The organism is Pseudarthrobacter arbutini, from assembly GCF_054510915.1.
Genome location: NZ_JBTNDQ010000002.1, coordinates 113,492 through 170,802, shown reverse-complemented (window position 1 = coordinate 170,802; position 57,311 = coordinate 113,492). Strand labels below are relative to the sequence as shown.

The following is a 57,311-nucleotide window of genomic DNA, read 5'->3' as shown; positions in this document are numbered from 1 at the left end:
ATGTACGAGGGCGACATGTCCCGCAAGCGGAACCTCGTGGACTTCGGCTTCCGCCTGCCGTCGGCCATGGACAACCGACCGCTGAAATGGGACGAATTCCTCCAACGCGTGGGCCAGACGGTCTACCTGTCGGCCACTCCCGGCAAGTACGAACTCGGCAAGGCTGACGGCTTTGTGCAGCAGATCATCCGGCCCACCGGACTGATCGACCCCGAGGTGGTGGTCAAGCCCACCAAGGGCCAGATCGATGACCTCCTCGGCGAGATCAAGACCCGCACGGCAAAGAACGAACGCGTCCTGGTCACCACCCTGACCAAGCGGATGGCGGAGGACCTCACCGACTACCTGCTGGGCCACGGCATCAAGGTCGAATACCTGCACTCGGACGTGGACACCCTCCGACGCGTTGAACTGCTGCGGGAACTCCGGATGGGTGTCTTCGACGTCCTGGTGGGCATCAACCTGCTCCGCGAAGGCCTGGACCTGCCCGAGGTCTCCCTCGTGAGCATCCTGGACGCGGACAAGGAAGGCTTCCTGCGCTCGGCGACTTCGCTGATCCAGACCATCGGCCGTGCTGCCCGCAACGTGTCCGGCGAGGTCCACATGTACGCGGACCGCATCACCGACTCCATGGCCAAGGCTATCGACGAGACCAACCGGCGCCGCGCCATCCAGGTTGCCTACAACACGGAACGGGGCATCGATCCGCAGCCGCTGCGGAAGAAGATCGCCGACATTACCGACCAGCTGGCCAAGGAAGACGCGGACACCCAGGAGCTGCTCAACAACAACCGGCTGGCCAAGGGCGCCAAACGTGGCAAGTCTGCGGCAAAGGGCGCAGCACAGCTCCGCAAGGACGGCCTCGCCGCGGCACCGGCCGAAGACCTCGTGGGCCTCATCGAACAACTGACCGAACAGATGCACGGTGCTGCCGCCGAACTCCAGTTCGAGGTGGCCGCGCGGATCCGGGACGAGGTCAGTGACCTTAAGAAGGAGCTCCGCCAGATGCAGGCGGCCGGCCACGCCTAGTCCACCCCCGGGGGCCGAAGGGACGTGGCAAGTCGGGGCATGTTTCCGCATGTCGGGACGCCTACTGTACAGTTAACGTCACGTAGGGGAGTATCCCGAGCGCTACGATCGTCAACACGCCAGGCACAGTTGCCTGGCCGGGCGTAGCGGGCCGCCATTTCAGCACCAAGTGCACAGGCTGGCCGGAGAGACTTACACCATTTCTCTGTACCCTGCGAAAGGCTAACCTGTGCCCGAATTACCCGTGTGGTTCGAGGTCGGCTCACTTGTCGTCCTTGGCCTGATCCTCCTCATTGACCTTCTGCTGGTCGTCCGACGCCCCCACGAGCCTTCCATGAAGGAAGCCGGCCTGTGGGTTGCGTTCTACGTCTCCCTGGCCCTGTTGTTCGCCGGGGCCATGTTCTTCTTTACCGGCGCCGAATTCGGCGGCCAGTTTGTGGCCGGCTGGGTCACTGAATACAGCCTCAGCATCGACAACCTGTTTGTCTTCATCATCATCATGGCCCGCTTCTCCGTGCCCCGTAAGTATCAGCAGGAAGTCCTGATGGTGGGCATCATCATCGCCCTGATCCTGCGCGGCATCTTCATCCTCCTCGGCGCCATCGTGATCGAGCAGTTCAGCTGGGTGTTCTACATCTTTGGCGCGTTCCTGCTCTGGACCGCCTGGAAGCAGGCCCAGGACGAAGGCGAGGACGAAGAGGACAAGGAAAACCCGCTCATCGCCCGGATCCGCAAGGTCATCCCCATGTCGGAGAAGTTCGACGGCGGCAAGCTGCGCACCACAGTGGACGGCAAGAAGGTCTTCACCCCCATGCTGATCGTGTTCATCACCATCGGCCTGACCGACCTCCTTTTCGCCGTCGACTCGATTCCGGCGATCTTCGGCCTGACCCAGAGCCCATTCATCGTCTTCACCGCCAACCTGTTCGCCCTGATGGGCCTGCGCCAGCTGTACTTCCTGCTGGGTGGCCTGATGAACCGCCTGATCTACCTGAAGCACGCGCTGTCCTTCATCCTGGCGTTCATCGGTGTGAAGCTGGTGCTCCACGCCATGCACGTGAACGAACTGCCGTTCATCAACGGCGGCAACCACATCGAGTGGGCCCCGGAGATTCCGACATTCGTTTCCCTGGCCGTCATCGTGGGCACCATCATCGTTGCCGTGATTGCCAGCCTCCTGAGCTCCAAGGCAAAGACGGCCCACCTGGACCCCCGCCTCGAGGAAGACGCCAAGAAGAGCCTCAGCGAAGCCGAGTAGGCTGTCTCCGCGTTTCGTTGACGCACACTTCATTTCCACTGATCCCGTCCGCACTGCGGCCGGGATCAGTGGCTTAATCTGGCCCCTGTAGGACCTGGCCGCCCAGGACTATGCTCGGATCATGGCCCGCACCCTGATCACGGAAAGAGGAGTGCGCCAGGTGCAACGGCGCACCGTGGTGCTGCTGAGCGCGGCCCAGGTTTTCGGTGGCATCGGCACCGGAGCCACGGTTTCGATTGGTTCCATCCTGGCCGTGGAACTTTCCGGTTCCAGCGTGTGGGCGGGCGCCGTGGCCACGGTTATGACATTGGGGGCCGCGCTGACAGCACTGCCCCTTGCTACGCTGGCGGACCGGCGGGGCCGTCGGGCCGGGCAGGTCACGGGGCTTTCCGCCGCCCTGGCCGGCACAGTTCTGATAGTGCTGTCGGTGGTGTCCGGCTTGTTCGTCCTGCTGGTGCTGGGGGCGGTGGGCATCGGGGTGGGTACCGCGGCCAGCCTGCAGGCACGCTTCGCCGCCGTCGACCTTGCGGACGCTGAACACCGCGGCAGGGCGCTTTCCGCAGTGGTGTGGGCTGTGACGGTCGGCGCCGTGGCCGGACCCAACCTGATCCAGCCCGGCACGGTGGTGGGCCTGGCCCTCGGCCTGCCGCCCGTCGCCGGACCGTTCGTGATCTCCGCAGCCGGACTCCTGGTGGCCATTGTGCTGCTTTTCGCTGGTCTCAGGCCGGACCCGCTCCTGCTCGCGCGGGAAATCGCCGCCCGGGATCTTGCCGCTCAGGAACCCGCCATGCTGGATCTCGACGCCCAGCCAGCTGGCGGGAAGATGCAGGGCACGCCACCACGTATGGCAGATCAGCAAGGCGCCACCGCGCGCAACGCAGTCGGGGGATCGCTCGTCCGCGGGCTGCGGGCAATCCGCCAGTCCAGGGCTTCCTGGCTGGCGCTTGCCGCCGTCGTCGGAGCGCATGCCGTGATGGTGGGCGTGATGTCCATGACCCCGCTGCATTTGCAGGAACTCGTGGCCGGGCCTGGTGCTTCCCATGCCGGCCACGCCGCCTCCGGCGATGTCCTGGTGATCATCGGCTTCACCATCTCCCTGCATATCGCAGGCATGTTCGCGTTGTCGCCGGTCATGGGCTGGCTGACGGACAAGGCAGGCAGGACCGAGACCATCATGATCGGCTTCGCCACGCTGATCGCTGCCGTCGCCGTCGCAGGATTTGGCCAGACGTCCACCGTCGCGGTGGCCGTGGGACTTGTGCTGCTGGGCATGGGCTGGTCTGCGGCCACCATTTCCGGGTCCACGCTGCTGGCGGAGAGCGTCCCCCAGGAGTCCCGCGTGCTGGTCCAGGGGGTGTCGGACATGCTGATGGGCGCCGCAGGTGCGGTGGGCGGGGCCACTTCCGGACTGATCCTCAGCTGGGCCGGCTACCTGGGGCTCAACATGGCAGGCGGACTGGTGGGGGCTGCTGTCCTGACCGCCGCCGTCGTTGCCCTGGTGGCGCGCCGCCGCAGCCCGGCGGCCGGCTCAGCTGCCGGCTGAGCCGGCAACCGAGCGCACCATACCCAGCAGCCGCCCGAAAATAGCCTCGCCGTCGTCCGCTATGCCGTCATGGTGGAAGTCGGCCGTCTCCCATACCCGGAGTCCGCGCACAGCAGCCGCCGTCTCCATTGACAGGCTGCGGTCCACGTAAATGTCGTCCTGGTAAACCGCGGCGGCAACCGGCACGCTGTTCGCGGCCAACTGTCTGGGGTCATACAGCGGCTTCCAGTCCGTTTTGGCGGCCAGCAGATGGGCCACCTGCCGCAGCGGCACCAAGGCGGGATCCTGTTCGAAATACCACGGGTACACCATCTCGCCGGTCAGCAGCAGCGCCTCCGCATACGGGTGGAATGCCGGATTTTCCTGCAGCACACGCCAGGCAGCCCAGTCGGTCGCCTGTCCCTGCCCGTAGATGGACTCATGCAGCAGGGCATAGAGCGGGTTCGCCAGGCGGGACACGATGCCCTGGACCTGCTCCAGGAAGGCATCGGAGAGCCTGTTCCCCTGTGGTGTCTCGGTGAAGGCGTCTTCCAGCAGGTAGTGCAGGCCGTCCACCCGCGTATTTCCGCCCAGGAAGGAGCCCACCATCTGGAACCGTTCTACCGTGAGCCGGCCGCCGTCGGGAAGGAACTCCTCGGTCTGCCGAAGGTGCGATGCGATCGCGTTCACTGTCCGGCGGTCCTCCGGATACCAGCTGAAGTACTCAGTGTTGCGGGCTGCAACGCGCGCGAACGTGGCGCGGTAGACGTCGTCGGCATGGCCGGCGAGCGGCGCAAGTCCGCCCGTGATGAGGGCGTCCTTCAGCCCGTCCGGGGCAAAGGACAGGTACGTCAGCGCGCAGAATCCGCCGTAGCTTTGGCCGTAGATGCTCCAGGGGCCGGAGCCGAGCGCCGCGCGGATGAGCTCCGCGTCGGCCACGATGGAATCCGCACGGAAATGCTCGAGGTACGCAGCCTGTGCTTCGGCCGTTCCGCGCGCGGCCAGCGTGTTCCGGTCAACGGGGGTCGACAGCCCGGTGCCGCGCTGGTCCAGCATCAGGATCCGGAAGTCCCGGGCAGCCGCCTTGCTCCAGCCGCCCAGCGAAGCCAGCCGGTTGCCGCGGCCGCCAGGCCCGCCCTGGAGGAACACCAGCCAGGGAAGCTCTTCGGCTTCAGCCTGGGTGTGGGCCGACGAGACGTACTCACGGGCGAAGACGGTGATGGTCTCGGCGTCGTCGCGGCTCCCTGGAGCGAAGTGGTCCAAGGGAACGGTGAAGTAGTGCTCGGCGGTGCGCATGCCACGGAATTCGTGCCGGGCCTTCACAAAATGCGGGACAGGGGTCCGCGTTTGCGTCGTTTGAGAGGAAGCGTCCTGCTCAGCCACGGATGGACGCTGCCGTTCTGGTGCCAAAGCTCTCCAGCGCGTCGCCGGTCAGCCGGAACGTGGACCAGCCATCCAGGGGGCGGGCGCCGAGGCTGCGGTAGAAGTTGATGGACGGTTCGTTCCAGTCCAGGACGCTCCACTCAACCCGGGCGTAGCCCCTCTCGACGGCGGTGGCGGCCAGGTGCTGCAGGAGCGCCTTGCCGTGGCCCTCGCCGCGGGCGTGCGGGCTGACGTAGAGGTCTTCCAGGTAGATGCCGTGGACGCCTTCCCAGGTGGAGTAGTTCAGGAACCAGAGCGCAAAACCCCGGGCCTCGCCTGCGCTGTTTTCAGCCATCGTGGCAAACACGCGTGGGTTCTCGCCGAACAGGACCTCAGCCAGCATTTCCGGTGTGTTGCGGACCGCGTCCGGTTCCTTCTCGTAAATGGCCAGTTCGTGGATCATCTGCAGTATGGCGGGGACGTCTTGCCGGGTGGCGGGGCGGATAACACTCATGGTCCGAGTTTACTAGCGGGGCCGTGATCCCTACTGCCAGGCTCCCTATTGCCAGCGAAGCTGCGATGTTCCGTAGCGGACGGGTCCCTTGCTGTACTCCAGCGGCACGCCGTCCGCCATGATGGGCGGCCCAACATATCGCAGGCGGCCGTAGGGGCTGTCCATCACGCGGAGGTCGGGGTCAGGCAGGGAACCGCCGTGACCGGCCACTGCGGGCAGCCGGAACAGTTCTTCAGCGGTGCTGGCCAGGGAAAGCCGGGCAGCGCCGCCACGTCCGCTTCGGAGCCGTTCGGCCAGCAAGGCAAGTGCTGCCGCCGCCAGGCCATAACCGGTGGCATGATCCAATGCCTGCACTGGAAGCGCCCCCGGCTGCCACCCGTCATCAGTCGTGCGGCCATACCGTTCGGCAATGCCGCAAGCGGCCTGTACCAGGCTGTCAAAACCGCGCCGTCGGTTCCAAGGGCCGCCGCTGCCCCAGGCACTCAGAGTGACTATGACGAGGTCGGGCCGGGCAAGCAACAGCGCTTCGGGCGCCAGCCCGAAAGGGTCCAGCCCGCCGTCGCGGTAACCCGTGACCACCACGTCGGCAGACTCAATGAGAAGCCTGACCGCTTCCATGGCGGCAGGATCCCGGAGGTCCGCCTCGGCGCTGCGCTTGTCAAAGCCCGTGTCAATGAACACATCGCTCAACTCCGGAAGCTGGGGCGGGTCGATGCGCAGAACGTCCGCGCCCAGGGCGCCCAGGAGGCGTGTGGCAATAGGCCCCGCAATGACGCGCGTCAGGTCCAGCACCTTGAGCCCGGCCAAGGGGTGGCGCGGAATTGCCGCTGGAACCCAGAGCTGCGGACTTTCACTGGCTGACGGTGGCGGACGGGAGATTCTGATCCATGGACCGGAGCTGGCCGTCCCATACATGGGGGTCGCGATCCACTCGTCCCGTGTGCGCACGGCAGCAGCGACGCCGTTGTTTGCCGTGATGGCTTCCTCGGCGGCCACGGACGTCATTCCTAACAGGGCGTGTTCCACGTCCTGTGGTGTGCTCACGGAGAGGGCCGACGTCAGCCGGGCTGCGTGGTGGGGGTAGTTGGCGTGGAGGCGGATCCAGCCGTCCGACGTGCGCCGAAAGCCGGACATCGGAGCGAACCCTTCGGGTTTCTCGCCCGCAATCCGCAGGTGTCCCAGCGAATCGAACGCCGCCGCGGTGGCTCCGGATGCCAGGGAGTACCTGCCCGGAACGCCAACAAGCGCGTTCAGCGACGTCGCTGCTGCCTGGACCGCCCCCAAAGCCAGTCCCTCGACGTCCAGCGGGCCCTTCCACCACTGCCGTGGACCGTTGGAAAGTGCCACGGGCTGGGCCTTCAGGGCATCCACAACCCGAAGGCTGCCGGTCAGGTCGGGGACAGAGTCGTCCATTCGGTCAGAGCCTAGAGCCGGTTGACGTCGGTGACACGGACCACTGCCGTACCGGTTTCATCGGAGGCCGCCAGGTCCACTTCCGCGGAGATGCCCCAGTCATGGTTGCTCGCCGGATCGTCGAAAATCTGCCGGACCTTCCAAAGGCCTGGCTCTTCGGTGATCATGAGCAGTCCGGGACCGCGCGCATCCGGGCCGGTGCCAATGTCGTTGTGTTCGTCGAAGTAGTCGTCCAGGACGTCTTCCCAGCGGTTGGCATCCCAGCCCGCGCCGCCGTCGAGCTCGCCCAGGGCTGCGGCGTTTTCGTCCGCGAACAGTTCCACGCGGCGGAACATCTCGTTGCGGACCATCACGCGGAAGGCACGGACGTTGGACGTCAGCGACGGCGGCGGGGGAGGGGGAGCGTCGTGCGGGGTGGGCATCGCGCCGGACGTCAGCTCCTCCCATTCGTCCAGGAGGCTGGAGTCCACCTGCCGCACCAGCTCGCCAAGCCAGGCGATGAGGTCTTCAAGGTCTTCCCGAAGCATGTCCTGCGGTACGGTCTGGCGCAGCGCCTTGAAGCAGTCCGCGAGGTAGCGCAGCACAATGCCCTCTGAGCGGGCCAGCCCGTAGAACTGGACAAATTCGCCGAAGTTCATGGCCCGCTCGTACATGTCGCGGACCACGGACTTGGGCGCCAGTTCAAAGTCGCCCACCCATGGCGCGGCCTTGCGGTAGACCTCGAAGGCTTCGCCCAGGAGTTCGGCGAGCGGCTGCGGATAGGTGACTTCCTCCAGCATGGCCATGCGCTGGTCGTACTCGATGCCGTCAGCCTTCATCGCGGCAATCGCTTCCCCACGGGCCTTCTTCTGCTGCGCGGAGAGGATCTGGCGGGGCTTTTCGAGGGTCGCCTCTATCACGGACACCACGTCCAGGGCGTACGACGGCGAATCCGGGTCAAGGAGCTCCAGCGCCGCCAGCGCAAACGGCGAGAGTGGCTGGTTCAGGGCAAAGTTGGCCTGCAGATGGACGGTGAGCCGTACGGTCCTGCCGTCATGGCCCTGCTCTTCTGCCGGGATGCGCTCCACCACCTCAGCGGCGAGGAGCTCACGATAGATTCCCAGGGCTTTTTTCATCAGCCGCAGCTGTGATGACCGTGTCTCATGGTTTTCGGTCAGCAGCCGGCGGGCCGCTGTGAACGGGTCGCCGGGCCGTTCCATCAGGTTCATCAGCATCGAATGCGTCACGCTGAAGCTGGACGTCAAAGGATCGGGCACGGATTCCACGAGGCGCTTGAAGGTGGGTTCCCCCCAAGAGACGAAGCCCTCCGGCGGCTTCTTTTTGACCACCTGGCGGAGCTTCTTCTGGTCGTCACCAAATTTGGCGGTGGCCTTGGCCATCGCCTTCACGTTTTCGATGACGTGCTCGGGTGCCTGGACCACCACTGTCCCCGCGGTGTCATACCCGGCGCGGCCGGCCCTTCCGGCAATCTGGTGGAACTCCCGGGAGTTAAGCGGGCGGGTGCGGACGCCGTCGTACTTGCTCAGTGCGGTGAGCAACACGGTGCGGATGGGCACGTTGATCCCCACGCCCAGTGTGTCCGTACCGCAGATCACCTTGAGCAGGCCCGCCTGGGCGAGCTGCTCCACGAGCCTGCGGTACTTCGGCAGCATGCCGGCGTGATGGACCCCGATACCGTGCCGGACCAGCCGGTTGAGCGTCTTGCCGAAGCCTGCGGCGAAACGGAAACTCGCTATCAGCTCCGCGATTTTGTCCTTCTCCTCGCGGGTGCACACGTTGATGCTCATCAGTGTCTGGGCCCGGTCAATGGCCTCGATCTGGCTGAAGTGCACCACATAGGCGGGCACCTGGCGCGTGGAGAGGAGTTCCTCGAGTGTTTCGTGGACCGGCGTCTGGTGGTAGTAGTAATGCAGCGGAATGGGGCGCTCGGCTGAACTGACGGTGGTGGTGGGGTGGCCCGTAAGTTCGGTGATGCCGGCCTCGAACCGGCTGACATCACCCAGGGTTGCGGACATCAGAAGGAACTGGGCCTGGGGGAGCTCCAGCAGCGGGACCTGCCAGGCCCAACCACGCTGGGGGTCGGAGTAGAAATGGAATTCGTCCATGATGACCGCACCGAGTTCGGCGTCGGCCCCTTCGCGGAGGGCGATGTTCGCGAGAATTTCTGCCGTGCAGCAGATGATCGGTGCGTTCTGGTTGACGCCGGAGTCACCCGTGATCATGCCGACGTTTTCTGCACCGAAGATGTCGCACAGGGCAAAAAACTTCTCCGAGACCAGCGCTTTAATGGGGGCGGTGTAGTAACTGCGCTGGCCCCGCGCCATGGCCTGGAAGTGCGCCGCGATGGCCACCAGCGATTTGCCGGAGCCCGTCGGGGTGGCGAGGATGACGTTGGCTCCGGTGGCGAACTCCATGATGGCCTCGTCCTGGGCAGCGTACAGTTCCAGGCCCCGGCTTTCGGTCCACTCAAGGAATTGGGTGTACAGGGCGTCCGGGTCGATGCCTGCGCCGGAGGGGTCTGAGGCGGACAGGACAGGCAGCTGGTCAACGAGTTTCATTGATTTCCAGCTTAGTGCCCAGCCGGTGCCGGATATCCGGGCGGGCCCGGGTTAGGCTCGCGGTACTGCCAGACAGCACCCGGCGATGGAGGTAACTGTGAAGTGGGACCCCGTAAAGTACGTCCAGTTCGGCGATTACCGTGACCGGCCGTTTTTCGACCTGACGGGGCGGATCCAGGCCGACCGGCCCCAGCACGTTGTGGACCTGGGATGTGGTCCGGGAAACCTCACGGCCACCCTTGCCCGGAGATGGCCGGAAGCGCAAGTGGTGGGGCTCGATTCGTCCAGGGAGATGCTGGACAAGGCCGCCGCGCAGGCGGGCAAGCATGCGGGCCTCAGCTTCGGGCTGGCGGATATCGCAGCCTGGACGCCCCCGGCTGAAACGGACGTGGTGGTCACCAATGCCGCGCTTCAGTGGGTGCCGGGGCATCAGGAGATGCTGGCGGGCTGGCTGGCGGCGCTCAAGCCCGGCGCCTGGTTCGCCATGCAAGTGCCGGGGAACTTCAATGCCCCGTCCCATGCCCTGATGCGGGAACTCGCAGGTTCGGCACGCTGGTCGCCCCGGCTCGACGGCGTACTTCGTGGTGGAGAGTCCGTGGGGGAGCCCGCGGACTACCTCGGCATCATGCTGGACGCGGCCTGCACGGCAGACGCCTGGGAAACCACCTACGAGCAGGTCCTCACTGGGACGGATCCGGTGCTGGACTGGGTGCGGGGCACGGCGTTGCGCCCGGTCGCGGCGGCCCTTTCGGCCGAGGACGGGCAAGCCTTTGAAGCGGAGTATGCTGCAGCCCTGCGGGCCGCATACCCGGCAACGGCACATGGCACGGTGTTTCCGTTCCGGCGGATCTTTGCCGTGGCGCAAAAGCAGCCAGGCGCATAAACTCCATTCGTTTGAGGTTCTCTGGTCGGTAATGCCTTATGACTGAGAAGAGAATGTGATGCTGGTTACAATGACGACAGCGGCTTCTGGGGATGGCAAATGGCCGGACCCTCATCGGCCTCCCAAATCCGTCCTGGAGGTGCGATGCTTTTCGGTTTGATGACCCGGCTGCTGGCTGGCCACAAAGGCGCCGTGACCGCGATCGTTGCTCTCCAGCTTGTCCAGACCGCAGGCAACCTGCTGCTGCCCACCATCAACGCTGCCATCATCGACGACGGCATCGTTGCGGGGAATACGCCGGAAATCTTCCGCTTGGGCACTGTCATGGTCCTGATAGCTGCGGTCCAGGCGTCGGCAGCCATCGCCGCGGGCTACTTCGGGGCAGTGGTTGCCATGAAGCTCGGGCACCAGCTGCGCGGCGAGGTCTTCGCCAGGATCCAGTCGCTTTCTTCCCAGGAAATGGCAGCCTTCGGCACGCAAAGCCTCGTTACCAGGGCCACGAACGACACCCAGCAGATCCAGTCGTTCGCCGTCCTGGTCTTCACCATGCTGGTGGCGGCCCCCGTGATGGCGGCCGGGGGCGTCTTACTGGCGTGGCAGCAGGACATGGTGCTTTCAAGCGTTGTGATGGTCATCATGCCAATACTTCTGCTCATCATGTATCTCATCGTCCGGCGCCTCGTTCCCCTGTACCGGCAGGGGCAGGAGCTCCTGGACCGAACAGGGGAGCTCTTTCGTGAGCAGATCATCGGCGCGAATGTGATCCGCGCCTTCGTCCGGCAGGGACACGAAACACGCCGGTTTGCGAAGACCAACAGCAGCCTCACGGGAAACAACCTTCAGTCGTCGCTGCTCGTGGCCGGCATGCTGCCGCTGATCATGATTGTGGTCAACCTGTCGTCGGTGGCCGTGGTGTGGTTCGGTGGTCACCGGGTTTACGACGGCGGGATGAAGATTGGTGCCCTCACGGCCTTTATCGCCTACATCCTGCAGATTCTCCTGGCAATCATGATGGCCATGTACGTGTTCATGACGGCTCCGCGGGCCGCTGCCTGCGCAGAACGGCTGGGTGCCGTACTCGACGCAAAACCGTCAGTCCAGGACCACAAGGCGCCCCAAGAGACCCGCCATGGGAGCTCCCTGGAGGGCGGCAGCGTCACGTTCAGGAACGTCAGCTTCTCCTACCCCGGCGCCGAAAATCCGGTACTGGAAGACATCAGCTTCACAGTCCGACCAGGAACCACTGTTGCCATCGTCGGCTCAACAGGGAGCGGCAAGTCGACACTCCTGAGCCTGGTGCCCCGGTTCCTGGACGCCACGGCCGGAACCATCAGCATCAGCGGCCAGAACATCTGCTCGATGCCCCTGGACCTCCTTCGCCGGACCATGGCGGTGGTGCCGCAACTGTCGCACCTCTTCTCCGGAACCATCGCCGACAACCTGCGCGTCGCAGCTCCGGAGGCAACCGAGGGCCAGCTTTGGGAAGCCATGGAGACAGCCCAGGCCGCCGGCTTCGTCCGTGCGCTGCCGCGGGGGATGGACACGGAGGTCGGGCAAGGCGGAACGAACCTCTCCGGCGGCCAGCGGCAGCGTCTCTGCATAGCGCGGGCCCTCCTGCGGAGGGTCCCCGTCTATCTCTTTGACGACAGCTTTTCTGCGCTGGACTTCGCCACCGAGGCCCGGGTCCGGGATGCCCTGGAGATTGCCCTTGAGGGTGCAGTGGTCATTGTCGTGGCGGAACGGATCTCCACTGCTGCCGGAGCGGGCCAGATCCTGGTGCTCGACGACGGCCGGCTGGTTGCCCAGGGAACACACCTGCAACTGCTCGAGACGTCCGCCACTTACCGGGAAATCGCCGAGTCCCAACTGGCGCTGGACGACGCGCCATGACCGCTTCGCCCGGCGCCGGGGCGTCCGAAGGATTCTGGCCCACAGCCCGCCGGGTCCTCGCGTTGCTGCGCCCGTCCAGGGGGCGGATGCTGGGTGCAGTTGCGGCCACCTGCGCTTTTGTTGCCCTCAACGTCGCGGCACCGCACTACCTCGGTGATGCCACCGATGTGGTGGTGGATGGGGTCTACAGCGGAGCGCTCGACGGGCAGCGCCTGGGACTCCTGCTGGCCGCCGTTGCCGCGATGTACATCGGCGCTTCGCTGTTCAACTGGATCCAGGGAGCGCTGACGGCCAGCGCGGTTCACGGCCTGATGTATCGCCTCCGGGCATCGGTTGAAGACAAGCTGCACCGGCTTCCTTCCACGTACTTCCAAGAGCAGTCCAGGGGTGATGTCCTGAGCCGCGTCACCAATGACATCGACAATATTTCGCAAGCGCTCAGCCAGGTCCTCACGCAGCTGATCATGTCTGTCCTGATGCTGTGCGGTGCCTTGGCCATGATGTTGTGGATCTCGCCCCTCCTGGCCCTGATCGCGCTTGTTTCGGTGCCCTTGTCCACCCTTATCACCGTTATGGTGGCCCGGAAGTCCCAAGCGCATTTTGCCCGCCAGTGGACCGAAACGGGTGAGTTGAACGCGCACGTGGAGGAGTTTGTCACCGGGCACGAGGTTATTAAGGCCTTCGGGTACCAGGACCAGGCAGCGGCAGTCTTCAAGGCAAGCAACGACCGCCTGGCCCGGGCGTCCGCACGGGCCCAGTATTCATCCGGCATTGTCCAGCCGTTGATGGTCCTTATTGCCAATATCAACTACATCGCGGTGGCGGTGGTGGGGGCGCTCCAGGTCACCACGGGGGCCATGACCATCGGCGGGATCCAGGCGTTCATCCAGTTCAGCCGGCTTTTCACCCAGCCTGTGGGCCAGATCGGCGGCATGCTCAACGTCATCCAGTCCTGCGTGGCTTCGGCGCGCCGTGTGTTCGACCTGCTCGACGCCGCGGAGATACCTGCCGAGCCCGAAAGTGACGGTCACAAACCCGGTCAGGAAGGGCGGATTGTGTTCAGTGATGTCACCTTCGGCTATGCCCGGGCTGACCCTGTGGTCCGTGGACTGTCGTTCACGGTGGAACCGGGCCGGACGGTCGCGATTGTCGGGCACACGGGCGCCGGCAAGACCACCGTTGTCAACCTGCTCATGCGGTTCTATGAGGTCGACGCCGGCAGGATCACCATCGGGGGTACCGACATTGCTGACATTCCGCGGGACGTCCTGCGCCAGGGATTCGGCGTGGTGCTGCAGGATGCCTGGCTGTTTTCCGGCACCATCAGGGAGAACATCGAATACGGCCGGCCAGGAGCCACGGCTGCGGAGATCACTGCGGCAGCCGAGGCGAGCCACATGGACCACCTCATCAGGTCGCTGCCGGCCGGCTACGACACGATGCTGGGCAACGGGGGAGAGCCGCTGAGCCAGGGGCAGCGCCAGCTGATCGCCATTGCCCGGGCGCAGTTGGCGGACCGCACTGTGCTGGTCCTGGATGAGGCCACCAGTTCAGTGGATTCCCGGACCGAGGTCCTGATCCGCCAGGCCATGCAGAGGTTGCGCCGTGGAAAAACAAGCTTTGTGATCGCCCACCGTTTGTCCACGGTCCGGGACGCTGATCTAATTCTGGTCATGGACCACGGACGCATTGCAGAGCAGGGAACCCATCGAACCCTCCTGGCGGCCAACGGCCGCTATGCACGGCTCTACAACGCCCAGTTCGCCGGACGCCCGGGCCGCGCCGGCACGTTGGAGGCCGGACGATGACAACAGCTGGTCCGTTCCCCGGAACCTGGAAGCCCAACCAGTCCAGCACGGTGGCACTGTTTGAGCAGCTGCGCCTGCATGTGATCCGCCTTGCGGACAGCGGGGCCCTTCCGCCGGGAACCAAGCTGCCGGCGGTGCGGACCCTGGCGGGGCTGCTCGACGTCGCGCCCCACACGGTGGCCAGGGCGTACAAGGAGCTGGAGGCAGCCGGTGTCGTGGCCACGAAGGGCAGGAACGGCACTGTGGTGTGCGCGCGTGATGAGCGGGCGGATGCGCTCTCCCTGGCCGCCAACTCCTATGCGTCAGTGGCCAAGGCCCAAGGTGCCACCTTTGCGGAAGCAGTCCAGCTGCTGGCGGCAGCCTACGACGCCGACTAGCCGGACCCCGCATGGATATTCGAAGAAGTTTTCGATTAGCATTAGTGGGTGCCTAAAGCCGTAGCTGAAGAAACAGCAGTCGAATCCGTCCCCGTCGCCGTTCCCCAGGCCCCAGCCACGCCTGCCCGGCCAGACCTCTCCCGCCTTGTGGTCAAAGGGGCGCGCGAGCATAACCTGCGCAACGTGGACTTGGATCTGCCCCGTGATGCCATGATCGTTTTCACCGGGCTGTCCGGTTCCGGGAAGTCGTCCCTGGCGTTCGACACAATCTTCGCCGAGGGCCAGCGGCGCTACGTTGAGTCCCTGTCGGCCTATGCCCGCCAGTTCCTCGGCCAGGTGGACAAGCCGGACGTCGATTTCATCGAGGGGCTCTCGCCGGCGGTATCGATTGACCAGAAGTCCACCAGCAAGAACCCCCGGTCCACGGTTGGCACCATCACCGAAATTTATGACTACATGCGATTGCTGTGGGCACGCGTGGGACGGCCGCATTGCCCGGTCTGTGGCGAGGTTGTGGCCCGGCAGACTCCGCAGCAGATCGTGGACCAGCTGCTTGAGCTTGACGAAGGCACGCGATTCCAGGTCCTGGCGCCGGTGGTGCGGGGGCGCAAGGGCGAGTTCGTGGACCTCTTCAAGGAGCTGACCGCCAAGGGCTATTCGCGTGCCCGGGTGGACGGTGAGCTGATCCAGCTGAGCGAGCCGCCCAAACTCGGCAAGCAGTTCAAGCACACCATTGAGGTGGTGGTGGACCGCCTGGTGGTTAAGGAAGGCATCAGCCAGCGCCTCACGGACTCCGTTGAAACGGCGCTTGGCCTGGCCGAAGGCCGGGTGCTGGCCGAGTTCGTCGATCTGGACGCAGCCGCGCCGGGACGGCTGCGGGCATTTTCCGAGAACCTCGCCTGCCCTAACGAACATCCCCTGGCCATCGATGAAATCGAGCCGCGGTCCTTCTCCTTCAACAACCCATTCGGCGCCTGTTCCGCGTGCAGCGGCATCGGTACACGGCTCGAGGTTGACGAAGAACTGATCATTCCGAATCCTGAGCTGTCGTTGTCCGAGGGCGCCATCGCGCCATGGTCACTTGGCACCGCAACAACCGAGTATTGGAACCGCCTGCTCGAAGGGCTGTCCAAGGAGCTTGGCTTCTCCATGGACACACCCTGGGAGAAGCTGGGCAACGACGTCCGCCAGACCGTCCTGCACGGCAAGGACCACAAGGTGGTTGTCCAGTACAAGAACCGCTTCGGACGCGAACGTAAATACAGCACCGGCTTCGAAGGTGCCATCCAGTACGTCCACCGCAAGCACGGTGAGACGGACTCCGAGTGGGCGCGCGACCGCTACGAAGAGTACATGCGGCAGATCGCTTGCCCCGCGTGCAATGGCGCCCGGCTCAACCCCGCCTCGCTGTCCGTCCTGATCAACGGCAAGTCCATCGCCGACGTGGCCGGCATGCCCATGCGCGTGTGCGCGGACTTCCTGAACAACCTGGTCCTCACCGGCCGCGAGGCCCAGATCGCCCACCAGGTGCTCAAGGAAATACAGGCCCGGCTGACCTTCCTGCTCGACGTCGGGCTGGAATACCTGAATCTCGAGCGCCCCTCCGCCACCTTGTCCGGCGGCGAAGCGCAGCGGATCAGGCTCGCCACCCAGATCGGTTCCGGCCTCGTGGGCGTCCTGTACGTCCTGGACGAGCCCTCCATCGGACTCCACCAGCGCGACAACCGCCGGCTTATTGACACCCTGACCCGGCTCCGGGACATGGGAAACACCCTCATCGTTGTGGAGCACGATGAGGACACCATCCAGGTGGCGGACTGGATCGTGGACATCGGGCCCGGCGCAGGCGAGCACGGCGGCCAGGTGGTGCACTCCGGTTCGTACCAGGATCTCCTGGCCAACACCAACTCACTGACCGGCGATTACCTGTCCGGCCGCAAAAAGATCGACATCCCCAAGAAGCGGCGCAAATACGACAAGAAGCGTGAGCTGAAGGTCGTCGGGGCGCGTGAAAACAACCTGGTCAACGTTGATGCGGCCTTCCCCCTGGGCCTGTTCACCGCCGTGACCGGCGTCAGCGGCTCCGGCAAATCCACCCTGGTCAACGAGATCCTCTACAAGGTGCTGGCCAACAAGCTCAACGGCGCCAAACAGGTGGCCGGACGCCACAAGAGCGTCATGGGCCTGGAGCACCTGGACAAGGTGGTGCACGTGGACCAGAGCCCTATCGGGCGCACCCCACGCTCCAACCCGGCCACGTACACCGGCGTCTTTGATAACATCCGCAAGCTCTTCGCCGAGACCACCGAGGCCAAGGTCCGTGGCTACCTGCCAGGCCGGTTCTCCTTCAACGTCAAGGGCGGGCGCTGCGAAGCCTGCGCAGGGGACGGCACGCTGAAGATCGAAATGAACTTCCTGCCGGACGTCTACGTGCCCTGCGAGGTGTGCCACGGCGCACGGTACAACCGCGAAACCCTCGAAGTCCACTACAAGGGCAAGACCATTGCGGATGTGCTCAACATGCCCATCGAAGAAGGTGCGGAGTTCTTCGCTGCCTTCTCCCCGATCGCCCGGCACCTGAACACCCTCGTGGACGTGGGCCTCGGCTACGTACGGCTGGGACAGCCGGCAACCACCCTCTCCGGCGGCGAGGCCCAGCGTGTCAAGCTCGCCGCGGAACTGCAGAAGCGCTCCAACGGACGCAGTGTGTATGTTCTCGACGAGCCCACCACGGGCCTGCACTTCGAGGACATCCGCAAGCTCCTGATGGTCCTTCAAAGTCTGGTGGACAAGGGCAACACGGTGATCACCATCGAACACAACCTGGACGTCATCAAGAGCGCCGACTGGATCGTGGATCTTGGCCCGGACGGTGGTTCGGGCGGCGGCCAGATCGTGGCCACCGGCACGCCCGAGCAGGTATCGAAATCCACCAAGGGCCATACGGCATCCTTCCTCGCGGAAATACTGGGCTAAGCGGTTGGCCTCCGATGACGTATGCCGTGTCGGGCATGCGAGTTTCAGGCATGCTCGGTGTCGTGAGAAACTAAGCCGGTGACTCAAACAACAGTGCCCGTGATCTTTGACCTGGACGGCACTCTTGTCGATCCGGCCGGCGGAATATCCGGCGGAATCGCAGCAGCCCTTGCCGCCGCAGGTCTGCCGGTTCCTGGCCAGGACGTCCTGAACTCGATGATCGGCCCCAAACTCAGCGACGCACTCCAGAGTGTCTGCAAGGTTCCGGCCGAGATGCTTGACGAGGTCATCCGGACGTACCGGCAGTACTACCTGGCCACTGGGATAGCCCAGAGCCGGCTGTACCCCGGGATCAGGGAAGCGCTGGAGACCTTCGCGGCCGAAGGCAGGCCAGTGGCCGTCGCCACGCAGAAGCCCGAAGGGCTGGCCCAGATCGTGCTGCGCCACCACGGCATCGCCAACCTGTTCCAGTCCATCAGGGGTTCGGCAGACAACGAATCGTCAACGGACGGTCCGGTGGGGAAGGCAGACATCATCGCCGCGGCCCTGACGGACCTCTCCACGCAGCACGCCGTTATGGTGGGTGACCGCGCCCAGGATGTGGCGGGAGCCATCGCGAACGGGCTGGACTGCATCGGCGTGGGCTGGGGTTTCGCTCCCGACGGGGAACTCGAGGAAGCCGGGGCCGTCACCGTGGTGGACACCACCGCGGGCATGGTTGCCGCCATCGGGCGCCTCGAAGCCATCCACGCTGCCGCGATGAGTGAGGTGCGCAACGATGGCGCTGTTTGAGGCGGTCCGCTGGACATTTCGCGGGCTCGTCGCGGGCACCTGCCGGCCCACCGTCGTCGGCCTTGAAAACGTCCCAAAAGAGGGGCCCTTCATTGTGGCCCCGAACCATCTTTCCTTCTTTGACAGCGTCATTGTCCAGGCACTGATGCCGCGGCCCGTGGCCTTCTTCGCCAAAGCCGAGTACTTCACCACCGGTGGCGTGAAGGGCAGGGTCATGAAATCCTTTTTTGAGTCCGTGGGTTCCATCCCGGTGGAGCGCGGCGAGCAGGCAGCAAGCGTCCAGGCGCTCAAAACCCTCCTGGACATCCTCGAAGCGGGCAAAGGCATCGGCATCTACCCCGAGGGCACGCGCTCACGGGACGGTATTCTCTACCGCGGCCGCACCGGCGTGGGCTGGCTTGCACTGGCAACCGGAGCTCCCGTGATCCCGGTCGGACTGATCGGGACGGAGAACCTGCAGCCGGCCGGTGAGAAGGGCTTCAAGCCGCATCACTTCACCATGAAGGTGGGGGAGCCCCTGTATTTCGACAAGACCGGCCCGGATCATTCGCTGCCGGCGCGGCGGCAGGTAACGGACCGCATCATGGATGCGATCGCCGAACTCAGCGGCCAGGAACGCTCCACCAGCTACAACCAGAGCAAGGCCGCGGACTAGGCGTTAGTAGAATGAAGTAGTGGCAGATCCAGCAAGTTACAGGCCCCAGACGGGTGAAATTCCCACCAACCCCGGGGTGTACCGGTTCCGCGATCCCCACGGCCGGGTCATCTACGTCGGCAAAGCCAAAAGCCTTCGCTCCCGCCTGAACTCCTACTTCGCGAATCCGGCGGGCCTGCTGCCCAAAACCCACGCAATGGTTCACACGGCCAGCAGTGTCGAATGGACAGTGGTGGGCAGCGAGCTGGAGTCGCTGCAGCTTGAATACACCTGGATCAAGGAATACAAGCCACGCTTCAACGTGGTCTTCCGCGACGACAAAACCTATCCGTACCTGGCCCTCACCATGAGCGAGAAGCTCCCCAGGGTCCAGGTCATGCGGGGGGACCGCCGCAAGGGCACCCGGTACTTCGGCCCGTACACGGCCGGCGCGATCCGGGAAACCATGGACACCTTGCTGCGGGTTTTCCCCGTCCGCAGCTGCAGTGCCGGCGTCCTCAAACGGGCCCAGGCGAGCGGCCGGCCGTGCCTGCTGGGCTACATCGATAAATGCTCCGCCCCGTGTGTTGGCCGGGTGACTCCCGAGGAACACCGGGCCCTGGCGGAGGACTTCTGCGCGTTTATGGGCGGCGAGGCCAAGCGTTTCATCACCAAACTCGAAAAGCAGATGGCCGACGCCGTTGGCACCCTCGACTACGAGCGTGCGGCGAGGCTCCGTGATGACATCTCCGCCCTTCGGAAGGTCTTTGAGCGGAACGCCGTGGTGCTCGCCGACGATACCGAAGCCGATGTCTTCGCACTGCACGAGGACGAGTTGGAGGCTGCCGTCCAGGTGTTCCACGTCAGGGGTGGCCGGATCCGTGGCCAGCGCGGCTGGGTGGTGGAAAAAGTGGAGGACGCCACCACCCCGGATCTGGTGGAACACCTGCTGCAGCAGGTCTACGGCGACGACGGCGACAGCCATGGCAGGCTGCCCCGCGAAGTCCTGGTGCCCGTCGAACCCAGCAACGCCGCCGAGCTGACGGAATGGCTCGGCGGCTTGCGCGGAGCCAAGGTGGATGTCAGGGTGCCGCAACGCGGCGACAAGGCCGCGCTCATGTCCACCGTCCGTGAAAACGCCGAGCACGCGCTCAAACTGCATAAGACCCGCCGCGCCGGGGACCTCACCGTGCGCTCCCAGGCACTGCAGGAGCTGCAGGAAGCCCTGGACCTGCCCGTGGCGCTCCTGCGGATCGAATGCTTCGACGTCTCCCACGTCCAGGGCACCAACGTCGTGGCGTCCATGGTGGTGGTCGAGGACGGACTGCCCAAGAAGTCCGATTACCGAAAATTCTCCGTCACCGGGGCAGCCGCGGCAGATGACACCGCCGCCATGCACGATGTCCTGACGCGGCGCTTCCGGCACTACCTGCAGGACAAGTCGGCGCAGGTCGAAGCGTCCGCCCTGCCAGGGCACCAAGCCGCCTTGGAAGCGGCCGCCGATGCGGCCATCCTGGACACCACGACTGCGGCGCCGCGGGCGAAGTTCGCGTACCCGCCCAACCTGGTGGTGGTCGACGGCGGCAAGCCCCAGGTGAACGCCGCAGCCCGGGCGCTGGCGGATCTTGGCATTGAGGATGTCTACGTGGTGGGCCTGGCCAAACGCCTTGAGGAAGTCTGGCTGCCGGACAGCGACTTCCCCGTGATCCTGCCCAGGACGTCCCAGGGACTCTATCTGCTGCAGCGGATCCGTGACGAAGCCCACCGCTTCGCCATCACCTTCCACCGGCAGAAGCGCGGCAAGGCCATGACCGTCTCGGCGCTGGACGGAGTGCCGGGCCTTGGCGAGTCCAAACGCAAGGCCCTGCTCACCCACTTCGGATCCGTCAAAGGCGTGAAAGCCGCCACCGCGGCCGAGCTCACGGCGGCCAAGGGCATTGGACCATCCCTTGCCAACGCCATCGTGGCCCACTTCAGCGGCGACGACACGGCCGGCGACGCGCTTCCGGCCGTGAATATGGCCACCGGCGAAATCATTGAAACCTAGGTAGGGTAAGGAACGCAGGTTTCCGCCATTGCGGGCGCCTGCCTTCATCTGGACAGAAACGGGGCGGAACGAATGGCAGACTCTACGGCGGAATCCGGGACGGAGCAGGACGGGCTGACGCCGGTCAAGCCCCTCGAAGCGGAACTGCTGGTGGTCACCGGTATGTCAGGGGCGGGACGCAGCACCGCCGCGGACGCACTTGAGGACCATGGCTGGTATGTCGTGGAAAACCTGCCGCCGCAGATGCTCGGCACCCTGGCCGAGATTGTCTCCCACGCTCCGCAGTCCATTCCGCGGCTGGCCGTGGTGATGGATGTCCGCAGCAAAGGCCTCTTTGTAGACGTCCGTGCGGCCCTGGGGGCCCTCGCCGCCAGTGGTGTCAAGTTCCGGGTCCTTTTCCTCGACGCCAAAGACGACGTCCTGGTCCGCCGGTTCGAGCAGGGCCGCAGGCCCCATCCGCTCCAGGAAGGCGGCCGCATCCTCGACGGCATTGCAGCCGAACGGGAGGTGCTGAAGGAACTGCGCGACAGCTCCGACGTCGTACTGGATACCTCGACCTACAACGTCCACGCCCTGGCTACCGCCATCACGGAACTCTTTAGCGAGACCGGCCCGGTGGCACTGCGGCTCAACGTCATGAGCTTTGGCTTCAAGTACGGCCTGCCGGTGGATTCCAACTACGTTGCTGACGTCCGGTTCATCCCGAATCCGCACTGGGTCCCGCAGCTGCGCCCGCATACGGGCCTGGATAAGGACGTCAGCGATTACGTCCTCGAGGCGGAAGGTGTAAAGAACTTCGTGGACCGCTATGTCCTGGCGCTCGAGCCCGTCCTGGACGGCTACCGGCGCGAAAACAAGCACTACGCCACCATCGCCGTCGGCTGTACCGGCGGCAAGCACCGGTCCGTGGCCGTCGCCGTCGAGCTTTCCAAGAAACTGGCACAGTATCCGCGCGTGACCGTGACCACCACCCATCGGGATCTGGGCCGCGAGTAATGGGGATGTTCACCGGGCCCCTCCCGCTCGTACCGGTTTCCAGCGGAACGGCCGCCGGCCAGCAGGACAAGGGCCCCAACGTCGTGGCGCTCGGCGGCGGGCACGGACTGTCCGCTTCGCTGTCGGCGCTGCGGCTGCTCACCTCCGAGCTGACCGCCATTGTCACTGTGGCTGACGACGGCGGGTCTTCAGGGCGTCTGCGCGACGAGTACGGCGTCCTGCCGCCCGGAGACCTGCGCATGGCGCTCTCCGCCTTGTGCGATGACACGGACTGGGGACGCACCTGGCGCGACGTGATGCAGCACCGTTTCCGGCCCGGCCAGGGCAGCGGCGGATCGCTGGACGAGCATGCAATGGGCAACCTGCTCATCGTCACCCTTTGGGAACTGCTGGGCGACACCGTGGCCGGCTTGAAGTGGGCCGGCGCCCTGCTCGGTGCCCGTGGACAGGTCCTGCCCATGTCCACCGTTCCGCTGACCATTGAAGGTGACATCCGCGTCACTGCACCTGACGGCACGTTCGCGCTTCAGACAATCCGTGGGCAAGCGCGGTGCGCCGTTGCCGGCTCGCTGGAGCACGTCCGGCTCCTGCCCGAACAGGCGCCGGCCTGCGTTGAAGCCCTGACAGCCATCGAACTGGCTGACTGGGTCATCCTGGGGCCGGGGTCCTGGTACACGTCCGTGCTGCCGCACCTGCTGCTCCCGGAAATGCGTGACGCCCTGAGTGCCACAGCCGCAAAACGCTGTCTCACCATGAACCTGGCCACGGACACCAAGGAGACCACCGGCATGTCGGCGGCGGACCACCTGTACGCACTGCGCCGGTATGCGCCGGACTTCAGCGTCGACGTTGTCCTGGCGGATCCCGCGTCGGTGCCGGACCGGCAGGAGTTCGAGAAAGCCGCCGGGATGATCGGCGCCGAGGTTGTCTTGGGTAAAGTGGGGGCGTCGGGCCGCCGACCCGTCCATGACCCCCTGCGTCTGGCAGCGGCGTACCACGACATTTTTGGGAACAGTTAGGAAGGTGCCATGGCACTGACATCATCGGTCAAGGAAGAACTGTCCCGTCTGGACATCAAGAAATCTTCAGTCCGCAAGGCAGAGGTCTCGGCCATGCTGCGCTTCGCCGGCGGCCTGCACATCATCTCTGGCCGGATCGTGATCGAAGCCGAGGTTGACCTCGCATCCACGGCGCGTAGGCTGCGGGCAGCCATCGCTGAGGTTTACGGCCACCAGAGCGAGATCATCGTTGTCTCCGGCGGCGGACTGCGCCGCGGCAGCCGGTACGTGGTGCGGGTAGTCCGCGACGGCGAGTCCCTGGCCCGGCAGACAGGCCTCCTGGACGGCCGCGGCCGGCCGGTGCGGGGGCTTCCCTCGGCCGTCGTCAACGGCTCGGCTGCCGACGCCGAGGCCGTGTGGCGTGGTGCGTTCCTGGCCCACGGGTCCCTCACGGAACCGGGCCGTTCGTCATCGCTGGAGGTCACCTGCCCGGGCCCCGAGTCCGCGCTTGCCCTCGTTGGTGCCGCCCGCCGTCTTGGCATCCAGGCCAAAGCCCGCGAAGTCAGGGGAGTGGACCGGGTGGTGATCCGCGACGGCGACACCATCGCCGCCCTGCTCATCCGCATGGGCGCCCACGATGCCCTGATGGTCTGGGAAGAGCGCCGGATGCGCAAGGAAGTCAGGGCCACGGCCAACCGGCTGGCCAACTTTGACGACGCCAACCTGCGGCGCTCCGCCCAGGCGGCCGTGGCCGCCGGAGCCAGGGTGGACCGGGCACTGGAGATCCTGGGCGACGACGTCCCGGACCACCTCAAATACGCCGGCGAACTCCGGGTGGCCCACAAACAGGCGAGCCTGGACGAGCTGGGGCGCCTGGCAGATCCGGTAATGACCAAGGACGCCATCGCCGGCCGCATCCGCCGGCTTCTGGCCATGGCGGATAAGCGGGCCATAGATTTGGGGATCCCTGGCACTGATGCCAATGTGACGCCTGAGATGCTGGACGAGTAGCGGCGCCCCTAGAATCAGAGCGTTCACCCTGATCTTCCGGATGCCAGTCATCCGGATGCACAATCCGAGAGTTACAACCCGGACAGACCGTCCACGACATTGGAGGATTTTGTGACCGAGTACGTACTGCCAGAACTCAGCTACGACTACGCGGCGCTTGAGCCGCACATTTCGGCGCGCATCATGGAGCTGCACCACAGCAAGCACCACGCTGCCTACGTTGCAGGTGCCAACAACGCCCTTGCCCAGCTGGCAGAGGCGCGCGACAAGGGCGATTTCGCCAACATCAACCGCCTTTCCAAGGACCTCGCATTCCACACCGGCGGCCACATCAACCACTCGGTGTTCTGGAACAACCTGTCACCGGACGGCGGCGACAAGCCTGAGGGCGAGCTGGCAGCTGCCATCGACGACGCCTTCGGTTCCTTCGACGCCTTCCGCGCACAGTTCTCCGCGGCTGCCCTTGGCCTGCAGGGATCGGGCTGGGGCTTCCTGGCCTACGAGCCGATCGGTGGCAACCTGGTCATCGAGCAGCTCTACGACCAGCAGGGCAACGTGGCTCTCGGCACCACGCCGCTGCTGATGCTGGACATGTGGGAGCACGCCTTCTACCTGGACTACGTCAACGTCAAGGCTGACTACGTCAAGGCCTTCTGGAACATCGTCAACTGGGCCGATGTCGCCAAGCGCTTCGATGCAGCACGCACCAACGCCACGGGCCTCATCACCCTGCCGTAGTGACCCGCAGTATATGAGCGTGTAACAAACTTCACATTTCGGCGTGATTTCGGCCGGAATGTGGAAGGTCCGCCCCCGCACTTGCGGGGGCGGACCTACTTAAACGTAAGATGGATCACGGAAGGCGGTCTGCCTTCAGCAATGTGGCTGGTCGCCCTCCGATCTGTTAATCATCTCTGCCCAATGGCGTGCGGGATCTGTTAGTTGGCTTCAATGCCCGCTCAACTAGTTTGTGCTTAATCAAGCACCAAGGAGACTGAACAAGTGACGACCCGTATTGGTATCAACGGCTTCGGCCGCATCGGCCGCAACTACTTCCGCGCAGCCCTCGCGCAGGGCGCGGACCTGGAGATCGTTGCCGTCAACGACCTCACCAGCCCTGAGGCACTGGCCCACCTGCTTAAGTACGACTCCGTCGGCGGCCGCCTGAAGGAAACCGTTGAGGTCAAGGACGGCAACATTGTTGTCGACGGCAACGTCATCAAGGTCCTCGCCGAACGCGATCCCGCCAACCTGCCCTGGGGCGAGTTGGGCGTTGACATCGTCATCGAGTCCACCGGCTTCTTCACCAAGGCCGCTGCCGCGCAGAAGCACATCGACGCAGGCGCCAAGAAGGTCCTGATCTCCGCACCTGCCTCCGACGAGGACATCACCATCGTGATGGGCGTCAACGAGGGCCTGTACGACAACGCGGCGCACAACATCATTTCCAACGCGTCCTGCACCACCAACTGCCTGGGCCCGCTGGCCAAGGTCCTCAACGACACCTTCGGCATCGAGCGTGGCCTGATGACCACCATCCACGCCTACACGGCTGACCAGAACCTGCAGGACGGCCCGCACAACGACCTCCGCCGTGCCCGTGCCGCCGCCATCAACATGGTCCCCACCTCCACGGGTGCGGCCAAGGCGATCGGCCTGGTCCTGCCCGAGCTCAAGGGCAAGCTGGACGGCTTCGCCATCCGCGTGCCCGTCCCCACCGGCTCGGCCACCGACCTCACCGTCACGGTCTCCCGCGAGACCACCGTCGAGGAAGTCAACGCGGCGCTGAAGAAGGCTTCGGAGTCCGACGAGTTCCAGGGCGTCCTGACCTACACGGACGCACCGATCGTGTCCTCGGACATCGTCGGGGACCCGGCGTCGTCGATCTTCGACTCCGGCCTGACCAAGGTCATCGGCAACCAGGTCAAGGTTGTTTCCTGGTATGACAACGAATGGGGCTACTCCAACCGCCTCGTGGACCTCACGGAGCTCGTCGCAGCCAAGCTGGGCTAGGGTTAGACACATGACATTCCACACCCTCAACGAACTGATCGCTGAAGGTGTCCGCGGGCGGTACATTCTTGTCAGAAGTGACCTGAATGTGCCGCTCGACGGCTCTACAGTGACTGACGACGGCCGCATCAAGGCCTCTCTGCCAGTACTGGGAAAGCTCACGGACGCCGGTGCCCGCGTGCTGGTAACAGCCCACCTCGGACGCCCCAAGGGCGCTCCGGAGGAAAAATACTCCCTCCGGCCTGCCGTAGCGCGGCTCGCCGAACTTGCCGCCTTCAAGGTTTCGCTCGCGCAGGACACCGTGGGCAGCTCCGCCAAGGAACTCGCCGCCTCGCTTCAGGAGGGCGAAGTCCTCGTCCTGGAGAACGTGCGCTTCGACGCCCGGGAGACCAGCAAGGACGACGCCGAACGCGGCACCTTCGCGGACGAACTGGTGGCCCTGACCGGGGCCAACGGCGCCTACGTTGACGACGCCTTTGGTGCCGTGCACCGCAAGCACGCCAGTGTCTACGACGTCGCCACCCGGCTCCCGTCCTACCAGGGCGACCTTGTGCACACCGAGGTGGAGGTGCTGCGGAAGCTGACAGCTGACACGCAGCGGCCCTACGTGGTGGTGCTCGGCGGCTCTAAGGTGTCCGACAAGCTGGCGGTCATCGACAACCTCATCGGCAAAGCCGACACCATCCTGGTGGGCGGCGGCATGCTCTTCACGTTCCTGGCAGCAGAGGGCCACAGCGTGGCCGGCAGCCTCCTGGAAGAAGACCAGATCCCGGTTGTACAGGACTACCTGAAACGGGCTGCCGGTGCAGGCACCGACTTCATTGTGCCCACCGACGTTTTGGTGGCCGGTAAGTTCGCGGCCGACGCTGACTACGAGACTGTCCCCGCGGACGGCATCGAGGGCAGCAGCTTCGGTGCCCAGGGCATCGGCCTGGACATTGGGCCGGACTCTGCAGCCGCTTTTGCGGACCGCATCAAGGGCGCCAAAACGGTGTTCTGGAACGGGCCCATGGGCGTCTTTGAGTTCGAAGCATTCTCCGGCGGAACCCGCGCCGTGGCCCAGGCCCTGACTGAGGTCGACGCGTTCACCGTGGTCGGCGGCGGCGACTCCGCTGCCGCCGTGCGGACGCTCGGTTTCGCTGACGACCAGTTCGGGCACATTTCCACCGGCGGCGGCGCCAGCCTGGAATATCTCGAAGGCAAGGAACTCCCGGGACTCAGCGTCCTGGACCGTTAGGAACCTGGACTGCCAAGTCCTCCGGCCGGCAGGGTGCCCGCGGGCACCCTGCCGGCCGCATACATATCAAGTACTTTTGGAGAACACGTGACTACGTCAACGAACGGCGCTTTTGACCGCACGCCTCTCATTGCAGGCAACTGGAAGATGAACATGGACCATGTCCAGGGCATCACCCTCCTGCAAAAACTGGCCTGGACCCTGTCCGACGCCAAGCACGACTACAACCGGGTTGAGGTGGCCGTCTTCCCGCCATTCACCGACCTCCGCGGCGTGCAGACCCTCGTCCAGGGCGATGAACTGGACATAGCCTACGGCGGCCAGGACCTCTCCCAGTTCGACTCGGGCGCCTACACGGGCGACACATCCGGCCAGTTCCTGAACAAGCTGGGCTGCCGCTACGTCCTGGTGGGGCACAGTGAACGCCGCACCATCCACCAGGAATCCGACGAAGTGCTCAACGCCAAGGTCAAGGCAGCGTTCAAGCACAGTGTCACTCCGGTCCTTTGCGTGGGGGAAGGCCTGGAAATCCGCCAGGCCGGCACGCATGTCGAGCACACGCTGACACAGCTCCGGGCGAACGTCGCCGGTTTGACGGCCGAGCAGGCGGCAGAGCTTGTGGTGGCCTACGAGCCCGTTTGGGCCATCGGCACCGGTGAAGTGGCCGGGCCGGAGGACGCCCAGGAAATGTGCGCCGCCATCCGCGCGGAACTGGCCACCCTCTTCGGCGATGACGTTGCGGCGAAGATCCGGCTGCTCTACGGCGGCTCGGTCAAGGCCAATAATGTCGCCGCGATCCTGAAGGAACGCGACGTCGACGGCGTGTTGGTCGGCGGGGCAAGCCTCGATCCCGCGGAGTTTGCTAATATTGTCAGGTTCGAGAGTCACCTGGTGACGGACTAGTCCGTCACGAAACTCCAGGCTCCCGCAATTCCAATCTTCTGAAAGGCCGTCGTGGACGTTCTTCATGTCATTCTGCAGATTCTCCTGGGCATCACCAGCCTTCTGCTGACCCTGCTTATCCTCCTCCACAAGGGCCGGGGTGGCGGGCTGTCGGACATGTTCGGCGGCGGTATGAGTTCCGGCCTCAGCTCCTCAGGCGTCGCGGAGAAGAACCTGAACAGGTTCACCGTGATCCTGGGCGTTACCTGGGGCATCGTGATCATCGCCCTTGGCCTAGTCATGCGCTTCAGCGGCGCAGGGGACTCATAGCTCCTGCAACTGATCGTCGCCCGGCACTGCCGCGATGGGGATCTCCGAACTAAACTGTGGCTGTTGGCTTCCAACAGCCACAGTTTTTTGTTTAAGCAGGCAGGAGTCCCGATGGTACATAGTGCGTCAGCGTTCCGCGGCACCCGCGTGGGTGTCACAGAAGGAGCCGGTCCCAAGAACCAGTCAGAAGCGGCCTCGGGCGAGAGGGTGCCCCGTATCAGGGTTTCCTTTTGGTGCGCCAAGGGGCATGAGACCCAGCTTGTCTTCCTGCGGTTGCCGGATGAACAGCTTCCCACGGTCTGGGACTGCCGGCGCTGCGGGGCTCCGGCATCACGGGACGGCAAGGAAGCCGACCTGCCGGACCCGCTGGACGAAGGCTTCAAGAGCCACCTTGAATACGTTAAAGAACGGCGCTCCGACCAGGACGCCGAAGCTGTCCTGGCCGGAGCGCTGGAAAAACTACGCGCCGGCGGCGTCCTTCCGGACGAGCTGCTGCGGGACGCGTGACGCTGCGTTTTCATCGATAAGCCACAGCGTGCGGGATGTTCCCCTCGGGCCGGCCGCCGGTACCTGTACCGGGTTGGCGCCCGCCAGTGCCAGGCCCACCGCGCCGGCCTTGTCCTCGCCGGCCACCACCATCCAGACCTCGGCAGCAGTGTTTATGGCGGGAAGCGTGAGCGAGATCCGCTGGGGTGGCGGCTTGGGGGAATTGCGGACGCCAACGACTGTCCGCTCCTTCTCCCGGATTCCGCCCTGCTCCGGGAAGAGCGAGGCTACGTGGGCGTCCGGGCCAACGCCCAGCAGCACAACGTCCAGCCGCGGCAGTACTCCCGGTTCGTCTGGACGGTCATCGGACATGTCGGCAGCGTGTTCGGCCTGGGCTGCTTCCCGGAGCCTGCGCGCGTAGTCCTCGGCGGCTTCTTCGGGCGTGTCGAAGTCATCCGAGGAGGCAGGCTGGTTGATCCTTGCAGGATCAACCGGAATGCTCGACAGGAGTGCAGCAAACGCCTGCCTGGTGTTCCGGTCGGGATGGTCCGCGGCAACAAAGCGCTCGTCACCCCACCAAAAGTTCACCTTGGACCAGTCGACGGCCGGCGCTGCCGGAGAATCGGCAACAGCCTTCAGCGTTCCGATGCCTACTGTGCCGCCGGTCAGCACCACCGTGGCCTCACCGTGCTTGTCCTGCACATCCACCAGCTTGGTGATCAGGCGGGCCGCAATGGCGGCCATCAGGACGGACGAATCAGGATGGATGCTAACTCTTGGCTCAACGCTCACTGGGTCGGACGCTCCTTAGATTGGTACGTGGCAGTCCAATAGTAATCACTTCGCCGAACACTTCGTCGGGGTCGAGGCGGCGGAGTTCCTCGGCGAGGCAGTCTTTGAGGCTGCGGCGTGGCAGGGAGATGCGTTGGGCGGGCTGTCCGGGCTGGGTGAGTTCGGCGACGGAGAGTCCGGGGCGGAAGAGCTGCACGTCGCCGGTGTGGCGGGTGAGCCTGACGCGGCGGATGCCGGTCCCGGCGGGGTCCGCGACGATGGTCACGGGCGCGTCCAGGGCCAGGGTAAGCCATGCTGCGAGCAGGATGGTGGATGGGGAGTCGGAGGCGCCTTCGACGGCCACGGCGGTCACAGGCGAGGAGTCCACCTGGTCCAGGACTGCCGCGAGCTGGATCCGCCAGTTGGTCAGCCGGGTCCAGGCGAGGTCGGTGTCGCCGGCCTTGTACGTGGCCCGGATGTTCTCCAGCGCGGCCTGGGGATCGGTTTCGTTGGCGGAGTCGGTGATCCGGCGGTGCGCGATCCGGCCCACGGAGGTTTCGCAGGCGTTCTCCGGTGCCCCGTGCGGCCACCAGGCCACGATCGGGGCGTCCGGCAGGAGCAGGGCCGCGACCAGGGATTCGCTTTCGTGGGCGAGCTCGCCGTAGCCGCGGAGCACGATGACCTCGGACGCGCCGGCGTCACCGCCCACCCGGATCTGCGCGTCGAGCCGGTTCGGGGCCTGGGCTCCGGCGTCGGCGAGGACGATGATCCGGCAGGGGTGTTCGCGGCTGGCCTCGTTCGCGGCCTCAATCGCTTCTTCCTCGAGCCCGGAGCGGGTCACGACCACGAGGGTCAGGACCCGGCCCAGCGCGATCACCCCGCCCTGCTCACGCAGGGAGGTGATCTTCTTGGAGATCTTCGAGGTGGTGGTGTCCGGCAGATCTACAATCATGGCCTTCTCCAGGTTCGTCCGTCGCGGGCCAGCAGTTCATCGGCCGAGGCAGGGCCCCAGGACCCCGGGGCGTAGGGCTCGGGCTGCTCAGCCAGGCCGGCCCAGTAGTCTTCAAAGGGATCCAGGATCTTCCAGGACAGCTCCACCTCCGCGTGCCGCGGGAACAGCGGCGGCTCGCCCAGGAGCACATCGAGGATGAGCCGTTCATAGGCTTCGGGGCTGGACTCGGTGAAGGAGTGCCCGTAGCCGAAGTCCATGGTCACGTCCCGGACTTCCATCTGCGTGCCCGGGACCTTGGACCCGAACCGGATCGTGGCGCCCTCATCGGGCTGGACCCGGATCACCACGGCGTTCTGACCGAAGTCATCCTCACCGTGGTCACGGAACAGCAGGTTCGGGGCGCGCTTGAACACCACCGCAATCTCGGTCACGCGCCGGCCCAGGCGCTTGCCCGCACGCAGGTAGAACGGCACACCGGACCAGCGGCGGGTATGGATGTCCACCCGGATCGCAGCGAACGTCTCGGTCTTCGAATCAGCCGGGATACCCTCTTCCTCCAGGTAGCCCTGGACCTGTTCCCCGCCCTGCCAGCCGCCGGCGAACTGCCCGCGCGCCGAGTGGGTGGAGAGGTCGTCCGGGAGCTTGACCGCGGCCAGGACCTTTTCCTTCTCCGCCCGCAGGTCATCGGCGTTGAAGGAAATAGGCTCCTCCATCGCCGTCAACGCCAGCAGCTGCAGGAGGTGGTTCTGGATGACATCGCGGGCCGCGCCCACACCGTCGTAATACCCGGCGCGGCCGCCCGTGCCGATGTCCTCGGCCATGGTGATCTGGACGTGGTCCACGTAGTTCGCGTTCCACAACGGTTCGAACAGCTGGTTCGCGAAACGCAGCGCCAGGATGTTCTGCACCGTTTCCTTACCCAGATAGTGGTCGATCCGGAACACCGCATCCGGCGGGAACACCGACTCCACAATGTCGTTCAACTGCCGGGCCGACTCAAGGTCATGCCCGAACGGCTTCTCAATCACTACCCGTCGCCACTTATCCCCGTCGCCCTGCGCGAGGCCGTGCTTGGACAGCTGACGGCAAACCTGCTCGAAGGCCTTCGGCGGGATAGAGAGGTAGAACGCGTGATTCCCGCGCGTTCCGCGCTGCTCATCGAGCTCATCGATGACCTCACCGAGCCGCTCGAAGGCGTCATCGTCGTCGAACTCGCCCTGGACAAAGCGGATACCCTCAGCGAGCTGGTTCCACACCGCCTCATCAAACGGCGTCCGTGAGTACGCCTTCACCGAGGCCTTCACCTCGGCGGCGAACTCCGCATCAGTCCAGGGACGGCGGCCGAAACCCACCAGCGCGAAACTCGGCGGCAGCAGGCCCCGGTTCGCGAGGTCATACACGGCCGGCATGAGCTTCTTACGGGCAAGGTCACCGGTCACTCCGAAGAGCACCAACGAGGACGGACCGGCAATCCGGTTCAGGCGGCGGTCGCGGGGATCCCGGAGCGGATTACGCCCTGATCGTCCGGAACGCGTCGCGGAATTCCTGCCGTTTTCAGTTTCTGGCATGTTTGCTGTTGAGCCTTAGTTTTCGGTGACGGAAGCTGACCGGGCTGCGAGTGCTGCAATGATCTCCTGCAGCTGTGCAACTCCGGCGGCGCGGTCGGTCAGGTGCAGTCGCAGGACGGGGCGGCCATGGCCGGCCAGGACCTGGGCGTCGCCCGCGGCCTGGGCGGAAATCAGTTCCCCGAACGTGAACGGACGGTCCGGGATGGCCAGGTCTTCCGCAGGAGCGGCCGTGACCTGGAGAAAGACTCCAATGGCGGGTCCGCCCTTGTGGAACTGCCCGGTGGAGTGCAGGAACCGCGGGCCCCAGCCGAACGTGACGGGACGGCCGCTGACGGCGGCAAGCGGGTCGCGGATGCCCTCCAGCTCTGCGAAGGCCAGCCGGTCAAAGTAGGCATGGACGCTGAGGTAGCTGTCGTCGTCGAGCGTTCCAAGGAGGGCGCCGACGGCTTCCTCCGCGGTGGCTGCCCCACGGAGCCAGTCACCGCCGCGGACCTCAATGGCGCCGTCCACGAAGGCGGCAGGGGTCGGTTCGGGCTGGGCATCCAGCAGGCCGCGGGCGGCAACCTTGGCTGCCTCCACGTCCGGCTGGTCATACGGGTTGATGCCCAGGAGGCGTCCGGCCACGGCAGTGGCGAACTCCCACACCATCATCTGGGTGGCCAGGCCGCCCGCGATGGCTACCTCATTGTCACCGAGTTCGACGTCGGCATCCGCGGCTACCAGCCGTACCACCAGGACGTCGGCGGCGCCGGAGGCGACCTCCGGCGACGTGGGTCCGGCAACCACCGGCAGGACGCCGGTGCCGAGCTTGCCGGTGGATTCGGCGATGAGCTGTTCGGCCCAGTCGGCGAAGCCCACAATGCCGGAGCCATCCTCGGCGATGACAATCTTGTTGCGCAGCGGGTTGGTTCCGCCCAGGGCTGTTCCGAGGGCAAGACCGATGTTCTCGGCGGCGTCCTCGTTCAGGATCTCGGCAGCTTCCTCGGCCTCATCCAGGAAGGCCTGGATATCCACACCGGCAAGGCCCGAGGGGACCAGCCCGAATGCGGTGAGGGCCGAGTAGCGGCCGCCCACGTTCGGATCAGCGTTGAAGACGGCGCGGTAGCCGGCCTCACGCGATGCCTTGTCCAGCGGGGAACCGGGATCGGTGACGATGATGATCCGGCTCTTCGCTTCGATGCCGGCCTCGGTGAAAGCGTGCTCGAAGATCCGGCGCTGGGAGTCGGTTTCCAGGGTTGAACCGGACTTGGATGAAACCACGATCGCGGTTTCGGCCAGCCGGTCTGCGAGGGCAGCACGGACCTGGTCGGGGTCGGTGCTGTCCAGCACTGTCAGCTCGACGCCAGCGGTGCCGGCGATGACCTCGGGAGCCAGCGAGGATCCGCCCATGCCGCAAAGCACGATGCGGGTCACGCCGTCAGCCTTGAGGGCATCACGGAGCTCGAGGATGCCGGCCACGAGGGCCTGTGAGACGGTGGCCGCCTCCACCCAACCGAGGCGGACAGCGGACTCGGCCTCGGCGTCGGGACCCCAGAGGGTGTGGTCCTTGGCGAAGATCCGGGTGGCGATGCGGTCCGCCACAAGGACGGGCAGGTGCTGCTCGAGTGCCTGCTGCGCGGCACCGGTGGCGTCGTAGCTGAGAGTGCTCATAGCGGGTTAGGAGGCCTTCCGTGCAGCGGCAAGGGCACCTTCGACGTCGCCCAGGAGTTCCTTCCAGCTGGCCACGAACTTGTCCAGGCCTTCGGATTCGAGGAGGGCGACAACCTCGTTGTAGGAGATACCCAGTGCGTCCAGCGCGTCCAGCGTGGCGTTGGCCTCGGTGTACGTGCCGGAGACGGTGTCGCCGGTGACGACGCCGTGGTCGAACGTGGCATCCAGGGTCTTCTCCGGCATGGTGTTCACGACGCCGGGGGCGGCCAGTTCGGTCACGTACAGGGTGTCCGGGTAAGCCGGGTCCTTGACGCCGGTGGAGGCCCACAGCGGACGCTGGGGGAGCGCGCCGGCTTCGGCCAGCAGTGCCCAGCGCTCGGTGGCGAAGAGCTCCTCGTAGACCTGGTACGCCAGGCGTGCGTTGGCCACGCCTGCCTTGCCCTTGAGTGCCTTGGCCTCGTCGGTGCCGATGGCGTCAAGGCGCTTGTCGATTTCGGAGTCCACGCGGGACACGAAGAACGACGCAACTGAGTGGATCTTGGACAGGTCGTGGCCGTTGTCCTTGGCCTGCTCCAGGCCGGACTGGAAGGCATTGATGACGGCGCGGTAGCGCTCGAGCGAGAAGATCAGGGTCACGTTGACGCTGATGCCCTCGGCCAGCGTCGCGGTGATCGCTTCGAGGCCTTCAAGGGTTGCCGGGATCTTGATGTGGACGTTGTCCTTGTTGACCTTCTTGTACAGGTGCTTGGCTTCGGCAATGGTGCCGGCCGTGTCCCAGGCAAGGCGCGGGTCAACTTCGATGGACACGCGGCCGTCAACACCGTTGGTGGCTGCTGCCACCGGTGCGAAGAGGTCGCAGGCGTCAGCGACGTCGGTGGTGGTGATTTCGAAGATGGTCTCCTCGACGCTGGCGCCGGCTGCTGCCTGCGCCGCGATGATGGCGTCGTAGTCCGTGCCGGCCGTGATGGCGGCGTGGAAGATGGACGGGTTGGTGGTCACACCAACAACGTTCTTCTCTTCGATCAGCTTCTGCAGCGTGCCGGTCTCAAGGCGGCTGCGGGAAAGGTCATCGAGCCAGATGGATACTCCGGCGTCGGAGAGCTGCTGTGTAGGGGTAGTCATGGTGATATCTCCTAAAATCTGGTTCAGGCCTGCAGGCCAGCGAGGGAGTCCTTGGCAGCGGCGGCGACAGCCGCCGCGGTGATGCCGAACTCCTGGAAAAGGCGCTTGTAGTCGGCGGAAGCGCCATAGTGCTCGAGCGAGATGGAACGTCCGGCGTCGCCGACGAATTCCCTCCAGCCCAGGGCCAGCCCGGCCTCGACGGAGACCCGGGCCTTGACGGCAGCGGGGAGCACGGACTCGCGGTAAGCGGCGTCCTGCTTGTTGAACCACTCCACGCAGGGCATGGAGACAACGCGGGCAGCGATGCCTTCAGCCTGGAGGGCTTCGCGGGCCTGGACGGCCAGCTGGACCTCGGAGCCGGTGCCGATCAGGATCACGTCGGCGGGGACGGTGGCGCCGTCCTTGGAAGCTTCAGCCAGGACGTAGCCGCCCTTGGCCACACCGGAAACGGAACCGAACGTGTCGCCGTCGGCTTCGCTTTCACCACGGGCATAGGTGGGGATGTTCTGGCGGGTCAGGACAATGCCGGCCGGGTTCTCGTGGTTCTCCAGCATGGTCTTCCATGCCACCGCGACCTCGTTGGCATCGCCGGGGCGGACCACGTCCAGGCCCACGATGGCGCGCAGGGAAGCGAGCTGTTCCACCGGCTGGTGGGTGGGGCCGTCTTCGCCCAGGCCGATGGAGTCGTGCGTCCAGACATACAGAGACGGAACACCCATCAGGGCGCCGAGCCGGATGGCGGGCCGCTGGTAGTCGCTGAAGATCAGGAACGTGCCGGAGAACGCGCGGGTCCGGCCGTGCAGGGCGATGCCGTTCACGATCGATGCCGCGGCGTGCTCACGGATGCCGAAGTGCAGGACCCGGCCGTAGGGGTTGCCGGACCAGGTATCGGTCTGCTTGGAGGCGGGCACGAACGACGGCGAGCCTTCGATGGTGGTGTTGTTGGACTCGGCGAGGTCGGCGGAGCCGCCCCAGAGCTCCGGCATGACCGGTCCGAGTGCGTTCAGGACCTTGCCGGAAGCGGCGCGGGTGGAGACGTCCTTGCCGGCCGGGAAGACCGGAAGCGCGGCGTCCAGGCCGTAGGGCAGTTCGCGGGCCTCGATGCGCTGCAGGAGTGCAGAGCCTTCGGGGTTGGCGGCCTGCCAGGCGTTGAAGGACTCTTCCCATTCCTTCTTGGCAGCGGCGCCGCGGTCCACGACGGAGCGGGCGTGGGCCAGGACTTCCTGGTCAACGTCGAAGGACTTGGCGGGGTCGAAGCCCAGCACGGACTTCAGGCCTGCGACTTCCTCTGCACCCAGTGCGGAACCGTGGATCTTGCCTGTGTTCTGCTTCTTGGGCGCCGGGTAGCCGATGATGGTGCGCAGCGAAATGATGGAGGGCTTGGACGTCTCGGCCTTGGCGGCGAGCAGTGCGGAGTAAAGCTCCTGCACGTCCTCTTTGTATTCGCCGGTCTTGGTCCAGTCGACGCGCTGGGTGTGCCAGCCGTAGGCTTCGTAGCGCTTGAGGACATCCTCGGTGAAGGAGATGTCGGTGTCGTCCTCGATGGAGATGTGGTTCTCATCGTAGACAACTACGAGGTTGCCCAGTTCCTGGTGGCCGGCCAGCGAGGACGCCTCGGACGTCACGCCTTCCTGCAGGTCCCCGTCGGAGGCGATAACCCAGATCGTGTGGTCGAAGGGGCTTTCGCCGGCCGCAGCATCGGCGTCGAACAGGCCGCGCATCCGGCGCTGGGAGTAGGCGAACCCGACCGACGAGGCCAGGCCCTGGCCCAGCGGCCCGGTGGTGATCTCCACACCGGCGGTGTGCTTGTACTCCGGGTGGCCCGGGGTCAGGGAATCCCAGGTGCGAAGTGCCTCAAGGTCCTTCAGTTCCAGGCCGTAGCCCGACAGGAACAGCTGGATGTAAAGGGTCAGCGACGTGTGGCCGGGAGACAGGATGAACCGATCGCGTCCCAGCCAGTCCGGGTTGCGCGGGTCGTGGCGCATCAGCTTCTGGAAGAGAAGGTAGGCGGCGGGTGCCAGGCTCATGGCCGTGCCCGGGTGGCCGTTACCGACCTTCTCGACGGCATCCGCAGCCAGAACGCGGATGGTGTCCACCGCGCGCTGGTCCAAGCTGGTCCATGACAGTTCTTGCTCTTCCAAATGTGGCACGAAAACCGGGCCCCTCTCTGTGCTGATGGTGGGCGGTACACGGGATCCGTTTCGGGGCACGCTATGGTGCCCGCTGCGGTGTGTACCAGCCGTTCACCATCGAAACGTTGATCTATCATTCAGCAGGGCTATGGGAACGCGTTATCCAACGCTTTTCTGCCGCTTGCTGATCTGGTGACAGCTTAGCTCGATTCCACACTGCGGTCAGTGCCAATCTCACCTTTTGGACGCAATTTCCCCTTATGTGAATCGCCATTTCGTGAGGTTGAGTTAATCTGCTCGAATCACCCTGCGCGCAATCATCAGGGCCTAATCAGGGGGCATCTGTTACAAATGCGCACGGTATGATATTTGGAGGCCGACGCCGGTAGCCGAGCCCTTTAGGGGCGGCGGCAGACCCGGGGCGTTGCCGGGACCTCTTCTGATGACCATTGGCGGGCTGCCCGGCGAACGGCCGCAAGACACAGCTGCACCGCCAGACAGAACTGCCAACCAGAACGGGTGACTGCCACCGTGAGCACAACAGATACGCCGCTTAATGCTTCCCGCACCAGAGGGGGAGCCGGGTTCGCCCGTAAGGCCAAGGCGTATTTCGCCCTCACTAAGCCGCGTGTCATTGAGTTGCTTCTGGTCAGCACCCTGCCCACCATGATCTACGCCGAGCGCGGCTTCCCGCCGATCGGTCTGATCCTGGCCACGCTGGTCGGCGGCGCGTTTGCTGCCGGCAGCGCCGGTGCCTTCAACTGCTACCTTGACCGCGACATCGACAAACTGATGCACCGGACCGAGAACCGTCCGCTCGTCACTGGCGAGGTGACCCCGCGCGAGGCGCTGGTGTTCTCCTGGCTGCTCGGGGCAGCCGCCATTGCTATTCTCTGGTTCGGCGCCAACCCGCTGGCCGCGTGGCTCGGATTAGCCGCAATTTTCTTCTATGTAGTCATCTACACCATCATCCTCAAGCGCCGCACCGCACAGAACATTGTGTGGGGTGGAGCCGCGGGCTGCTTCCCGGTGCTGATCGCCTGGGCCGCCGTGACCAACACCGTCGAATGGCCGGCCGTCATCCTGTTTATGGTCATCTTCCTCTGGACGCCGCCGCACTACTGGCCGCTTTCGATGCGTTACGGCGAGGACTACCGCAACGCCAACGTGCCCATGCTTGGGGCAATTGCCGGCGCCAAGGTGGTTTCCGTCCAGGTTGTCCTCTACGCCTGGGCCATGGTGGCCTGCTCGCTGCTGCTGGTCCCCGCCGGTGGCGCGGGCTGGGTCTACACGGCCACCGCAGTGTTGGCGGGTGCATGGTTCCTTTACGAGTCGCACTCCCTCCACAACCGGGCGCAGCGCGAGGACATCTCGGACAAGCGCGCAATGAAGGTCTTCCACGGCTCCATCAGTTACCTGACGCTGCTGTTCATCGCATTGGCCGTGGATCCGTTCGTCGGATCAGCGATCATCGGTTAGCAGTACCCCCATCCAACGCTCTCTCACTAAATGTGGGTTTCTTACCGACCCTCTACCTGCAGCTTTCTTAGCGGCCCTCTCACCAACGGTGAAGGAGGGTCGCTTCTTTGTCTCCAGGAGGTAAGGGAAGATCCTGCGAAACAACGCAGGGAATGAGACAGGGCCTGCCCACTTCCTGCATTAAGTGCGAGAGGGTCTGCCCACTTCCTGCATTAAGTGCGAGAGGGTCTGCCGATTCCATGCATCAAGTGAGAGAGCGTCCTTAAATGCGGGTGCCACGGTTCGTCGGGAACCGTGGCACTCCTGTTGGGCAAAAACAGTGGCGGCTACGAGACCGGGCTCGAGCGGGCGAGGTCGGCCGAGTTTGTTGCCGCGCTCATCAGCAGCGCCGCCCCCAGCATGTGGGCGCCCACCAGCAACGCGGGGATGCCGTTGTAGTACTGGGTGAAGCCGATGACGGCCTGCAGCAAGGTCACGGAAAGCAGCAACAGGACGGACGTGCGGAACGGGCCCTGGATCCGGCGGACAATGACCAGCACCAGTGCGAACAGTGTGCCGGCCGTGATTACGTACGCCGGAACGGCATGGATGTGGGAGAACAGGTCCCAGTCGAGGCCGTTGCGGGGCGCGTCGGCGTCACCGGCGTGGGGACCGGAGCCGGTCACCACTACGCCGAGCATTACGGCGAGGGCGGAGAAAAGCCCGACGGCGGCAGTCGCCGGACGCATAACGCCCGGCAAGGCGGGGAGCTGGACGCTGGCATGGCGGCCCGTCCTGCCGTAGGCCCGGTTGATGAGCAGCGTGGCAATCACCACGAGGGCCATGGAAACGAGGAAGTGCAGGCCCACCACCCACGGATTGAGGTTGGTCAGCACGGTGATGCCACCGATCACCGCCTGTGCAGGGATGCTGGCCAGCAGGCCCAGCGCCAGCAGGAAGAGGTCCCGGCGCTCCTTGCGAAGGTTCCACAAGTACACAAGCATGGCCAGCGCAACCGCCGCCAGGGCAAACGTCAGGAGCCGGTTGCCGAACTCAATGAAGCCGTGGATTCCCATTTCGGCAGTGTTGACCAAAGAGGTCTCGGTGCAGCGCGGCCAGGTGGGGCAGCCGAGGCCGGATGCAGTCAGCCGCACCGCCCCGCCGGTCACCACTAGCAGCGTCTGGCCAACCAGGGACGCCACCGCGAGGCGGCGGACGCTGTCGTCCACGGTTCGGGGCAGCCTCGCGATAAGGCGGCCGGCGATCTGGGGGAGGCGTGAAGCCGTGCTCACGGATATCTCAATTCCACTTGAACCAACGGATGGCTGCTGCTCCGGCAAGAACCGTCCAGAGCAGCAGGATAAGCGCGGCGCCGCCGTTAAACGAGCCGTGCAGGAAAGCTTCGCGCATGGCCTCGCCGAGTGCGCCAGAGGGCAGGTAGTGGACCGCTCCCTGCGCCAGTGCGGGCAGCCGTTCCGCTGGAATGACTATCCCTCCCAGGGCGCCCAGCAGGATCCACAGCAGATTGGTGATGGCGAGGGTTGCCTCGGGCCGGACTGTGCCTGCCACCAGGAGACCCAGCGCGGTGAACGCCACGGCGCCCAGGGCCAGCAGTGACAGCCCAGGGAGCCAGCCGGAGGCAGGCGGCTGCCAGCCCAACGGAAGCGCCACCAGCGTCACCACTGCCACCTGGAGGCAGAGCACCGCCAGGACCGCCAGCACCTTACCCGCGATGAGGCCTTCGCGGCCCAACGGTGTGGTGGACAGGTACCGGAGAACCCCGTACCGCCGGTCGAAGCCGGTGGCGATGCCCTGCCCGGTGAAGGCCGTGGACATGGCGCACAATGCCAGGATGCCGGGGACGGCCACATTGATACGGCTGGCTCCGAAACCGTCCAGGAAAGGAGTGACGGTGAGCCCCACCAGCGCCAGAAGCGGCAGGACGACTGCAAGGATCAGCTGCTCGCCGTTCCGGAGCATCGTCAGTGATTCGTACTTACCCTGCAGCAGGACACGGCGCAGCAGCGTGGCCGGTGCTCCCTGGGCGGCGGTGGCTGCGGGAGCCGTCATCGGATGTCCTTTCCCGAGATGTCCAGGAAGACATCTTCCAGGCTTCGTGCCGCCAAGCTCATGGAACCGGGCATCACGCCGTGGGCTGCCCACCAGGCGGTCAACGACGCGAGATCGCGGGGTGTCAGTGCACCCGAGGCCACGTAGCTTCCGGCCCGTGTTTCGGAGACGGCGATGGCATCGGGCAGCACACCGGTGAAATCCAGCCCCGGGGGAGCCTCGAACACCAGGGTGCGGACGTGGTCGGTGCCGGCCTCCACAGCCGGGTCCCGCTGCAGCAGCTGGGAAACTGTTCCCTCGGCGACGTTCCTGCCGGCGTCGATGATGTACACGTAGTCCGCCAGCCGCTGGGCGTCGTCCATCAGGTGTGTTGTCAGGATGATGCCCATCCCGGCCGCCCGCAGTTCCGAGATCAGCTCGAAGACCAGTTGCCGGGACTGGGGATCCAGGCCTGCGCTGGGCTCGTCCAGGAATAGGACTTCCGGATTGCCGATCAGTGCTGCGGCGAGGGCCAGACGCTGCTTCTGCCCACCGGAGAGTCTGCGCACGCTGGTCCTGGCGAAAGTATCAATGCCGAGCCGTTCCACCAGTTGGTCAACTGAGCGGGGCCGCGCGTACATTCCGGCGATGTGCCGCAACAGCGGGATGGGACGGGCCGACGGCGGGAGGCCACCGTCCTGAAGCATGACGCCGACGCGGGACCGCAGCTCAGCGCCCGAACGGCCCGGATCCTGGCCGAGCAGCGAGATGCTTCCGCCGCTGCGCTTCTGCAGGCCCTGGGCGCATTCGATGGTTGTGGTCTTTCCGGCTCCGTTGGCACCCAGGAGGGCCGTGACCTGGCCGCGTTCGGCCATAAGGGATACGCCGTTGACCACCCGGAGCATTTTTCCGTCCAGGCTGGCCAGCGGACCAACATCCTTAATTAACCCGCTGATGGACAGAACCGGGGATTCGGGGGATCGCACCCCAGCATTCTACGCGATGTAGTACTGGCGGGGCCGCAGGGAACTCCGCCCGCAGGTCAGCCTGACCTTACTAGAACGTGGGACTAAATTACGACATGATTGTGTTGTGTATTCCATGACCAATGCTACTGCTGTGCCGTTTGCCGGGCACGGAGCGCCGCGTACCGCCGCTGACCGCGGCCAGGTGGGCGCTGTGCCGGTGGCGGACTCGGACGAGCGTACCCGGGACCGGGTCCTTGGTGCCGTGCTTGAGCACGGCCCCATCAGCGCGGCGGAACTCGGCGACATGCTCGGTTTCACACCCGCCGCGGTCCGGAGGCATCTTGATCATCTGGCCCGCAGCGGGGTTATTGAGGTCAAGCGCGTGGCCAAGGCCGGCGCCGGCGCGGGACGTCCCGCCCGCCGCTACGTCCTGAGCTCGCAGGGCCAGTCCACGCTTGGCAATGATTACCTCGACATCGCCGCCCTCGCGCTCAAGCAGCTGCAGGCAGTGGCGGGCGAACAGGCAGTCCGCGCGTTCGCCGTCGAACGTTTTGCCGACATGGAACGCCGGTACGCGCCGGAGGTCGAACAGGCCGGACCGGACATCACCGCCAGGGCGCGGGCACTGTCCGCGGCGCTGAGCCGGGATGGCTTCGTGGCGTCAGCCGCCTCGATCGAGGCCAAAGCCCCGCTGCCGGCAGCACTGTCCAGCGTCCAGCTGTGCCAGGGGCACTGCCCCATCCAGCAGCTCGCCGCCCAGTTCCCTGTCTTCTGCGACGTGGAGACCGAAGTGTTCGCCCGGCTCGTAGGCGTTGACGTACGCCGGCTCTCCACGCTGGCTCGCGGTGGACACGTCTGCACCACCCATATACCCACAGGCCGGCTGGCTGCAGGGGGACCCCGCGTCCCGCAGGCAGCCCCCGCCAGCCTGGATGAAGTAACCAACCATCAGCAAGAAAGGCCGTGATGACGGACCAACTATCAGAGAAAGCGGTAGCCGAAGACACTGTGATCTCGGAGATTCTGGAAAAGAATCCCGAGCTCCACGGCATCGGCACGTACGAGTACGGCTGGTCTGACAAGAACGATGTCGGCGCCAACGCCCGCCGCGGCATCAATGAAGACGTCGTCCGCGACATCTCGGCCAAGAAGAGCGAGCCCGAATGGATGCTCGATCTTCGCCTCAAGGGCCTGAAGTACTTCGACCGCAAGCCCATGCCCACCTGGGGTGCAGACCTCTCCGGCATCGACTTCGACAACATCAAGTACTTTGTGCGGTCCACCGAGAAGCAGGCCACCAGCTGGGAGGACCTGCCCGAGGACATTAAAAACACGTACGACAAGCTCGGCATCCCCGAAGCCGAAAAGCAGCGCCTCGTCTCCGGCGTTGCCGCCCAGTACGAGTCCGAGGTTGTCTACCACCAGCTGCGTGAGGACCTTGAAAAGCAGGGCGTCATCTTCCTGGACACCGACACCGCGCTGCGCGAACACCCGGAGATCTTCCAGGAATACTTCGGCACCATCATTCCCGTGGGCGACAACAAGTTCGCGTCGCTGAACACGGCCGTCTGGTCCGGCGGTTCCTTTGTGTACGTCCCCAAGGGCGTCCACGTGGACATCCCGCTGCAGGCATACTTCCGCATCAACACGGAAAACATGGGCCAGTTCGAGCGCACCCTGATCATCGCCGACGAGGACTCCTACGTCCACTACATCGAAGGCTGCACCGCGCCGATCTACACCTCGGACTCGCTGCACTCCGCCGTGGTGGAAATCATCGTCAAGAAGGGCGCCCGCGTCCGCTACACCACCATCCAGAACTGGTCCACCAACGTGTACAACCTGGTGACCAAGCGTGCCATCTGCGAAGAAGGCGCCACCATGGAATGGGTTGACGGCAACATCGGCTCCAAGGTCACCATGAAGTACCCGGCCGTATACCTGGTAGGCGAGCACGCCAAGGGCGAGACCCTGTCCATCGCCTTCGCCGGCGCCGGCCAGCACCAGGACACCGGGTCCAAGATGGTTCACATCGCGCCGAACACCAAGAGCTCCATCATTTCCAAGTCCGTGGCCCGCGGCGGCGGGCGTGCTGCCTACCGCGGCCTCGTCCAGGTCCGTGAAGGTGCCAAGCACTCGGCAAACACCGTCCGATGCGACGCGCTGCTGGTGGACACCATCAGCCGTTCGGACACCTACCCGTACATCGACATCCGTGAGGATGACGTGGTGATGGGCCATGAAGCAACTGTTTCCCGGGTCAGCGAAGAGCAGCTCTTCTACCTGATGTCCCGCGGCATGCGCGAAGACGAGGCTATGGCGATGATCGTCCGTGGCTTCATTGAGCCCATCGCCCGCGAACTCCCGATGGAGTACGCACTTGAGCTGAACCGCCTGATTGAACTGCAGATGGAAGGGTCCGTCGGATAACGATGACTGAAATCACTACTGAAAAGGCCCGCATCGGCGCGCCCTCGGCCCAGCCGTTTATTAACGGTTTCACGGAAGAGGGCGAAAGCCTGTCTCCGATCAACTCGAACGCTTCCAAGGCCCCGCTGGCCGGCGAAGCCGTCAAGCGCCACTCGCACGGCGGCGGCGTCGGCATTCCAGACAGCTCACGCGCCGGCCGGCTGACCTCGTACAACCTGTCGGACTTCAAGCCGCTCACCGGGCTTGAAGAAGACTGGCGTTTCACCCCCCTCAAGCGCCTGCGCGGCCTGCACAGCGAGGTCCTGGCGGGAGTGGCTCCCGCCGTCACCGTCAGCGGCCCGGAGCAGATCACGGTTGAGACCGTGGCACGCGGCGACAAGCGCATCGGTTCGGCCGGCATCCCGGAAGACCGCGTGTCCGCCAACGCCTGGGAGAACTTCAGCGAAGCCACCGTCATCACCATCCCGGCCGAGTTTGAAGCCGACACCGAGGTCACCGTTGTGATCGAAGGCACCTCCACGGAGGCAGCCGCCCAGCACCTGGTGATCGTGGCGGAGAAGTTCTCCAAGGCCATTGTGGTCCTGAACCACCAGGGCTCGGCCGTGGTGTCCGAAAACATCGAAATCGTTGTTGAAGACGGCGCCAACCTGACGGTTGTCTCGCTCCAGGAATGGAACGACGACGCCGTCCACGCCTCCTCCCAGCAGGCGAAGATCGGCCGCGACGCCAAGTTCAAGCACGTGGTGGTCAGCCTCGGCGGGGATCTGGTCCGCGTCACGCCGTCCACCCGTTTCACCGCCCCCGGCGGCGAAGCGGAAATGTTCGGCCTGTACTTCGCCGACGCCGGCCAGCACCTGGAGCAGCGGCTCTTTGTTGACCACGCCGTGGCGAACTGCACCTCCAACGTGCTGTACAAGGGCGCGTTGCAGGGCCGTAATGCCCACGCTGTGTGGGTAGGCGACGTCCTGATCCGCAAGGAAGCCGAAGGCACCGACAGCTACGAGGCCAACCGCAACCTGCTGCTCACGGACGGCGCCCGCGCCGACTCCGTGCCGAACCTCGAGATCGAAACCGGCCTGATCAAGGGTGCCGGCCACGCCAGCGCCACCGGCCGGCTGGACGACGAGCACCTGTTCTACCTCATGGCCCGCGGCATCCCCGAGGATGTTGCCCGCCGCCTGGTGGTCCGTGGCTTCCTGCACGAGATCATCCAGCAGATCAAGGTACCGGCCCTCGAAGAGCGGCTCACCGAGGCTGTTGAGCGCGAACTCGCCGTGACGAACAACTAAACGGCGCGGAAAACAGATGACTGACCAGCCAAAGGGCGAATTTGTCTGCAAGACGGATGAAATCCAGCTCAAGCAGGCGCTCCGGATCCTGATCGATGACTACCCCGTAGCCATCGTGAAGGACTCCATGGGAGACATCCACGCCATCGGGGACACCTGCTCGCACGCGGACATCTCACTGTCCGAGGGCGAAGTGGAGGGCTGCATGATCGAATGCTGGGGCCACGGCTCCCAGTTCGACCTGCGCAGCGGTGAGCCGCTCCAGCTGCCCGCCTACGATCCCGTCCCGGTGTTCGCCGTCGAGATCGTCGGCGATGAGGTCTACGTGGACTTCACGAACGTGCTCAACGGAGCGGAAGCCCCGAACTTCAGCTAGCAGCATCAACCGGGCAGATCAGCCGCGAGCAGCAATACCAAGCAACAGAACCAAACTTCCAGATACAGACCGCACCACCGCCGGAGGGCGCGGTGCAGAGGAGAACAAGACCTATGTCTACTCTTGAGATCAAGGACCTGCACGTCAGCATTGACACGGAGCAGGGCACCAAGGAGATCCTGAAGGGCGTCAGCCTGACCATCAAGACCGGTCAGACCCACGCCATCATGGGCCCCAACGGTTCAGGCAAGTCCACCCTGGCATCCACCATTGCCGGGCACCCGCGCTACAAGGTCACCAACGGAACCATCACGCTCGACGGCGAAGATGTCCTCGCGATGACCGTTGACCAGCGGGCCCGCGCCGGCGTCTTCCTGGCCATGCAGTACCCCGTGGAGGTCCCCGGTGTCAGCATGACCAACTTCCTGCGCACCGCCAAGACCGCCATCGACGGCGAAGCACCCAAGCTGCGCACCTGGACCAAGGACGTCAAGGCGGCCATGGCCCAGCTTCGCATCGACGCAGACTTCGCCGAGCGCAACGTCAACGAGGGCTTCTCCGGCGGCGAGAAGAAGCGCGTGGAGATCCTCCAGCTGGAACTCTTCAAGCCGAAGTTCGCCATCCTCGACGAGACCGACTCAGGCCTGGACGTTGACGCCCTTAAGGTTGTCTCCGAAGGCGTCAACCGTGCACACGAAACGGGCAACATGGGCACGCTGCTCATCACGCACTACACCCGGATCCTGCGCTACATCAAGCCTGACTTCGTCCACGTCTTCGTAGACGGCCAGGTTGTCGAAGAGGGCGGCCCGGAACTGGCTGACCGCCTCGAAGACGAAGGCTACGACCGTTACGCCACGGGCGCCGGCGCAGCCACCATCGCTGCTGCCGCACAGGCCTAGATAGGACTTGCCATGACCGAAATCAATGCGGCCCGCACGGGCCTCGAAGATGTCGAAGAGGCACTCAAGGACGTCATCGACCCGGAACTCGGTGTGAACATCGTGGACCTCGGGCTGCTGTACGGCCTGAAGTACTCCGACGACGACGGCGCGCTGCTGATCGACATGACGCTCACCACGGCCGCTTGCCCGCTCACCGATGTCATCGAGGAGCAGGTAGGCAAGTCCCTTGACGGCGTCGTCGATGACTGGCGCCTGAACTGGGTGTGGATGCCGCCATGGGGTCCGGAGCGGATCACCGATGACGGCAAGGACCAGATGCGGGCCCTCGGCTTCAACATCTGATCCCCACCGCCTCCCTAGCCTCGCTTCGCTCGGCCAGGGAACCCTCCCCGCTACCTCCCCAATCTCGCAAGCTCGATCGGGGCCCCGCGGTAGCGTGGGCCCATGGCGTGGGCCCTGACATGAAAAGTACGACGACGGCCGGTTACCTCCCCAGCGGAGGTAGCCGGCCGTCGTCGTCCTCGATGGAATCAGAGAGTAGGCGCCGAGAATGTGTCGCACTGGTTGATGTCGCCGGTCTGGTAGCCGGTGTAGAACCATTTCTGGCGCTGTTCGCTGGATCCGTGCGTCCAGGCCTCGGGCGAGACCTGTCCAGTGGCGGCTTCCTGGATCCGGTCATCGCCCACCGCTGACGCTGCGGACAGGGCATCGTTTAGGTCCTGCTGGGTGATCGGTTCCAGGAACGGCTGGCCGTCGGGTCCGGGCTGGGTTGAGGCGTGCTTTACCCAGAGGCCGGCATAGCAGTCGGCCTGGAGTTCCACGCGGACGGCGCCCGACTCGGGCCCCTGCGGGTCCTGCTGCGCGCGGTCGATGTACCCCAGCACGTTCTGGATGTGGTGGCCGAATTCGTGCGCCACCACGTACTCCTGCGCCAGGGGACCTCCCGAGGATCCGAAGCGGTCCACGAGATCCTGGAAGAACCCGGGATCGAAGTAGGCGGTGCTGTCAGCCGGGCAGTAGAAGGGGCCCACCGCGCTGGAAGCCGTCCCGCACGCGCTGTTGACGGCCTGGTCGAAGATCACAGTCTCCGGCTGCGGGTACTGCACGTTGTATTGCTGGAGATACGCCGGCCAGAACGCGTTCAGGCTGTTCACCGTGCCGGTGATCCGGCAGTCCAGCCGCGCGTCGGCGTCGGCCCCCGTGGTGCAGGCCGGGGCCGTGCCCTGGTTCTGATCAGCCGTGCCCGCCCCGCCGGTCAGGCCTTCGAGCAAGGCGGGGTTGACGCCAAGGAGCACAGCTATCAGCAGGACGATTCCGCCACCGATGCCGCCGCCGACTTTGGCCCCACGGCCCATGCCCCGCCGGTCCTGGACCTGGGAAGGGTCCAGCTGCACGTTGTCATTGAAGCTCATGAAGTCACAATAGCCCTTAGCCGCACCACCGAAGCGGCGTCCGGCCGGTAAAGTTGGGACGATGCCTTTTCTCGATAGAATCCAGCGCTGGGCCGAAGAACGCCCCCATAACACCGCCGTGGTGGTGGCGGGCCGGCGCCTGCGCTGGGCTGAGCTCCGGGACGCCGCCGCAGCCGCCCTTCCCGAGACGGCAGCCGTCACCGTCCTTGCCGAGGCCAACTCGGTCGACTTCGCCGCAAGGTTCGCCGCAGCCGTTGCCGGCCGGCGGCAATGCGCCATCCTGGACCCGACCTGGCCGGAGTCCCTGCACCAGGAGATCGTTCAACGGCTGGCACAGTCGGCCAAGCCCGGCAGGGTTTCCGCAGCGGATGCCTTGGCGGACGGGCCGCCGGACTCGACGTTCCTGATCGGACTCACCTCCGACACCACGTCAGTGCCCAAGGCGTTTACCCGGTCCAGGCAGTCCTGGCGGCAGTCCTTTGACGCGTCCGTTGCGTTCTTCGGCCTCGACCAGGACGACGTCACGCTCGCGCCCGGGCCCTTGTCCGCCAGCCTTAACCTCTATGCCCTGGCTGAGTGCCTCTACGCCGGCTCTGAATTCCAGACGCTGGAGAGTTTCGACGTCGGTGATGTCCACGCCGCCATCACGCACGACGGCGTGACCCGGCTCATCCTCGTGCCCACTATGCTGCGGCTGCTCAGTGAGCGCGGCCTGACCGGCGGCGTGGATGCCTCCGGCATCCGTACCATCATCTGCGCCGGCTCGAAGCTGGACGCACGCACCCTCGAAGCGGCACGGCGCTGGGCGCCGAACGCCACCATCTTCGAGTACTACGGCGCGTCCGAACTGAGCTTTGTCTCCGGTGTGGGGCTGGCGGCGGGGGAGCTCCTGGACGCCGGGGGAACAGGCATCGGACACCCGTTCCCGGGCGTGGACGTCAGAATCCTGGACGATGAGGGTTCCGAACTGCAGGACGGCGAAGCCGGCAATATCTGTGTCCGCAGCGGTATGGTCAGCAACGGCTACCTGTGGGGTGACGACGGCCAGGCGCTGCGCTCCTTCAACGGCTGGTTCACGGTGGGGGACCAGGGCTACCTCGCCGACGGCGAACTGCACATCCTGGGCCGGCGCGCCGACATGATCCTGACATCGGGAAAGAACGTCTATCCGCACGAAGTGGAACTCGCCCTGGCGGCCGTGCCGGGGGTGGCTGCTGCGGTGGCCGCCGGAATACCCGATGATCTCCGCGGCCAGCGCGTGGTCGCCGGCGTCGTTCCGTCCCATGGCGGAGTCACGGCCATGCAGCTCAAGGCGGGACTCGAAAACATCCTGCCGCGGGACAAGAGGCCCCACCAGTACTTCGCGCTCTCCGAACTTCCCACCACGGACCGTGGCAAGGTCAGCCGGAACATCCTGCTGGACTGGATCGGCTCCAAGGACCCCAGGGCGCGGCACCTTGACCGCTGACCTGCTGCCCCATGGCATGCCGCCCGGCGACGTGCTGCCGGCGGACCGGCAGCCCGTGATCATCGCGGCGCGGCGTACCGCGGTCCGGCGCGCCAACGGTGCCCTGAAGGAACTGCGTGCGCACCAGCTTCTCGCACCGGTCCTGGTCAACCTGCTGGCAGACACCCACGTGCCGGCCGAAGAAGTCACGGATGTGGTGATCGGCAACGCCGTGGGCGGCGGCGGCAACGTGGCCCGCCTTGCCCTGCTTGAGGCAGGCCTGCCGGTCGGTGTCCCGGGACTGACCGTTGACCGCCAGTGCGGGTCAGGCCTGGATGCCATCGTTCTGGCCGCCCGACTGGTTGCCGCCGGCGGCAACCCCGTCTATCTCGCCGGAGGAGTGGAGAGCATCAGCACGGCTCCGCTGCGGGCCCACCGTAACGACGACGGCGAGCCCGACTTTTTTGCCCGGGCCCAGTTTGTGCCGCACAGCTTCGGCGACCCGGATATGGGGGTCGCGGCCGAGAACGTAGCGGCCCGGTTCACGGTCAGCCGGGAGCGGCAGGATGCCTCGGCGCTGCGCAGCCACCAGCGGGCGCTGGCCGCCGCTAAAGCAGGCTCTTTTGCCGGCGAGATCACCACCCTGGAGACGTCCGCTGGACCCATCAGCGCCGACGACGGCCCCCGCCCCGGCCTGTCCGCCGCGGTTCTCAAGCGGTTCCCGCCCGCCTTTGTGCCGGGAGGGACTGTCACCGCCGGGAACTCATGCTTCGACGCGGACGCCGCTTCCGCCGTCGTCGTTACTTCATTGCAGCGGGCACGGGAACTGGGAGCCACAGACGGGCTCCTGGTGCTGGCCACGGACACCGCCGGTGTGGACCCCGAACTGCTGGGGATCGGCGCAGCGGTTGCCGCGGAGCGGCTCCTGCAGGCGAGGGGGCTCTCGGCTGCCAGCGTGGACCTGGTGGAATTCAACGAAGCCTTCGCGTCCCAGACCCTGGCCTGCCTGGACCAGCTGGGCATTGATCCGGATCGGGTCAACCTTGACGGCGGGGCGCTGGCATTGGGCCACGCCTACGGGGCGTCCGGGGCCGTACTGGTGACCCGGCTTCTCGCGCAGGCCCGGCGTGCCGGCAATCCTGGATCGTTGGCGCTGGCGCTCATCAGTATTGCCGGCGGCATGGGCACGGCCGCGCTGCTGCGGTACGAGTTGCTGGCCGGCGCCCACCAGGTCCCCTAAGCAGCAAGAAATTGCCAGCAGCCCGTCAGTCTTCCGCGTCGCCCAGCCCGCGGGCAGCCAGCGCTTCGCCGGTCTGACGGGCGAAGGCCACGGTGGTGATGAAGACTGGCAGCACGAGGGCACGCGGGTTGCGCTCAAGCCCGCGGGCCCGGGCGGAATCCCTGACGTCTGCAAAGGCGCCGGCGATATACGGGATGCTGCGGAGCATGATGGCGATGGTCAGCGCAAAACGTTCAGGGTCCGCGCCAAAGCGGCGGAACGGCGTGGCCAGCGACACCACGCCGTCCAGGATCCGCTGCATGGGCGTGGTGGCCGTCAGCAGGGACGCCGCCACCACGCAGACCATGATGTTCAGGACAATCCGGGCGGCTGTGGGTCCGCCCAGCTGCCACCACTGGAACAGGCCGATAACCACCAGCACCACGGCAACAGGACGGACAGCACTTACGAGTCGCCGGGCTCCGGCGCCTGTCAGGAGAAACAGCACGCCGAGGGCGGCCAGCACAGCGGCGGAAACCAGCCAGTCGACCACCAGGAAGGACACTAGGCCGCAGCCCACCACCAGCAGGAACTTCACTGCCAGCGGCGTCCGGTGGATGACGGAATTCCCCGGGACGTAGTTGGCCAGCAGGAAGCCGTGCCCTCTCATGGCGCGGCCAGGCCGTGGGTGACCAGCGCCCGGTACGCGTCCACGGCTGCCGCCGCGCCGCCGTCGAACATCACGCGCCCTGCCTCCACCACCAGCACGCGGTCCATTTCCAGGGCAAGGTCGAGGTCGTGTGTGGACATCACGATCTGCTGGTCGAGGCCGGCCAGCGTGCGGCGCAGGAGTTCACGGTTCCGGAGGTCCAGGAGGGTTGACGGTTCATCCAGCACCAGCACAGCGGGGTTCACGGCCAGCACAGCGGCGAGGGCCATCAGCTGGCGCTCACCGCCGGAGAGTTCGTAGATGCTTTGGTCCGCGAGCGGCATCAGGCCGAGGCGCTCCAGGGCCGCTTCGGCCAGCCTGCGCCGCTCCGCCCCGTTGCGGACCTGGCGGCGGAGCGAAAGCTCCACGTCTTCGCGCCCCGTTGGCATCACCAGCTGCGACAAGGGATCCGTGAAGACGAACCCCACCTGCCTGCGGACCGCACGCACGGCACGGACGGTGTCGGCGCCGTCCACCGACACTGAGCCGGAACTTGGCTGGACCAGGCCGTTAATCATTCGCAGCAGCGTGGACTTACCGGACCCGTTGGCCCCGATCACGCCGATGCGCTGTTCGGTCAGGTCAAGCGTGACGTCCTGGAGCAGGGACTTGGGTTCCGGGCGGTTGTCAACGGCGACGGCCACGGATGCCTGCCGGAATGAAATGGTTGCCATGGCGGGACTAGTTGTTGATCCGCTTCACCCGGCGGACCAGGACGTCGGGGAATGCCCGGTGCAATGCCACGGCGATCACCGCGGCGAGGATGTTCTTAATCACGTCACCGGGGTAGAAGATCAGGTCTGCGAGGAAGGCTTCACCTAGCGACGCTTTGGTGTTCAGGGCGATCCCGGCAACTCCGAGGGTGTGCACGACGGCGATGCTGGTGACCATCGCCGACGCGAAGAACCACAGCGCCCGGGCGCGTGTTGTCCGCCGGATCACCACGGTGGCAAGCCAGCCTACAACGGCTGCCGCGATGGGGAAAGCAATGATGTAGCCGGCCGACGGTCCGGCCAGGATGCCCAGGCCGCTGCGGCCCTGGCTGAAGATCGGCAGGCCGGCCAGGCCCAGGAGGATGTACAGGCCGACGGCGGCGAAACCCCGGCCCGGGCCCAGCATCAGTCCGGTGAGCATCACCGCAAGGGTCTGGAAAGTGATGGGGATGCCGAACACGTTCGCCGCGATGCCGGGCACCATGGCGGAGCCGGCAACGAGTGCAGCGAAGACGGCGATCAGGCCTAAGTCGGTAGCGTTCCAGCGGTTCCGGAGGCGGGAAGCGGTGCCGTTGACGGCAGTGTCAGTCTGGCTCATGGGGTGTTCCTGTCGTGGTTGTACAAGCGAAGCATGGGGTGATCCTGACGTTACCGGCCGCCGTCGGGCGCCATTTTGTAGGGGACCTACTAAGCGGGAAGCCCGAGACTGACGGCAGGGCACAAACGCTGAGTCAACGCACGACGGCGGTGCTGCGGTTATGGGGTCAAGCTGAGGCCGGTAGACTTGGAAAGGCCGTTCTGTCGGCCATTCTGCCGGCTGCTTCCAGACATCACCCGTTGAGCTGCGGCGTTTCCCTGTTGTGAAAGGCCTTACCTGCTGTGATTACTGTCCAGGATCTTGAACTGCGCGCCGGCGCCCGGCTCCTCATGGACCAGGTGAGCTTCCGCATCGACAAGGGCGACAAGATCGGCCTCGTCGGCCGTAACGGCGCAGGCAAGACGACCCTGACCCGGGTGCTCGCGGGCGAAGGCCAGCCCGCCGGCGGCAAGGTTACGCGCAGCGGCGAGATCGGCTACCTGCCGCAGGATCCCCGGACCCCGGACATGGAACAGCTGGCCCGCGACCGCATCCTCTCCGCCCGCGGCCTGGACATCGCCGTCAACAAGCTCAAGCAGACGCATGAGGACATGGCCAGCGAGGACACCGAGATCCAGCGCAAGGCGATGAACCGCTATGACCGGCTGGAATCCGAGTTCCTGGCCGCCGGCGGATACGCGGCCGAGGCCGAGGCCGCCGCGATCTGCTCCAACCTGGCCCTCCCGGACCGGCTGCTGAACCAGCCGCTCAAGACCCTGTCCGGCGGCCAGCGCCGTCGTGTGGAACTCGCCCGGATCCTGTACTCGGACGCCGAAACGATGCTCCTCGATGAGCCCACCAACCACCTCGACGCGGATTCCATCACCTGGCTCCGCGAGTTCCTGAAGAACCACCAGGGCGGCCTGATCGTGATCAGCCACGACACCGAGCTGCTCGAAGCCACCGTCAACAAAGTGTTCCTGCTTGATCCCAACCGCGCCAAGGTCGACTTCTACAACATGAACTGGAAGCGCTACCTGCTCCAGCGCGAAACGGATGAGCGCGCCCGCAAGCGTGAGCGCGCCAACGCGGAGAAGAAGGCCCAGGTCCTCATCGACCAGGCCAACAAAATGCGCGCCAAGGCCACCAAGGCCGTGGCAGCGCAGAACATGGCCAAGCGTGCCGAACGTCTCCTGGGCGGCCTCGAAGCCGTCCGCGCGACCGACCGCGTGGCAGCCCTGCGCTTCCCGGATCCGTCACCCTGCGGCAAGACCCCGCTAACCGCGGACGGACTCAGCAAGTCCTACGGCTCACTGGAGATCTTCACCGACGTGGACCTGGCCATCGACCGCGGCTCCAAGGTGGTTATCCTGGGCCTCAACGGCGCCGGCAAGACCACGCTCCTGCGGATGCTTGCCGGCGTCGACAAGCCGGACACCGGCGAGGTCGTTGCGGGCCACGGCCTGAAGGTGGGCTACTACGCCCAAGAGCACGAGACGCTCGACGTGGACCGCACCGTCCTGCAAAACATGCGCTCCTCGGCCCCGGACATGAACGACGCAGAGGTCCGCAACATCCTGGGCTCGTTCCTGTTCTCCGGAGACGACGTCGACAAGCCCGCCGGTGTGCTCTCCGGCGGCGAGAAGACCCGGCTGGCCCTGGCCACCATCGTGGCCTCAAGCGCGAACGTGTTGCTCCTTGACGAGCCCACTAACAACCTCGACCCGGCCAGCCGCGCCGAAATCCTCGGGGCCCTGAGCAACTACACCGGCGCCGTCGTCCTCGTGAGCCACGATGAAGGTGCCGTCGAAGCGCTGAACCCCGAGCGCGTCGTGCTGCTGCCCGACGGCATCGAGGACCACTGGAACGAAGACTACCTGGACCTGATTACGCTGGCTTAGTCTTGGCGGCCCTGCTTGCGTTCGGTGCTTGGGTCGCGTTCGCTCCGCAACGCGCGTGATTTCCCGCGTGCTGGCTCGTCCCTCGCCTCTGACGCACGCTACATAAATCACCCACGCTGCTCCGCTTGCGGTCCGGCCACCTTTGGGCGATTCAGCGGACCGTTAATTCTTCGGCGTTTGTGATCCTTCTTAGCTGTTCGTAGGTGATGCTGAACATTGAGTTGTGGTCTCCTGCTCCGGCCCAGAGGAGCTGGTGGGCTTTGAGGGAGTTGTCCAGGAGTGTCCTGATCTTTGTCGGGTGGCCTATCGGGGCTACTCCGCCTACTTCCTGGCCTGTGTGGTGCAGGACGAAGGTGGCGGTGGCCCGGCGGATCTTTCCTGTTCCCAGCTGCGCCGCCACGAGCTTTGTGTCTACCTTGGCGGCACCACTGGCCAGGATCAGGAGCGGGGCGCCGTCGGCATCGAAGATCAGGCTGTTGGTAATGGCCGCGACGTTGCAGCCGAGCGCCTCAGCCGCGGCAGCCGCCGTCGGGACCTTGGTGTCGAAGATCCGCACTGTGTCCTGGACACCGGCCGCGGTCAGGGCGCTTTTCACATTCGCCACTGGGACGGCAACTTCCACACTATGCATGCGTCAGTAGCCCTGCGCGTCCAGGAGTGCGTCTTCCTCTTCTTCGGCGGTCGCCTTCTTGCGCTTGCGGGCAACGGGGGGACGACGGCGGGCGGCGGCAGCCGCTGAGTGGACGGTACTGCCCGAATCCGTCAAGCCTTTTTCGCCCTCTGCGGCGTCCTCGGCGTCAATCGCGGCATTCCTGGCCTGCTGCCGTGCGGCGTACCCGAAGCCCACGAACATCAGCACCCCAAACGCGAACCACTGCAACGAATAGGACAGGTGCGTGCCTTCTTCGGTGGCCGGCTTCGGGAACGGGAACGGCATGTCAGCGGGGGCGGGAGATTCAGACGCCAGCTGCCCGTAAGCGCCGGTGAGTACGGGATAGCCCAGTTGGTCGGCGTAAGTGGGGAGATCGATGGAAGCAAGCTGGCCGTCGGGGGCGCCGCGGTCCAACTGCGGCTCGCCGTGCTTGAGGCGGACGACGGCGGTCACGGGTCCGGCGGGAGGCGCCGGGATGGAATCAGGACTGCCCGGGTTCTTGTTGCCGATGGGCAGCCAGCCGCGGTCGATCACCACGGTTTCACCGGTCTCCAGCTTGAACGGGACAACCACCTCATACCCGGGCTGCCCGTTCAGTGGACGGTTGCGGACAATCCGCTGGCCGTCGGGATCATACGTGCCCTGGAGTTCCACCTGGGTCCATTCCTTCGACGGGTCCAGGGCGGAGAACTCGTCCCTCGCCTCGTCGAAGGAGATGGGTGTGGCGGAATAGTTGGTGACCACGCGGTTGATCTCCGCGAGGGTCTCTGCGCGGCGGTCCATCTGCCAGCGGCCGAGGAAGACGCAGGCAGCGGCAAAGATGGCGGCAAGCAGGAGGTATCCCAGCCACTTGCTGGAAAAGAGGAAGCGGTACATTCAGCCGTCCTGCCCTACCGGCGCCCGTCCGGTGTCCTGCCCCGAATCCAGGACCAGGGTTTCCTTCCAGAGCCCGCGGGTCTGGAGGTAATCTTCCAGCCAGTCACGGTGGTCATCGCAGGCAAGCCAGGTCTTGCGGCGTTCCGGCGTATGGATTTTGGGGTTGTTCCAGAGCAATTGCCAGGAAGCTTCCGAGCGGCAGGCCTTGCGGGAGCACATGGCCGCCATAGCCGGCGGCGGACCAGCGGTCCCTGCAGCCAGGTCAAAAATGTTCATGAGGCGCGCCGTTCCTGTCCTTGCGTGGGTTCGTCGTCGTCATCAATGAGCTCGCCCTGGATGACCGCGGACGTGGAGTCGTCCTGTTCCGGCTGCCAATACGGGCTTTCCAGCTCGGCAAGCGGGGCCGAGTCGAGCAGCGAGTCGCTGTGGACCTCCGCCTGGTCGCTGCCATTCGCGATCACCACCGCGATCCACGGGAGGAAGACGGCGCCGGCGACCATTACGAGCTTGAACCAGCCGTCCACCACAAAAATGAGGATGAGGCAGACCATGCGGATTCCCATGGCCACCGCGTACTTGATCATGCGCTGGCGCATGTCCTCCGAGTGGGCGGCCGCCGCGTCCGTAATGCTGTGGACCCCGGAATCCCCAGAGAACCTTTCGGGATCTCCGGGCACGGACTGTCCAGCATGGTTTTCAAGGGTCACGGCTGATTGATCACGCTCCAAAGGCTTGCCTCAATTCTCTCACCATCGTCAGTGGCGCCCAAACGCGGGCTAAGATCGGAGGCAGCAAAATCACACCCCTTACAACCGCGGCTGCACATGCCGCAGAATCCCGGAGCGTTTTATGTCTGAAGCAGCTACAGCGGCCCGCAGCGTCCTGATCACCGGTGGAAACCGCGGCATCGGCCTGGCCATCGCGCAGGCTTTTGTGGCCAACGGCGACAAGGTGGCCGTGACTTACCGGAGCGCGTCGGAGCTGCCGGCCGGGATTCTGGGCGTGAAGGCCGATGTGACTGACGAGGCCTCTGTGGATGCAGCCTTCGCCGAGGTGGAAGCTGCCCACGGTCCCGTTGAAGTCCTGGTGGCAAACGCGGGAATCACCAAGGACACACTC

At 65.3% G+C, this 57,311-nt stretch carries 52 protein-coding genes (2 of these 52 running past the window's edge); 31 read left to right on the top strand and 21 right to left on the bottom strand.

The window, feature by feature from the left end:
• The 3 genes from uvrB to ACX80V_RS02845 form a co-directional block, all read left to right on the top strand.
• Positions 1-1,029: the 3' portion of an excinuclease ABC subunit UvrB gene (gene uvrB / locus ACX80V_RS02855; RefSeq protein ID WP_056339720.1), read on the top strand. It extends 1,071 nt beyond the left edge of the window; the window shows 1,029 of its 2,100 coding nt (coding positions 1,072-2,100); its start codon lies beyond the left edge, outside the window; it ends in the stop codon at positions 1,027-1,029.
• 229 nt (positions 1,030-1,258) lie between these two features.
• Positions 1,259-2,287, top strand: coding sequence for a TerC family protein (locus ACX80V_RS02850; protein WP_248760718.1), 1,029 nt, complete (start codon positions 1,259-1,261; stop codon positions 2,285-2,287).
• A 121-nt stretch (positions 2,288-2,408) separates the two neighbouring features.
• Positions 2,409-3,830, top strand: coding sequence for an MFS transporter (locus ACX80V_RS02845; RefSeq protein ID WP_485841855.1), 1,422 nt, complete (start codon positions 2,409-2,411; stop codon positions 3,828-3,830).
• Here the strand turns inward: ACX80V_RS02845 and ACX80V_RS02840 are convergent.
• From ACX80V_RS02840 to ACX80V_RS02825, 4 genes are all read right to left on the bottom strand, one after another.
• Entirely contained in the window at positions 3,816-5,105 is a 1,290-nt protein-coding gene (locus tag ACX80V_RS02840; RefSeq protein WP_485842050.1) for an alpha/beta fold hydrolase, read from the bottom strand. The genes ACX80V_RS02845 and ACX80V_RS02840 overlap by 15 nt on opposite strands.
• A 79-nt stretch (positions 5,106-5,184) precedes the next feature.
• Positions 5,185-5,685, bottom strand: a complete 501-nt coding sequence (locus ACX80V_RS02835) for a GNAT family N-acetyltransferase (protein WP_485841854.1) — start codon at positions 5,683-5,685, stop codon at positions 5,185-5,187.
• Between the two features lie 45 nt (positions 5,686-5,730).
• Positions 5,731-7,098, bottom strand: coding sequence for a CoA transferase (locus ACX80V_RS02830; protein WP_485841853.1), 1,368 nt, complete (start codon positions 7,096-7,098; stop codon positions 5,731-5,733).
• An 11-nt stretch (positions 7,099-7,109) separates the two neighbouring features.
• Positions 7,110-9,656, bottom strand: coding sequence for a DEAD/DEAH box helicase (locus ACX80V_RS02825; protein WP_485841852.1), 2,547 nt, complete (start codon positions 9,654-9,656; stop codon positions 7,110-7,112).
• Between the two features lie 97 nt (positions 9,657-9,753).
• Here ACX80V_RS02825 and ACX80V_RS02820 point away from each other — a divergent pair, with 97 nt between their 5' ends.
• The 17 genes from ACX80V_RS02820 (at position 9,754) to ACX80V_RS02740 (ending at position 29,037) form a co-directional block, all read left to right on the top strand.
• Positions 9,754-10,539 carry a trans-aconitate 2-methyltransferase gene (locus ACX80V_RS02820; protein ID WP_485841851.1) on the top strand — a complete coding sequence of 262 codons (786 nt, stop codon included), beginning with the start codon at positions 9,754-9,756 and terminating at the stop codon, positions 10,537-10,539.
• Between the two features lie 144 nt (positions 10,540-10,683).
• Entirely contained in the window at positions 10,684-12,429 is a 1,746-nt protein-coding gene (locus ACX80V_RS02815; RefSeq protein ID WP_485841850.1) for an ABC transporter ATP-binding protein, read from the top strand.
• Complete coding sequence (locus ACX80V_RS02810; protein WP_485841849.1) at positions 12,426-14,237, top strand: ABC transporter ATP-binding protein; 1,812 nt, start codon at positions 12,426-12,428, stop codon at positions 14,235-14,237. Before ACX80V_RS02815 ends, ACX80V_RS02810 begins: the two co-directional genes overlap by 4 nt.
• On the top strand, positions 14,234-14,614 hold the full coding sequence (locus tag ACX80V_RS02805) for a GntR family transcriptional regulator (protein WP_056339746.1): 381 nt from the start codon (positions 14,234-14,236) through the stop codon (positions 14,612-14,614). The genes ACX80V_RS02810 and ACX80V_RS02805 overlap by 4 nt, the downstream gene beginning before the upstream one ends.
• A gap of 48 nt (positions 14,615-14,662) precedes the next feature.
• Positions 14,663-17,590 carry an excinuclease ABC subunit UvrA gene (gene uvrA / locus ACX80V_RS02800; protein ID WP_485841848.1) on the top strand — a complete coding sequence of 976 codons (2,928 nt, stop codon included), beginning with the start codon at positions 14,663-14,665 and terminating at the stop codon, positions 17,588-17,590.
• 78 nt (positions 17,591-17,668) lie between these two features.
• The gene (locus tag ACX80V_RS02795) at positions 17,669-18,382 is read left to right on the top strand and encodes an HAD hydrolase-like protein (protein WP_058932528.1); all 714 of its coding nucleotides are present in this window, start codon (positions 17,669-17,671) and stop codon (positions 18,380-18,382) included.
• A complete protein-coding gene (locus ACX80V_RS02790) occupies positions 18,369-19,037 on the top strand; it encodes a lysophospholipid acyltransferase family protein (protein WP_485841847.1) in 669 nt (222 codons plus the stop codon). Before ACX80V_RS02795 ends, ACX80V_RS02790 begins: the two co-directional genes overlap by 14 nt.
• Before the next feature lie 19 nt (positions 19,038-19,056).
• Positions 19,057-21,063, top strand: a complete 2,007-nt coding sequence (gene uvrC / locus ACX80V_RS02785; protein WP_485841846.1) for an excinuclease ABC subunit UvrC — start codon at positions 19,057-19,059, stop codon at positions 21,061-21,063.
• A gap of 72 nt (positions 21,064-21,135) precedes the next feature.
• Complete coding sequence (gene rapZ, locus ACX80V_RS02780) at positions 21,136-22,059, top strand: RNase adapter RapZ (protein ID WP_058932525.1); 924 nt, start codon at positions 21,136-21,138, stop codon at positions 22,057-22,059.
• A complete protein-coding gene (locus ACX80V_RS02775) occupies positions 22,059-23,078 on the top strand; it encodes a gluconeogenesis factor YvcK family protein (RefSeq protein ID WP_485841845.1) in 1,020 nt (339 codons plus the stop codon). Before rapZ ends, ACX80V_RS02775 begins: the two co-directional genes overlap by 1 nt.
• A gap of 9 nt (positions 23,079-23,087) precedes the next feature.
• Positions 23,088-24,068, top strand: a complete 981-nt coding sequence (gene whiA, locus ACX80V_RS02770; RefSeq protein WP_056339766.1) for a DNA-binding protein WhiA — start codon at positions 23,088-23,090, stop codon at positions 24,066-24,068.
• Positions 24,069-24,179: 111 nt separating this feature from the next.
• Positions 24,180-24,806, top strand: coding sequence for a superoxide dismutase (locus tag ACX80V_RS02765; protein WP_056339769.1), 627 nt, complete (start codon positions 24,180-24,182; stop codon positions 24,804-24,806).
• A 264-nt stretch (positions 24,807-25,070) separates the two neighbouring features.
• Complete coding sequence (gene gap / locus ACX80V_RS02760) at positions 25,071-26,081, top strand: type I glyceraldehyde-3-phosphate dehydrogenase (RefSeq protein ID WP_485841844.1); 1,011 nt, start codon at positions 25,071-25,073, stop codon at positions 26,079-26,081.
• Between the two features lie 10 nt (positions 26,082-26,091).
• Positions 26,092-27,318 carry a phosphoglycerate kinase gene (locus ACX80V_RS02755; RefSeq protein ID WP_485841843.1) on the top strand — a complete coding sequence of 409 codons (1,227 nt, stop codon included), beginning with the start codon at positions 26,092-26,094 and terminating at the stop codon, positions 27,316-27,318.
• Positions 27,319-27,405: 87 nt separating this feature from the next.
• Entirely contained in the window at positions 27,406-28,221 is an 816-nt protein-coding gene (tpiA, locus tag ACX80V_RS02750; protein ID WP_141140574.1) for a triose-phosphate isomerase, read from the top strand.
• 51 nt (positions 28,222-28,272) lie between these two features.
• Positions 28,273-28,530 carry a preprotein translocase subunit SecG gene (gene secG / locus ACX80V_RS02745; protein ID WP_485841842.1) on the top strand — a complete coding sequence of 86 codons (258 nt, stop codon included), beginning with the start codon at positions 28,273-28,275 and terminating at the stop codon, positions 28,528-28,530.
• Positions 28,531-28,641: 111 nt separating this feature from the next.
• Positions 28,642-29,037 carry an RNA polymerase-binding protein RbpA gene (locus tag ACX80V_RS02740; RefSeq protein WP_056339784.1) on the top strand — a complete coding sequence of 132 codons (396 nt, stop codon included), beginning with the start codon at positions 28,642-28,644 and terminating at the stop codon, positions 29,035-29,037.
• On the opposite strand, the gene pgl is transcribed toward ACX80V_RS02740, so the two are convergent.
• Genes pgl through tkt form a run of 6 tightly spaced genes read right to left on the bottom strand, consistent with a single transcriptional unit; the run spans position 28,990 to position 37,220 of the window.
• Positions 28,990-29,808 carry a 6-phosphogluconolactonase gene (gene pgl / locus ACX80V_RS02735; protein ID WP_056339787.1) on the bottom strand — a complete coding sequence of 273 codons (819 nt, stop codon included), beginning with the start codon at positions 29,806-29,808 and terminating at the stop codon, positions 28,990-28,992. The genes ACX80V_RS02740 and pgl overlap by 48 nt on opposite strands.
• Positions 29,798-30,739: a glucose-6-phosphate dehydrogenase assembly protein OpcA gene (locus ACX80V_RS02730; RefSeq protein ID WP_248760673.1), complete on the bottom strand. Its 942-nt coding sequence runs from the start codon at positions 30,737-30,739 to the stop codon at positions 29,798-29,800. Before ACX80V_RS02730 ends, pgl begins: the two co-directional genes overlap by 11 nt.
• Positions 30,736-32,307 carry a glucose-6-phosphate dehydrogenase gene (gene zwf, locus ACX80V_RS02725; protein ID WP_485841841.1) on the bottom strand — a complete coding sequence of 524 codons (1,572 nt, stop codon included), beginning with the start codon at positions 32,305-32,307 and terminating at the stop codon, positions 30,736-30,738. The genes ACX80V_RS02730 and zwf overlap by 4 nt, the downstream gene beginning before the upstream one ends.
• A gap of 15 nt (positions 32,308-32,322) precedes the next feature.
• Positions 32,323-33,957, bottom strand: a complete 1,635-nt coding sequence (locus ACX80V_RS02720) for a phosphoglucose isomerase-related protein (protein WP_485841840.1) — start codon at positions 33,955-33,957, stop codon at positions 32,323-32,325.
• Between the two features lie 6 nt (positions 33,958-33,963).
• On the bottom strand, positions 33,964-35,079 hold the full coding sequence (gene tal / locus ACX80V_RS02715) for a transaldolase (protein WP_056339800.1): 1,116 nt from the start codon (positions 35,077-35,079) through the stop codon (positions 33,964-33,966).
• 23 nt (positions 35,080-35,102) lie between these two features.
• Entirely contained in the window at positions 35,103-37,220 is a 2,118-nt protein-coding gene (gene tkt, locus ACX80V_RS02710) for a transketolase (protein ID WP_485842049.1), read from the bottom strand.
• Positions 37,221-37,730: 510 nt separating this feature from the next.
• Between tkt and ACX80V_RS02705 the strand changes: the two genes are divergently transcribed.
• Positions 37,731-38,690: a heme o synthase gene (locus ACX80V_RS02705; protein ID WP_485841839.1), complete on the top strand. Its 960-nt coding sequence runs from the start codon at positions 37,731-37,733 to the stop codon at positions 38,688-38,690.
• 326 nt (positions 38,691-39,016) lie between these two features.
• Here the strand turns inward: ACX80V_RS02705 and ACX80V_RS02700 are convergent, their stop codons facing one another.
• The 3 genes from ACX80V_RS02700 to ACX80V_RS02690 are packed head-to-tail and all read right to left on the bottom strand — an operon-like array spanning position 39,017 to position 41,704.
• Complete coding sequence (locus ACX80V_RS02700; RefSeq protein ID WP_485841838.1) at positions 39,017-39,961, bottom strand: COX15/CtaA family protein; 945 nt, start codon at positions 39,959-39,961, stop codon at positions 39,017-39,019.
• Positions 39,962-39,968: 7 nt separating this feature from the next.
• On the bottom strand, positions 39,969-40,739 hold the full coding sequence (locus tag ACX80V_RS02695; protein ID WP_485841837.1) for an ABC transporter permease: 771 nt from the start codon (positions 40,737-40,739) through the stop codon (positions 39,969-39,971).
• Positions 40,736-41,704: an ABC transporter ATP-binding protein gene (locus ACX80V_RS02690; protein ID WP_485841836.1), complete on the bottom strand. Its 969-nt coding sequence runs from the start codon at positions 41,702-41,704 to the stop codon at positions 40,736-40,738. Before ACX80V_RS02690 ends, ACX80V_RS02695 begins: the two co-directional genes overlap by 4 nt.
• Before the next feature lie 106 nt (positions 41,705-41,810).
• Here ACX80V_RS02690 and ACX80V_RS02685 point away from each other — a divergent pair, with 106 nt between their 5' ends.
• From ACX80V_RS02685 to ACX80V_RS02660, 6 genes are all read left to right on the top strand, one after another.
• On the top strand, positions 41,811-42,653 hold the full coding sequence (locus ACX80V_RS02685) for a helix-turn-helix transcriptional regulator (RefSeq protein WP_485841835.1): 843 nt from the start codon (positions 41,811-41,813) through the stop codon (positions 42,651-42,653).
• Entirely contained in the window at positions 42,653-44,116 is a 1,464-nt protein-coding gene (sufB, locus tag ACX80V_RS02680) for a Fe-S cluster assembly protein SufB (RefSeq protein WP_252565310.1), read from the top strand. The genes ACX80V_RS02685 and sufB overlap by 1 nt, the downstream gene beginning before the upstream one ends.
• Positions 44,117-44,118: 2 nt before the next feature.
• A complete protein-coding gene (gene sufD, locus ACX80V_RS02675; protein ID WP_485841834.1) occupies positions 44,119-45,405 on the top strand; it encodes a Fe-S cluster assembly protein SufD in 1,287 nt (428 codons plus the stop codon).
• A gap of 16 nt (positions 45,406-45,421) precedes the next feature.
• Positions 45,422-45,781 (top strand): non-heme iron oxygenase ferredoxin subunit, encoded by a 360-nt coding sequence (locus tag ACX80V_RS02670; RefSeq protein ID WP_056339825.1) that lies wholly within the window; start codon positions 45,422-45,424, stop codon positions 45,779-45,781.
• Between the two features lie 113 nt (positions 45,782-45,894).
• Entirely contained in the window at positions 45,895-46,683 is a 789-nt protein-coding gene (gene sufC, locus ACX80V_RS02665; RefSeq protein WP_485841833.1) for a Fe-S cluster assembly ATPase SufC, read from the top strand.
• Between the two features lie 12 nt (positions 46,684-46,695).
• The gene (locus tag ACX80V_RS02660) at positions 46,696-47,028 is read left to right on the top strand and encodes a metal-sulfur cluster assembly factor (RefSeq protein WP_056339832.1); all 333 of its coding nucleotides are present in this window, start codon (positions 46,696-46,698) and stop codon (positions 47,026-47,028) included.
• 188 nt (positions 47,029-47,216) lie between these two features.
• Here ACX80V_RS02660 and ypfJ read toward each other — a convergent pair whose 3' ends face one another.
• Positions 47,217-48,098, bottom strand: a complete 882-nt coding sequence (gene ypfJ / locus ACX80V_RS02655; protein ID WP_485841832.1) for a KPN_02809 family neutral zinc metallopeptidase — start codon at positions 48,096-48,098, stop codon at positions 47,217-47,219.
• 61 nt (positions 48,099-48,159) lie between these two features.
• Between ypfJ and ACX80V_RS02650 the strand changes: the two genes are divergently transcribed.
• Positions 48,160-49,566, top strand: a complete 1,407-nt coding sequence (locus ACX80V_RS02650) for a class I adenylate-forming enzyme family protein (protein WP_485841831.1) — start codon at positions 48,160-48,162, stop codon at positions 49,564-49,566.
• 16 nt (positions 49,567-49,582) lie between these two features.
• Complete coding sequence (locus ACX80V_RS02645; RefSeq protein WP_485842048.1) at positions 49,583-50,785, top strand: thiolase family protein; 1,203 nt, start codon at positions 49,583-49,585, stop codon at positions 50,783-50,785.
• Positions 50,786-50,810: 25 nt separating this feature from the next.
• On the opposite strand, the gene ACX80V_RS02640 is transcribed toward ACX80V_RS02645, so the two are convergent.
• From ACX80V_RS02640 to ACX80V_RS02630, 3 genes are read right to left on the bottom strand one after another with little or no spacing between them, the layout of a single operon-like run.
• Positions 50,811-51,434, bottom strand: coding sequence for an energy-coupling factor transporter transmembrane component T family protein (locus tag ACX80V_RS02640; RefSeq protein ID WP_485841830.1), 624 nt, complete (start codon positions 51,432-51,434; stop codon positions 50,811-50,813).
• Complete coding sequence (locus tag ACX80V_RS02635; protein WP_485841829.1) at positions 51,431-52,147, bottom strand: energy-coupling factor ABC transporter ATP-binding protein; 717 nt, start codon at positions 52,145-52,147, stop codon at positions 51,431-51,433. The genes ACX80V_RS02640 and ACX80V_RS02635 overlap by 4 nt, the downstream gene beginning before the upstream one ends.
• Positions 52,148-52,154: 7 nt before the next feature.
• Positions 52,155-52,784, bottom strand: coding sequence for a biotin transporter BioY (locus tag ACX80V_RS02630; protein WP_485841828.1), 630 nt, complete (start codon positions 52,782-52,784; stop codon positions 52,155-52,157).
• 281 nt (positions 52,785-53,065) lie between these two features.
• On the opposite strand from ACX80V_RS02630, the gene ACX80V_RS02625 reads away from it, so the two are divergent.
• Entirely contained in the window at positions 53,066-54,664 is a 1,599-nt protein-coding gene (locus ACX80V_RS02625; RefSeq protein WP_056339851.1) for an ABC-F family ATP-binding cassette domain-containing protein, read from the top strand.
• 151 nt (positions 54,665-54,815) lie between these two features.
• Here the strand turns inward: ACX80V_RS02625 and ACX80V_RS02620 are convergent, their stop codons facing one another.
• The 4 genes from ACX80V_RS02620 to ACX80V_RS02605 are packed head-to-tail and all read right to left on the bottom strand — an operon-like array spanning position 54,816 to position 56,899.
• On the bottom strand, positions 54,816-55,295 hold the full coding sequence (locus tag ACX80V_RS02620) for a YbaK/EbsC family protein (protein WP_485841827.1): 480 nt from the start codon (positions 55,293-55,295) through the stop codon (positions 54,816-54,818).
• 3 nt (positions 55,296-55,298) lie between these two features.
• On the bottom strand, positions 55,299-56,192 hold the full coding sequence (locus ACX80V_RS02615; RefSeq protein WP_485841826.1) for an SURF1 family cytochrome oxidase biogenesis protein: 894 nt from the start codon (positions 56,190-56,192) through the stop codon (positions 55,299-55,301).
• On the bottom strand, positions 56,193-56,468 hold the full coding sequence (locus tag ACX80V_RS02610; RefSeq protein ID WP_058932504.1) for a hypothetical protein: 276 nt from the start codon (positions 56,466-56,468) through the stop codon (positions 56,193-56,195).
• The gene (locus ACX80V_RS02605) at positions 56,465-56,899 is read right to left on the bottom strand and encodes a DUF3099 domain-containing protein (protein ID WP_485841825.1); all 435 of its coding nucleotides are present in this window, start codon (positions 56,897-56,899) and stop codon (positions 56,465-56,467) included. The genes ACX80V_RS02610 and ACX80V_RS02605 overlap by 4 nt, the downstream gene beginning before the upstream one ends.
• Positions 56,900-57,041: 142 nt before the next feature.
• On the opposite strand from ACX80V_RS02605, the gene fabG reads away from it, so the two are divergent.
• On the top strand, positions 57,042-57,311 hold the start of the coding sequence (gene fabG / locus ACX80V_RS02600) for a 3-oxoacyl-ACP reductase FabG (protein ID WP_104061453.1). 456 nt of this gene lie beyond the right edge of the window; only the first 270 of its 726 coding nucleotides appear in the window; it begins with the start codon at positions 57,042-57,044; its stop codon lies beyond the right edge, outside the window.

What these genes read in the sequence shown, in the direction of transcription:
- ACX80V_RS02845 (WP_485841855.1), top strand. Translation starts at nt 2,409, where the DNA reads ATGGCCCGCACCCTGATCACGGAAAGAGGAGTGCGCCAGGTGCAACGG.
- ACX80V_RS02840 (WP_485842050.1), bottom strand. Translation starts at nt 5,105, where the DNA reads ATGCGCACCGCCGAGCACTACTTCACCGTTCCCTTGGACCACTTCGCT.
- ACX80V_RS02835 (WP_485841854.1), bottom strand. Translation starts at nt 5,685, where the DNA reads ATGAGTGTTATCCGCCCCGCCACCCGGCAAGACGTCCCCGCCATACTG.
- ACX80V_RS02830 (WP_485841853.1), bottom strand. Translation starts at nt 7,098, where the DNA reads ATGGACGACTCTGTCCCCGACCTGACCGGCAGCCTTCGGGTTGTGGAT.
- ACX80V_RS02825 (WP_485841852.1), bottom strand. Translation starts at nt 9,656, where the DNA reads ATGAAACTCGTTGACCAGCTGCCTGTCCTGTCCGCCTCAGACCCCTCC.
- ACX80V_RS02815 (WP_485841850.1), top strand. Translation starts at nt 10,684, where the DNA reads ATGCTTTTCGGTTTGATGACCCGGCTGCTGGCTGGCCACAAAGGCGCC.
- ACX80V_RS02810 (WP_485841849.1), top strand. Translation starts at nt 12,426, where the DNA reads ATGACCGCTTCGCCCGGCGCCGGGGCGTCCGAAGGATTCTGGCCCACA.
- ACX80V_RS02805 (WP_056339746.1), top strand. Translation starts at nt 14,234, where the DNA reads ATGACAACAGCTGGTCCGTTCCCCGGAACCTGGAAGCCCAACCAGTCC.
- ACX80V_RS02790 (WP_485841847.1), top strand. Translation starts at nt 18,369, where the DNA reads ATGGCGCTGTTTGAGGCGGTCCGCTGGACATTTCGCGGGCTCGTCGCG.
- rapZ (WP_058932525.1), top strand. Translation starts at nt 21,136, where the DNA reads ATGGCAGACTCTACGGCGGAATCCGGGACGGAGCAGGACGGGCTGACG.
- ACX80V_RS02775 (WP_485841845.1), top strand. Translation starts at nt 22,059, where the DNA reads ATGGGGATGTTCACCGGGCCCCTCCCGCTCGTACCGGTTTCCAGCGGA.
- whiA (WP_056339766.1), top strand. Translation starts at nt 23,088, where the DNA reads ATGGCACTGACATCATCGGTCAAGGAAGAACTGTCCCGTCTGGACATC.
- ACX80V_RS02755 (WP_485841843.1), top strand. Translation starts at nt 26,092, where the DNA reads ATGACATTCCACACCCTCAACGAACTGATCGCTGAAGGTGTCCGCGGG.
- ACX80V_RS02740 (WP_056339784.1), top strand. Translation starts at nt 28,642, where the DNA reads ATGGTACATAGTGCGTCAGCGTTCCGCGGCACCCGCGTGGGTGTCACA.
- ACX80V_RS02730 (WP_248760673.1), bottom strand. Translation starts at nt 30,739, where the DNA reads ATGATTGTAGATCTGCCGGACACCACCACCTCGAAGATCTCCAAGAAG.
- zwf (WP_485841841.1), bottom strand. Translation starts at nt 32,307, where the DNA reads ATGCCAGAAACTGAAAACGGCAGGAATTCCGCGACGCGTTCCGGACGA.
- ACX80V_RS02720 (WP_485841840.1), bottom strand. Translation starts at nt 33,957, where the DNA reads ATGAGCACTCTCAGCTACGACGCCACCGGTGCCGCGCAGCAGGCACTC.
- tal (WP_056339800.1), bottom strand. Translation starts at nt 35,079, where the DNA reads ATGACTACCCCTACACAGCAGCTCTCCGACGCCGGAGTATCCATCTGG.
- ACX80V_RS02695 (WP_485841837.1), bottom strand. Translation starts at nt 40,739, where the DNA reads ATGACGGCTCCCGCAGCCACCGCCGCCCAGGGAGCACCGGCCACGCTG.
- sufB (WP_252565310.1), top strand. Translation starts at nt 42,653, where the DNA reads ATGACGGACCAACTATCAGAGAAAGCGGTAGCCGAAGACACTGTGATC.
- sufD (WP_485841834.1), top strand. Translation starts at nt 44,119, where the DNA reads ATGACTGAAATCACTACTGAAAAGGCCCGCATCGGCGCGCCCTCGGCC.
- ACX80V_RS02670 (WP_056339825.1), top strand. Translation starts at nt 45,422, where the DNA reads ATGACTGACCAGCCAAAGGGCGAATTTGTCTGCAAGACGGATGAAATC.
- sufC (WP_485841833.1), top strand. Translation starts at nt 45,895, where the DNA reads ATGTCTACTCTTGAGATCAAGGACCTGCACGTCAGCATTGACACGGAG.
- ACX80V_RS02660 (WP_056339832.1), top strand. Translation starts at nt 46,696, where the DNA reads ATGACCGAAATCAATGCGGCCCGCACGGGCCTCGAAGATGTCGAAGAG.
- ypfJ (WP_485841832.1), bottom strand. Translation starts at nt 48,098, where the DNA reads ATGAGCTTCAATGACAACGTGCAGCTGGACCCTTCCCAGGTCCAGGAC.
- ACX80V_RS02650 (WP_485841831.1), top strand. Translation starts at nt 48,160, where the DNA reads ATGCCTTTTCTCGATAGAATCCAGCGCTGGGCCGAAGAACGCCCCCAT.
- ACX80V_RS02645 (WP_485842048.1), top strand. Translation starts at nt 49,583, where the DNA reads ATGCCGCCCGGCGACGTGCTGCCGGCGGACCGGCAGCCCGTGATCATC.
- ACX80V_RS02640 (WP_485841830.1), bottom strand. Translation starts at nt 51,434, where the DNA reads ATGAGAGGGCACGGCTTCCTGCTGGCCAACTACGTCCCGGGGAATTCC.
- ACX80V_RS02635 (WP_485841829.1), bottom strand. Translation starts at nt 52,147, where the DNA reads ATGGCAACCATTTCATTCCGGCAGGCATCCGTGGCCGTCGCCGTTGAC.
- ACX80V_RS02630 (WP_485841828.1), bottom strand. Translation starts at nt 52,784, where the DNA reads ATGAGCCAGACTGACACTGCCGTCAACGGCACCGCTTCCCGCCTCCGG.
- ACX80V_RS02620 (WP_485841827.1), bottom strand. Translation starts at nt 55,295, where the DNA reads ATGCATAGTGTGGAAGTTGCCGTCCCAGTGGCGAATGTGAAAAGCGCC.
- ACX80V_RS02615 (WP_485841826.1), bottom strand. Translation starts at nt 56,192, where the DNA reads ATGTACCGCTTCCTCTTTTCCAGCAAGTGGCTGGGATACCTCCTGCTT.
- ACX80V_RS02610 (WP_058932504.1), bottom strand. Translation starts at nt 56,468, where the DNA reads ATGAACATTTTTGACCTGGCTGCAGGGACCGCTGGTCCGCCGCCGGCT.